The 55,640-nt window shown below is 61.5% G+C and carries 55 protein-coding genes (1 of these 55 cut by a window edge); 29 read left to right on the top strand and 26 right to left on the bottom strand.

The window, feature by feature from the left end; translation table 11 throughout:
• Window positions 1-415, bottom strand: partial view of a transcriptional activator NhaR gene (gene nhaR, locus HX805_RS14490; protein WP_003211241.1) — the 5' portion only. The gene continues 488 nt to the left of window position 1, outside the view; only the first 415 of its 903 coding nucleotides appear in the window; the start codon lies at window positions 413-415; its stop codon lies off the left edge, out of view.
• A 134-nt stretch (window positions 416-549) separates the two neighbouring features.
• Between nhaR and HX805_RS14485 the strand changes: the two genes are divergently transcribed.
• From HX805_RS14485 to mnmH, 4 genes are all read left to right on the top strand, one after another.
• The gene (locus HX805_RS14485) at window positions 550-813 is read left to right on the top strand and encodes a hypothetical protein (protein ID WP_177028778.1); all 264 of its coding nucleotides are present in this window, start codon (window positions 550-552) and stop codon (window positions 811-813) included.
• Window positions 814-841: 28 nt separating this feature from the next.
• Window positions 842-1,588, top strand: a complete 747-nt coding sequence (locus HX805_RS14480) for a TerC family protein (protein ID WP_003211245.1) — start codon at window positions 842-844, stop codon at window positions 1,586-1,588.
• Between the two features lie 84 nt (window positions 1,589-1,672).
• Window positions 1,673-2,707 (top strand): selenide, water dikinase SelD, encoded by a 1,035-nt coding sequence (gene selD / locus HX805_RS14475; protein ID WP_003211248.1) that lies wholly within the window; start codon window positions 1,673-1,675, stop codon window positions 2,705-2,707.
• Window positions 2,707-3,810 carry a tRNA 2-selenouridine(34) synthase MnmH gene (gene mnmH / locus HX805_RS14470; RefSeq protein ID WP_177067207.1) on the top strand — a complete coding sequence of 368 codons (1,104 nt, stop codon included), beginning with the start codon at window positions 2,707-2,709 and terminating at the stop codon, window positions 3,808-3,810. The genes selD and mnmH overlap by 1 nt, the downstream gene beginning before the upstream one ends.
• A 129-nt stretch (window positions 3,811-3,939) precedes the next feature.
• On the opposite strand, the gene HX805_RS14465 is transcribed toward mnmH, so the two are convergent.
• Entirely contained in the window at window positions 3,940-4,995 is a 1,056-nt protein-coding gene (locus tag HX805_RS14465; protein ID WP_003211251.1) for a permease, read from the bottom strand.
• Window positions 4,996-5,077: 82 nt separating this feature from the next.
• Window positions 5,078-5,779, bottom strand: a complete 702-nt coding sequence (locus HX805_RS14460; RefSeq protein ID WP_177116977.1) for a histidine phosphatase family protein — start codon at window positions 5,777-5,779, stop codon at window positions 5,078-5,080.
• 217 nt (window positions 5,780-5,996) lie between these two features.
• Here HX805_RS14460 and HX805_RS14455 point away from each other — a divergent pair, with 217 nt between their 5' ends.
• The 3 genes from HX805_RS14455 to hemB all read left to right on the top strand — a co-directional run bounded on the left by HX805_RS14455 (window position 5,997) and on the right by hemB (window position 8,644).
• Window positions 5,997-6,695, top strand: a complete 699-nt coding sequence (locus HX805_RS14455) for a glutathione S-transferase N-terminal domain-containing protein (protein ID WP_008435902.1) — start codon at window positions 5,997-5,999, stop codon at window positions 6,693-6,695.
• Window positions 6,696-6,703: 8 nt separating this feature from the next.
• On the top strand, window positions 6,704-7,546 hold the full coding sequence (locus tag HX805_RS14450) for a PhzF family phenazine biosynthesis protein (RefSeq protein WP_087694097.1): 843 nt from the start codon (window positions 6,704-6,706) through the stop codon (window positions 7,544-7,546).
• A 123-nt stretch (window positions 7,547-7,669) separates the two neighbouring features.
• Window positions 7,670-8,644 carry a porphobilinogen synthase gene (gene hemB, locus HX805_RS14445; protein ID WP_003211635.1) on the top strand — a complete coding sequence of 325 codons (975 nt, stop codon included), beginning with the start codon at window positions 7,670-7,672 and terminating at the stop codon, window positions 8,642-8,644.
• A 124-nt stretch (window positions 8,645-8,768) separates the two neighbouring features.
• On the opposite strand, the gene HX805_RS14440 is transcribed toward hemB, so the two are convergent.
• Window positions 8,769-9,383: a LysE family translocator gene (locus tag HX805_RS14440; RefSeq protein ID WP_102369383.1), complete on the bottom strand. Its 615-nt coding sequence runs from the start codon at window positions 9,381-9,383 to the stop codon at window positions 8,769-8,771.
• A gap of 146 nt (window positions 9,384-9,529) precedes the next feature.
• On the opposite strand from HX805_RS14440, the gene HX805_RS14435 reads away from it, so the two are divergent.
• Window positions 9,530-10,615 (top strand): DUF1615 domain-containing protein, encoded by a 1,086-nt coding sequence (locus HX805_RS14435; protein ID WP_177009756.1) that lies wholly within the window; start codon window positions 9,530-9,532, stop codon window positions 10,613-10,615.
• Window positions 10,616-10,708: 93 nt separating this feature from the next.
• Complete coding sequence (locus tag HX805_RS14430) at window positions 10,709-11,128, top strand: PaaI family thioesterase (protein WP_003211628.1); 420 nt, start codon at window positions 10,709-10,711, stop codon at window positions 11,126-11,128.
• A gap of 60 nt (window positions 11,129-11,188) precedes the next feature.
• Here the strand turns inward: HX805_RS14430 and HX805_RS14425 are convergent, their stop codons facing one another.
• The 3 genes from HX805_RS14425 to HX805_RS14415 are packed head-to-tail and all read right to left on the bottom strand — an operon-like array spanning window position 11,189 to window position 13,771.
• The gene (locus HX805_RS14425; RefSeq protein WP_003211627.1) at window positions 11,189-12,370 is read right to left on the bottom strand and encodes an acetyl-CoA C-acetyltransferase; all 1,182 of its coding nucleotides are present in this window, start codon (window positions 12,368-12,370) and stop codon (window positions 11,189-11,191) included.
• An 11-nt stretch (window positions 12,371-12,381) separates the two neighbouring features.
• Window positions 12,382-13,041 (bottom strand): CoA transferase subunit B, encoded by a 660-nt coding sequence (locus HX805_RS14420; RefSeq protein ID WP_017475483.1) that lies wholly within the window; start codon window positions 13,039-13,041, stop codon window positions 12,382-12,384.
• Window positions 13,042-13,072: 31 nt separating this feature from the next.
• Window positions 13,073-13,771, bottom strand: coding sequence for a CoA transferase subunit A (locus HX805_RS14415; RefSeq protein WP_008435892.1), 699 nt, complete (start codon window positions 13,769-13,771; stop codon window positions 13,073-13,075).
• 133 nt (window positions 13,772-13,904) lie between these two features.
• Between HX805_RS14415 and HX805_RS14410 the strand changes: the two genes are divergently transcribed.
• Window positions 13,905-14,813, top strand: a complete 909-nt coding sequence (locus HX805_RS14410) for a LysR family transcriptional regulator (protein ID WP_032899462.1) — start codon at window positions 13,905-13,907, stop codon at window positions 14,811-14,813.
• A 64-nt stretch (window positions 14,814-14,877) separates the two neighbouring features.
• Here HX805_RS14410 and HX805_RS14405 read toward each other — a convergent pair whose 3' ends face one another.
• The 6 genes from HX805_RS14405 to HX805_RS14380 form a co-directional block, all read right to left on the bottom strand.
• A complete protein-coding gene (locus tag HX805_RS14405; protein WP_003211618.1) occupies window positions 14,878-15,207 on the bottom strand; it encodes a hypothetical protein in 330 nt (109 codons plus the stop codon).
• Window positions 15,208-15,833: 626 nt separating this feature from the next.
• Window positions 15,834-16,682, bottom strand: a complete 849-nt coding sequence (locus HX805_RS14400; RefSeq protein ID WP_102369379.1) for an NAD-dependent protein deacetylase — start codon at window positions 16,680-16,682, stop codon at window positions 15,834-15,836.
• 14 nt (window positions 16,683-16,696) lie between these two features.
• The gene (locus HX805_RS14395; protein ID WP_003211614.1) at window positions 16,697-17,137 is read right to left on the bottom strand and encodes a CBS domain-containing protein; all 441 of its coding nucleotides are present in this window, start codon (window positions 17,135-17,137) and stop codon (window positions 16,697-16,699) included.
• A gap of 135 nt (window positions 17,138-17,272) precedes the next feature.
• Window positions 17,273-19,222 (bottom strand): DNA topoisomerase III, encoded by a 1,950-nt coding sequence (locus HX805_RS14390; protein ID WP_177116976.1) that lies wholly within the window; start codon window positions 19,220-19,222, stop codon window positions 17,273-17,275.
• A 235-nt stretch (window positions 19,223-19,457) separates the two neighbouring features.
• Window positions 19,458-21,080, bottom strand: coding sequence for an MFS transporter (locus HX805_RS14385; protein WP_003211608.1), 1,623 nt, complete (start codon window positions 21,078-21,080; stop codon window positions 19,458-19,460).
• A 158-nt stretch (window positions 21,081-21,238) separates the two neighbouring features.
• Window positions 21,239-22,882 carry a GMC family oxidoreductase gene (locus HX805_RS14380; RefSeq protein WP_087694091.1) on the bottom strand — a complete coding sequence of 548 codons (1,644 nt, stop codon included), beginning with the start codon at window positions 22,880-22,882 and terminating at the stop codon, window positions 21,239-21,241.
• Window positions 22,883-23,011: 129 nt separating this feature from the next.
• On the opposite strand from HX805_RS14380, the gene HX805_RS14375 reads away from it, so the two are divergent.
• Window positions 23,012-23,902 (top strand): LysR family transcriptional regulator, encoded by an 891-nt coding sequence (locus HX805_RS14375; protein ID WP_003211603.1) that lies wholly within the window; start codon window positions 23,012-23,014, stop codon window positions 23,900-23,902.
• Here the strand turns inward: HX805_RS14375 and HX805_RS14370 are convergent.
• The 4 genes from HX805_RS14370 to HX805_RS14355 form a co-directional block, all read right to left on the bottom strand.
• The gene (locus tag HX805_RS14370; RefSeq protein WP_134326886.1) at window positions 23,899-25,758 is read right to left on the bottom strand and encodes a DUF3857 domain-containing transglutaminase family protein; all 1,860 of its coding nucleotides are present in this window, start codon (window positions 25,756-25,758) and stop codon (window positions 23,899-23,901) included. The two genes, HX805_RS14375 and HX805_RS14370, sit on opposite strands and share 4 nt — an antisense overlap.
• A gap of 150 nt (window positions 25,759-25,908) precedes the next feature.
• A complete protein-coding gene (locus HX805_RS14365) occupies window positions 25,909-27,006 on the bottom strand; it encodes a DNA alkylation repair protein (protein ID WP_177116975.1) in 1,098 nt (365 codons plus the stop codon).
• 50 nt (window positions 27,007-27,056) lie between these two features.
• A complete protein-coding gene (locus HX805_RS14360; protein ID WP_087694088.1) occupies window positions 27,057-28,403 on the bottom strand; it encodes a glutamine synthetase family protein in 1,347 nt (448 codons plus the stop codon).
• A gap of 11 nt (window positions 28,404-28,414) precedes the next feature.
• Window positions 28,415-28,972 carry a helix-turn-helix domain-containing protein gene (locus HX805_RS14355; protein WP_003211595.1) on the bottom strand — a complete coding sequence of 186 codons (558 nt, stop codon included), beginning with the start codon at window positions 28,970-28,972 and terminating at the stop codon, window positions 28,415-28,417.
• A gap of 72 nt (window positions 28,973-29,044) precedes the next feature.
• On the opposite strand from HX805_RS14355, the gene HX805_RS14350 reads away from it, so the two are divergent.
• On the top strand, window positions 29,045-29,422 hold the full coding sequence (locus HX805_RS14350; RefSeq protein ID WP_256344142.1) for a DUF4440 domain-containing protein: 378 nt from the start codon (window positions 29,045-29,047) through the stop codon (window positions 29,420-29,422).
• An 11-nt stretch (window positions 29,423-29,433) separates the two neighbouring features.
• Here the strand turns inward: HX805_RS14350 and HX805_RS14345 are convergent, their stop codons facing one another.
• Complete coding sequence (locus HX805_RS14345) at window positions 29,434-29,784, bottom strand: LemA family protein (protein ID WP_087694086.1); 351 nt, start codon at window positions 29,782-29,784, stop codon at window positions 29,434-29,436.
• A gap of 160 nt (window positions 29,785-29,944) precedes the next feature.
• Here HX805_RS14345 and HX805_RS14340 point away from each other — a divergent pair, with 160 nt between their 5' ends.
• Together HX805_RS14340 and HX805_RS14335 are read left to right on the top strand one after the other, a co-directional pair.
• On the top strand, window positions 29,945-30,253 hold the full coding sequence (locus HX805_RS14340; RefSeq protein ID WP_003211589.1) for an RcnB family protein: 309 nt from the start codon (window positions 29,945-29,947) through the stop codon (window positions 30,251-30,253).
• Window positions 30,254-30,406: 153 nt separating this feature from the next.
• The gene (locus HX805_RS14335; RefSeq protein WP_087694085.1) at window positions 30,407-31,600 is read left to right on the top strand and encodes an MFS transporter; all 1,194 of its coding nucleotides are present in this window, start codon (window positions 30,407-30,409) and stop codon (window positions 31,598-31,600) included.
• A 90-nt stretch (window positions 31,601-31,690) separates the two neighbouring features.
• Here HX805_RS14335 and HX805_RS14330 read toward each other — a convergent pair whose 3' ends face one another.
• The 3 genes from HX805_RS14330 to HX805_RS14320 all read right to left on the bottom strand — a co-directional run bounded on the left by HX805_RS14330 (window position 31,691) and on the right by HX805_RS14320 (window position 33,852).
• Window positions 31,691-31,960, bottom strand: coding sequence for a DUF1652 domain-containing protein (locus HX805_RS14330; protein WP_003211585.1), 270 nt, complete (start codon window positions 31,958-31,960; stop codon window positions 31,691-31,693).
• An 11-nt stretch (window positions 31,961-31,971) separates the two neighbouring features.
• Window positions 31,972-32,223, bottom strand: a complete 252-nt coding sequence (locus HX805_RS14325) for a CsbD family protein (protein ID WP_003211583.1) — start codon at window positions 32,221-32,223, stop codon at window positions 31,972-31,974.
• Window positions 32,224-32,355: 132 nt separating this feature from the next.
• On the bottom strand, window positions 32,356-33,852 hold the full coding sequence (locus tag HX805_RS14320) for a PAS domain S-box protein (RefSeq protein WP_003211582.1): 1,497 nt from the start codon (window positions 33,850-33,852) through the stop codon (window positions 32,356-32,358).
• A gap of 175 nt (window positions 33,853-34,027) precedes the next feature.
• On the opposite strand from HX805_RS14320, the gene HX805_RS14315 reads away from it, so the two are divergent.
• From HX805_RS14315 to HX805_RS14250, 14 genes are all read left to right on the top strand, one after another.
• Complete coding sequence (locus tag HX805_RS14315; RefSeq protein ID WP_177009748.1) at window positions 34,028-34,996, top strand: hypothetical protein; 969 nt, start codon at window positions 34,028-34,030, stop codon at window positions 34,994-34,996.
• A 194-nt stretch (window positions 34,997-35,190) separates the two neighbouring features.
• Window positions 35,191-35,994, top strand: a complete 804-nt coding sequence (locus tag HX805_RS14310; protein WP_003211578.1) for an AraC family transcriptional regulator — start codon at window positions 35,191-35,193, stop codon at window positions 35,992-35,994.
• Between the two features lie 133 nt (window positions 35,995-36,127).
• A complete protein-coding gene (locus tag HX805_RS14305) occupies window positions 36,128-36,946 on the top strand; it encodes an ABC transporter ATP-binding protein (protein ID WP_003211576.1) in 819 nt (272 codons plus the stop codon).
• Window positions 36,943-37,707: an ABC transporter permease gene (locus HX805_RS14300; protein ID WP_177116974.1), complete on the top strand. Its 765-nt coding sequence runs from the start codon at window positions 36,943-36,945 to the stop codon at window positions 37,705-37,707. Before HX805_RS14305 ends, HX805_RS14300 begins: the two co-directional genes overlap by 4 nt.
• Window positions 37,708-37,732: 25 nt before the next feature.
• Window positions 37,733-38,773, top strand: a complete 1,041-nt coding sequence (locus tag HX805_RS14295; RefSeq protein WP_177116973.1) for an ABC transporter substrate-binding protein — start codon at window positions 37,733-37,735, stop codon at window positions 38,771-38,773.
• Window positions 38,770-39,654 (top strand): PhzF family phenazine biosynthesis protein, encoded by an 885-nt coding sequence (locus tag HX805_RS14290; protein WP_003211571.1) that lies wholly within the window; start codon window positions 38,770-38,772, stop codon window positions 39,652-39,654. Before HX805_RS14295 ends, HX805_RS14290 begins: the two co-directional genes overlap by 4 nt.
• Window positions 39,651-40,106 carry a RidA family protein gene (locus HX805_RS14285; protein WP_003211568.1) on the top strand — a complete coding sequence of 152 codons (456 nt, stop codon included), beginning with the start codon at window positions 39,651-39,653 and terminating at the stop codon, window positions 40,104-40,106. The genes HX805_RS14290 and HX805_RS14285 overlap by 4 nt, the downstream gene beginning before the upstream one ends.
• Window positions 40,107-40,338: 232 nt before the next feature.
• Window positions 40,339-40,959 (top strand): hypothetical protein, encoded by a 621-nt coding sequence (locus HX805_RS14280; protein WP_023658938.1) that lies wholly within the window; start codon window positions 40,339-40,341, stop codon window positions 40,957-40,959.
• Window positions 40,960-40,981: 22 nt separating this feature from the next.
• Window positions 40,982-41,323, top strand: a complete 342-nt coding sequence (locus HX805_RS14275) for an FKBP-type peptidyl-prolyl cis-trans isomerase (protein ID WP_003211564.1) — start codon at window positions 40,982-40,984, stop codon at window positions 41,321-41,323.
• A gap of 12 nt (window positions 41,324-41,335) precedes the next feature.
• Window positions 41,336-41,938, top strand: a complete 603-nt coding sequence (locus HX805_RS14270) for a GNAT family N-acetyltransferase (protein WP_134326880.1) — start codon at window positions 41,336-41,338, stop codon at window positions 41,936-41,938.
• A gap of 581 nt (window positions 41,939-42,519) precedes the next feature.
• The gene (locus HX805_RS14265) at window positions 42,520-43,236 is read left to right on the top strand and encodes an MgtC/SapB family protein (RefSeq protein ID WP_003211562.1); all 717 of its coding nucleotides are present in this window, start codon (window positions 42,520-42,522) and stop codon (window positions 43,234-43,236) included.
• Window positions 43,237-43,529: 293 nt separating this feature from the next.
• On the top strand, window positions 43,530-44,156 hold the full coding sequence (locus tag HX805_RS14260; RefSeq protein WP_003211560.1) for a response regulator transcription factor: 627 nt from the start codon (window positions 43,530-43,532) through the stop codon (window positions 44,154-44,156).
• Between the two features lies 1 nt (window position 44,157).
• Window positions 44,158-47,793, top strand: a complete 3,636-nt coding sequence (locus HX805_RS14255) for a transporter substrate-binding domain-containing protein (RefSeq protein WP_177116972.1) — start codon at window positions 44,158-44,160, stop codon at window positions 47,791-47,793.
• A 135-nt stretch (window positions 47,794-47,928) separates the two neighbouring features.
• On the top strand, window positions 47,929-48,360 hold the full coding sequence (locus tag HX805_RS14250; RefSeq protein ID WP_177019722.1) for a chemotaxis protein CheY: 432 nt from the start codon (window positions 47,929-47,931) through the stop codon (window positions 48,358-48,360).
• On the opposite strand, the gene dkgB is transcribed toward HX805_RS14250, so the two are convergent.
• The 4 genes from dkgB to HX805_RS14230 form a co-directional block, all read right to left on the bottom strand.
• Entirely contained in the window at window positions 48,357-49,160 is an 804-nt protein-coding gene (gene dkgB / locus HX805_RS14245; RefSeq protein WP_003211554.1) for a 2,5-didehydrogluconate reductase DkgB, read from the bottom strand. The two genes, HX805_RS14250 and dkgB, sit on opposite strands and share 4 nt — an antisense overlap.
• A gap of 293 nt (window positions 49,161-49,453) precedes the next feature.
• Entirely contained in the window at window positions 49,454-51,064 is a 1,611-nt protein-coding gene (locus tag HX805_RS14240) for a hypothetical protein (protein WP_177116971.1), read from the bottom strand.
• Between the two features lie 65 nt (window positions 51,065-51,129).
• Window positions 51,130-52,866, bottom strand: a complete 1,737-nt coding sequence (locus HX805_RS14235) for a hypothetical protein (protein ID WP_177045318.1) — start codon at window positions 52,864-52,866, stop codon at window positions 51,130-51,132.
• On the bottom strand, window positions 52,863-54,689 hold the full coding sequence (locus HX805_RS14230; RefSeq protein ID WP_177116970.1) for a tyrosinase family protein: 1,827 nt from the start codon (window positions 54,687-54,689) through the stop codon (window positions 52,863-52,865). The genes HX805_RS14235 and HX805_RS14230 overlap by 4 nt, the downstream gene beginning before the upstream one ends.
• Window positions 54,690-54,848: 159 nt before the next feature.
• Here HX805_RS14230 and HX805_RS14225 point away from each other — a divergent pair, with 159 nt between their 5' ends.
• A complete protein-coding gene (locus tag HX805_RS14225; protein ID WP_256348147.1) occupies window positions 54,849-55,313 on the top strand; it encodes an Lrp/AsnC family transcriptional regulator in 465 nt (154 codons plus the stop codon).
• Between the two features lie 54 nt (window positions 55,314-55,367).
• Here HX805_RS14225 and HX805_RS32245 read toward each other — a convergent pair.
• On the bottom strand, window positions 55,368-55,640 hold a 273-nt coding region (locus HX805_RS32245; RefSeq protein WP_218167351.1), incomplete at its 5' end, for a hypothetical protein.

The following is a 55,640-nucleotide window of genomic DNA, read 5'->3' as shown; positions in this document are numbered from 1 at the left end:
TCGCCAGGTCCGCCAGCAAGCGTTCGAGTTTGTCTTCACGGCAGGTGATGCGGATCGGCTCGCTCAACTCCATGGTTGGCGCAATCAGCCGATAGACGATGGACTTGGGCACCACATCCGCGACGCCAACCCGGAACAGGATCTGCTGCTCATTGGGCTGGGTGCGCAACATCGCTTCAAGCTCATTGCCCAGCTGGAACATCTGCTCGGCATAGGGCAGCGCCTGGCGCCCGGCTTCGGTCAGCTCCAGCTGGCGCCCGACCTTCTGGAACAATGCCACGCCAAAGGTCTGTTCCAGCAGGCTGATCTGCCCGCTGATGGTCTGCGGCGTGAGGTTCAGTTGCTCGCAGGCGCGCACGATGCTGCCGGTCTTGGCGACGACCCAGAAGTAGTGCAGTTGTCGGTAATTGAGCATGGCGGCCAATACTTCGTGAAAACCGAAGTATAAACGAAAAAAATACGAATTTTCCTGAAGTGTTCCCCTGCATAGAATGCGTCGCTATCGAGGGGCCACTACTTGGACCCGAAGGTTCTAACGAGGAACGCATCATGAAACTCAATTCCCTGGGCGCAACGGCGTTACTTGGGCTTTCATTAGTCATGCTCAGTGGCTGTGACCAAGCGGAAAAAAGCGCGCAACAACTGCTGGGCAAGGCCACCGAGTCGGCCAAGCAAGTGATTGACGACACCCACCAGGCCGCCGAACAGGCGTTGAGTGACGCGACCAAGGGCTTGATCGCACCGCCGCAAGGCAAGCCGGACAAGCCGGAACAGGAAGACAGCAAGGCTGAGTCCACCTCCCAAGAAACCTGATACCCGCACACAACACCAGGAATGACCTATGGAATACCTTTTACAACTGGCCGCCAGCCCGACCGCGTGGATCGCACTGGCCACCCTGATCGTCATGGAGATCGTGCTGGGGATCGATAACCTGATCTTTATCTCGATTCTCACCAACAAGTTGCCGGTGAAGCACCGGGCCAAGGCCCGCCGCATCGGCATCAGCATGGCATTGATCCTGCGTCTGGGCCTGTTGAGCACCATCGCCTTTATCGTGCAGCTGACCGAGCCGGTCATCGACATCCTGGGGCAGTCGTTCTCCTGGAAAGACATGATCCTGATCGCCGGTGGCCTGTTCCTGGTGTGGAAGGCCACCACCGAGATCCATCACAGCATGGACCCCGAGAAGGAGCATGTGGACACCGGCGCGCCGAGCGTGACCCTGGGCTTCGCCTCGGCGATTGGCCAGATCCTGCTGCTGGACATGGTGTTTTCCATCGACAGCATCATCACCGCCGTGGGCATGACCGAGCACTTGCCGATCATGATCATTGCCGTGGTGGTCTCGGTGATCGTGATGCTGGTGGCGGCCGAGCCGCTGGCCAAGTTCATCAACGACAACCCGACCATCGTGATGTTGGCCCTGGGCTTCCTCATCATGATCGGTATGACGCTGATCGCCGAAGGTTTCGGCGCCCATGTGCCAAAAGGCTATGTGTATGCGGCCATGGCGTTCTCGGCGGCTATCGAATGCCTGAACATGATGCGACGCAACCGGCATAAACGGCTTGCTGCCAAACACTAAGGGCTGAACATAAGGGCCGACTGCATGCAGTCGGCCTTTTGCTGTCTGCTAGAATCCGCCCACTTGACGCCTTGAGGGATACCCATGAACGAGCCGATTCGCCTGACCCAATACAGCCACGGTGCTGGTTGCGGTTGCAAGATCTCACCTCAGGTACTGGAAGTGATCCTCGCCGGCAGTGGCGCACAGAACCTCGACCCCAAGCTCTGGGTAGGCAACGCTTCGCGCGATGACGCGGCGGTGTACGCCATCGACGAGGAGCGCGGCGTGGTGTCCACCACCGACTTTTTCATGCCGATCGTCGATGACCCCTTCGACTTCGGCCGCATTGCCGCCACCAATGCCATCAGCGATATCTATGCGATGGGCGGCGATCCGTTGATGGCCATCGCGATTCTCGGCTGGCCGGTCAACGTGCTGGCTCCGGAGATTGCCCGGGAAGTGATTCGCGGCGGCCGTTCCGTGTGTGACGCTGCCGGGATTCCCCTGGCCGGCGGCCACTCCATCGACGCCCCGGAGCCGATCTTCGGCCTGGCCGTCACCGGGCTGGTGGAAAAGCGCCACATGAAGCGCAACGACACCGCCACCGCCGGTTGCCAACTGTACCTGACCAAACCCCTGGGCATCGGCATCCTCACCACGGCCGAGAAGAAGGGCAAGCTGCGCGAGGCCGACGTGGGCCTGGCCCGTGACTGGATGTGCACCCTCAACAAACCCGGCAGCCGTTTTGGCAAGCTGGCCGGTGTCACGGCCATGACCGACGTCACCGGTTTCGGCCTGTTGGGCCACCTGGTGGAAATGGCCGACGGCAGCCAATTAACTGCCCGCATCGAATACGAAAAAGTCCCACGCCTGCCCGGGGTTGAGTACTACCTGGAGCAGGGCTGCGTCCCCGGCGGCACCTTGCGCAATTTCGACAGCTACGCCAGCAAGCTGGGGCGCCTGAACGAACTGCACAAGCGCGTGCTGTGCGACCCGCAAACCAGCGGCGGGCTGCTGGTGGCGGTCACCCCCGAAGGCAATGCCGAATTCCTCGCCGTGGCGGCGGAGCTGGGCCTGAACCTTGAGCCGATCGGCGAACTGGTTGAGCGACAGACCAACGCGGTAGAGGTGTTCTGATGCCCATCGACATCACCGATTACCGCGATATCTTTCTCAACGACCGGCCGATGATGGATACCCGCGCGCCGATCGAGTTCATCAAGGGCGCGTTTCCCGGGGTGGTCAACCTGCCGTTGATGACCGACGACGAGCGCGAACGGGTGGGCACCTGTTACAAGCAGCAAGGCCAGCAGGCGGCCATTGTTCTCGGGCACGAACTGGTGTCCGGGGCGATCAAGGCCGAACGTATCGAACACTGGGCGCGTTTTGCCCAGGCCAATCCGGATGGTCTGCTGTACTGCTTTCGCGGCGGGATGCGTTCGCAGATTGCCCAGCAATGGTTGAAAACCGAGGCGGGTATCGACTATCCGCGAGTGGGCGGTGGCTACAAGGCCATGCGGACTTTCCTGCTCGACACGGTTGAAAGCGCCACTGCGCAATGCGACTTCGTACTGTTGGGCGGCATGACCGGTACCGGCAAGACCGAAGTGCTCGGCCAGTTGAACAACGCCCTGGACCTGGAAGGCCACGCCAACCATCGCGGTTCCAGCTTCGGCAAACGCGCCACGGCGCAACCTTCCAACATCGACTTCGAAAACCGCCTGGCGGTGGACCTGCTGAAAAAGCGCGCCGCCGGTATCGAGCAGTTTGTGGTCGAGGATGAGAGCCGCATGATCGGCAGCTGCGCGCTGCCGTTGCCCTTGCACAAAGGCATGCAGGGCTTCCCGATGGTCTGGCTGGAAGACAGCGTTGAAGGCCGGGTGGAGCGCATCCTGAAGGATTATGTGGTGGATCTTTGCGCCGAGTTTGTCGCGGTGTTTGGCGACACTGGCCAGGAACTGTTTGCCGAGCGCCTGACCCAGAGCCTGGGCAATATCCACAAGCGCCTGGGCGGCGAGCGGTTTGCGCGGTTGCACGCGATCATGCAGGAAGCATTGGCAGAACAAGCCAGCAGCGGCGCGGTGGATTTGCACCGCGGCTGGATTGAAGGGCTGTTGCGTGAGTACTACGACCCGATGTATGCGTTCCAGCGGGAAAGCAAAGGCGCACGCATCGAGTTTGCGGGAGAGCAAGCGGCGGTGGTGGAGTATTTCCGGGACAGGCTCGCTCGGCGTACGTGATTGATTGAGTTGGCCGGCCCTTTCGCGAGCAAGCCCGCTCCCACATTCGACCGCGTTTATCCTGTAGGAATGCGGTCGAATGTGGGAGCGGGCTTGCTCGCGAAAGAGGCCCTCGAGTTCACTCGATCACTACAGGATAAACGCCCCGATCAGCCCACACACCACCCCCATCAGCATCGTCAGCCCGGCCACGGTCACCAGTACCCGCGCATCGAAATCCTTGCGCAGCATCAGCAGCGACGGCAGGCTCACGCTCGGCAGGGTCATCAGCAAGGCCACGGCCGGGCCGGTGCCCATGCCGAGGGTCATCATGGTCTGCACGATGGGGATTTCGGCGGCGGTCGGGATCACGAACAACGTGCCGACAATCGCCAGAGGCACCAGCCACACCAGGCTGTTGGCCATGGCGCCGTCAACGTGGGGAAACAGCCAGACCCGCGCCGCGCCAAGGATCAGCACCGCCAGGATGTACACCGGAATCGTGCTCCAGAACAGCTGCCACAGGGTGCGCAGCCAGCGGGTCAGGAAAGGTTCGGTTTCGGCATGGCTGGCCTGGGCCACGGCGTCGAGCGCGGCTTCCGGTACCTGCTCCGGCCGCGCGATGCGTTGCGCCACCAGCGAAACACCCACCACCAGCACGATCCCGGCCACCAACCGCAGCGCGGTAAAGCCCCAGCCCAGCACAAAGCCCATGAACACCAGTGTCGCCGGGTTCAGCACCGGGTTGGCAATCCAGAACGCCAGCGCCGCGCCGACCGAGACTTTCTGCCGACGCATACCGGCCGCCACCGGAGCGGCGCAGCAACTGCACATCATCCCCGGCAGGGCGAACAGCCCGCCACGCAGGGTAGATCCCAGCCCGGCACGGCCAAACAGGCGCAGCAGCCAGTCCCGTGGGATCAGCACTTGCAGCAATGAGCCGAGAATGACCGCCAGCACCGCAGCCTTCCAGATCGCCAGGAAATACACCTGGGCATAGGCCAGCGCGGCGGCCAGTGGCGCGCTTTGCTGGTCGTTGAGAATCGAGGCGCCGATGCTGTGGTTGTCTGCCGCGATAAACGCCTTGGCGTAGTAGGGCGACCATTTCACGTAGTAGAGGCCGACGCAGGCCACCAGCAGGAACAGCGCTGGTTTCCACCAGAAGGACCAGCCCCGGGCAGGCTGGGTGGAGGAGAGGTTGGACATGTAGATGATCCGCAGGTGAGTCAATAGCGCAACATCATACGCTGTACAAGGCCGCCTCCGAAGCACTGTGGCGAGGGAGCGGTCAGATATCGGCGCTGACTTGCGTTGCGTCCGGGCAAGTCTGCTGGCCATTGTCCAGGCCTTGCTTGTAGTTGCGGCTGAGCAGCGAGGCCTTGCCGTTGTGCCAGGTCAGGGTCAACACATACAAGCTATCGAAATCGCTGCCGGACCAATCGTCGGTAATCACATGTTTTTCACCGACGGCCTCGCTTGCCACCTTGTTGATCAAGTCCGGCAGATACCCATGGGACCAGGCAGTGTAGATGACGGCGTTGTGGTATTTGTCTTCCACCAGTTCGTCAGCGAGGGCGCTGGTGTCATTGGCCGAGAACTTGATGTTGACCGGCAACCCGAGCTTGATCGCGCTGGGGCTGATGGTCATCAACGGGCGGATGTAGCTGTAGGAGTTGTCTTTCTCGCCTTCCTCGACATTGCGGGTCGGGTTGGGTGCGAACACGTAGTTGGCGTTGCCGAATTTTTCCGGCAGCACGGTGGCCAGGTTCATCGCACGGTTAAGCCCCTGGCAGTTGAGTTGGCCGAGGCCCCCGGCAGGTTTCTCCCCATGGCGCAGGAACACCAGGGTTTGCACGCCGTCGACCGGCTGGGCGCGGCTGATCCGCGATTCCAGGCTAAGGCCGACCGCGGCGCTCACCAGCAATACCGGCAGCAGGATGTAAGAGTAGCGTTTGAAGCGTTTCGCAAGGCACAGAGGCTTGATGGTCATGATGGTTCTAAGTCTCGGTGCAGGGATTCAGGGCAAGCAAGCCCAGCCATCGGGCGCTCTTTAAGAGTTCCCCAAGGCAGTTTGGTTCGTTTCGCGGGGGAGATGGGGCGGCATCCTTGCCGTGTGCAGGAGATTAACCCGCCGATGTTGCTGAATTAAGACGGATGCACGATAGGCACTGAACCACTACTCTCCTACTTTTATCAGGAGTCCCATGATGAACTCACTTTCAGACTTCCCCATCACCGCCAAATGGCCTGCCCGGCATCCCGAGCGTCTGCAGCTGTATTCGTTGCCCACGCCCAACGGGGTCAAGGTGTCGATCATGCTCGAGGAAATCGGCCTGCCCTACGAGGCGCACAAGGTCAGTTTCGAGACCCAGGACCAGCTTTCCAGCGAGTTCCTGTCGCTGAACCCCAACAACAAGATTCCGGCGATCATCGACCCCAATGGCCCGAGCGGCCAGGCGCTGGGGCTGTTCGAGTCGGGCGCGATCCTGATCTACCTCGCCGAGAAGAGCGGTGAATTGCTTCCCGAAGACCCGGCGATGCGTTACGAGACGATCCAGTGGCTGATGTTCCAGATGGCCGGTATCGGACCGATGTTCGGCCAGGTGGGGTTCTTCAACAAATTCGCCGGCGCGGCCTATGAAGACAAGCGCCCGCGCGATCGCTACGTCGCCGAGTCGCGCCGCTTGCTGGAGGTGCTGGAAAAGCGCCTGTTGGGCCGCACCTGGATCATGGGTGACGAGTACAGCATCGCCGATATCGCCACCTTCCCGTGGGTTCGCAACCTGATCGGCTTCTATGAGTCTGGCGACCTGGTGGGTATTACCGACTTCCCGAACGTACTGCGGGCCCTGGACGGGTTCGTCGCCCGGCCGGCGGTGATCCGTGGCTTGAACATCCCAGCATAAGGACCGGCATGGCTTCTTTCGACTTCAAACAACTGGACGTTTTCAGCAGCGTGGCCGTCAAGGGCAACCCGTTGGCCGTGGTGCTGGGCGCCGACAGCCTGAGCGACCAGCAGATGGCGGATTTCGCCAACTGGACCAACCTCAGCGAAACCACCTTCCTGCTCAAGCCCCGTGATCCACGAGCGGACTACCGCGTAAGGATCTTCACGACCCTCAAGGAATTGCCGTTTGCCGGCCATCCGACCCTGGGCAGTTGCCATGCCTGGTTGCTGGCCGGTGGCCAACCCGCTGGGGAGGAGATCATCCAGGAGTGTGAGATCGGCCTGGTGCGCATCCGCCGCCAGGGCGATGAACTGGCGTTTATCGCGCCACCGTTGCTGCGTTCCGGCCCGCTGGAAGCTGAATTGGTCGAGCGCGTGCGTCGGGCCCTGGACCTTGAGCCCGGTGCGATTTTGCGCAGCCAGTGGGTGGATAACGGCGCGGGCTGGCTGGCGGTGATGCTGGCGGATCGCGAGCAGGTACTGGCACTGCGGCCTGACTATTCGCAGTTGCAGGGCTTGGCCCTGGGCGTGATCGCCCCGTGGAACCCCGAGCGGGATGGCGATGAGGCGCAGTTTGAGGTGCGGGCCTTTATTGCCGGCGACGGCGCTCCGGAAGATCCGGCCACCGGCAGCCTGAACGCCGGTGTCGCCCAGTGGTTGCTGGGCGAGGGTTTGGCGCCCAGTTGCTATGTGGTCAGCCAGGGCACCGCCATGGGCCGCGCCGGGCGAATCCGCGTTGAACACAGCGGCGAGGAAATCTGGGTCGGCGGCGCGGTTGCCGTTTGCATTGAAGGCCGTCTACAGCTGTAGATCAATGCAATTGTTACCAAGCCTGCAATAAACTGTTCCGCACTTGGCGTTTGTGCTCTGCGGTGCACGAGGCATAAGCTTTCGCCCCAAAGATTTTTGGCCTGCCTTTTTTCAGGAGCATCAATGTCCAGCCAATTCCCCGAAGCCCGTCCACGCCGCCTGCGCCGCTCCCCGGAGTTGCGTGGCCTGTTCCAGGAAAGCGAATTCACCCTCAATGACCTGGTGCTGCCGATCTTCGTTGAAGAAGAAATCGACGACTTCGTGCCGATCACCAGCATGCCCGGGGTGCAGCGCATTCCCGAGTCGAAGCTGGCCGGCGAGATCGAACGCTATGCGAAAGCCGGGATCAAGTCGGTGATGACCTTCGGCGTATCCCACCACCTGGACGCCTCAGGCAGTGACACCTGGCAAGAGCGTGGCCTGGTGTCGCGCATGTCCTCGATCATCAAGGATGCGGTGCCGGAAATGATCGTGATGTCCGACACCTGCTTCTGCGAGTACACCGACCACGGCCATTGCGGCGTGATGCACGGCGCCGAAGTCGACAACGACCGCACCCTGGTCAACCTTGGCAAGCAAGCTGTGGCTGCCGCTCGTGCCGGTGCCGATGTGATCGCGCCGTCTGCCGCGATGGACGGGCAGGTCCAGGCCATTCGCCGGGCCCTGGATGAAGCAGGCTTCAGCCATATCCCGATCATGGCCTATTCCACCAAGTTCGCCTCGGCGCTCTACGGCCCGTTCCGCGAAGCCGGCGGCAGCGCGCTGAAGGGCGATCGCAAGAGCTACCAGATGAATCCGATGAACCGCCGCGAAGCGGTGCGCGAATCGTTGCTGGATGAGCAAGAAGGTGCGGACGCGCTGATGGTCAAGCCGGCCGGCGCGTACCTGGACATCATCCGCGACATCCGCGAAGCCTCGCGTTTGCCGGTGGCGGCGTATCAGGTCAGCGGCGAGTACGCGATGATCAAGTTCGGCGCCCAGGCGGGCGCGATCGACGAAGCCCGCGTAGTGCGGGAAACCCTGGGCTCGATCAAGCGCGCCGGTGCGGACTTGATCTTCACCTACTTCGCGATGGACCTGGCACTCGCCGGGATCTAAGTAACCTGTGGCGAGGGAGCTTGCTCCCGCTGGGGCGCGCAGCGGCCCTGAAAATGGGCCTGCTGCGCAGTCCAGCGGGAGCAAGCTCCCTCGCCACAGAAGGCTGTTCGCGGCTGCTTGCAACTTAGCGCTGGGCAAACGCCAGGTTCAGCCCCAACCCCGCAAACGCCGCTGCAAAACTGCGGCGCAGCCAGTTCTGTACACGTGGCGATTCGATCACCGCGCGGCGGAACACATTGGCCAGCAGGCCATAAATCACAAACACCGCAAACGTCATCGCCATGAATACACTGCTCAGCAACAGCATTTGCAGGGCCGGTGCGCCCGCGCCCGGGGTGACGAATTGCGGCAGGAACGCCAGGAAGAAAATCGTCAGCTTGGGGTTCAGAATATTCAGCAACAGGCCTCGCACCATCAGGCTGTGGGCGCTGGAAATCGTCGGTGCGTCGTTCATGGCAAAGGCCGAGCGGTCCCGCCAGGTGGCATAGGCGAGGTACAGCAAGTAGGCGGCCCCGGCATACTTGAGGGCTTCGAACGCCAGGGCGCTGGTATGCAGCAGGGCGGACAGCCCAAGCACGGAGGCCAACAAGTGCGGAACGATCCCGGCGGTGCAGCCCAGCGCGGCGAACACACTGGCGCGCTTGCCGGCGGTCAGTCCGGTGGACACGGTGAAGATCACGCCGGTGCCGGGAATGAGCACGACGATCAGGCAGGTGATCAGGAAGTTCAGGCTAAGCATGGCATTCAAACTCCTTGTAGGAACGACGGGTGCCTGATCCTTTCACGTCCTGGTTTTTTTGGCGAGAGCAGCAGGTCGGCGAACCCCGGTTAGACTTACCGGTCGATATCTGCCAAGACTGGCCCATTGTCGCCCAAGGAAGCCCCATGCGTTCATCTCGCCTCATCCTGTGCCTTACCACCTTATTGGTACTGGCCGGCTGCTCCAGCCAGCGCACCCAGCAACTGCCGGAGCGCAGCGAAGCCGAGGTGAAAGCGCAGATCGTGCGGCTGATGCCGGCCAGCGTGCCGGATCGTGGCGGCTGGGCCCAGGACATCTACACCGCCTTCAACACGCAGAAAATCTACCCCGGTACGGAGAACATCTGCGCGGTATTGGCCGTGACCGAGCAGGAGTCCACCTATCAGGTCGACCCGCCGGTCCCGAACATGGGCAAGATCGCCCAGGACGAGATCCTGCGGCGCGCCGCTAAAGTCCATGTGCCGGCGGTATTGGTGCGCACGGCACTGCAACTGCGCTCGCCCACCGGCAAGTCCTACGCCGAGCGCTTGAACGCTGCGCGCACCGAGCGGGATTTGAGTGGAATCTTTGACGACTTCATCAGTGTCGTGCCCTTGGGCAATACGCTGTTTGGCGGCTTCAACCCGGTGCATACCGCAGGCCCGATGCAGGTCAGCATCGACTTCGCACAGAAGCAGGCCCGGGATTATCCCTACACCGTGGATGGCAGCATCCGCCGGGAAGTGTTTACTCGCCGAGGCGGCATGTACTTTGGTATCACCCATTTGCTGGGTTACCCGGTGCACTACGACCAGATGCTGTACCGCTTCGCCGATTTCAATGCCGGTTGGTACGCCAGCCGCAACGCCGCATTCCAGGCAGCGGTCAGCCGAGTCTCGGGCGCCAATCTGGCGTTGGATGGCGACCTGATCAACTACGGCTCGTTCCTGCCGGGCACCACCGAGCTGGCAGTGCGCTCACTGGGCAAGGCGCTGGACATGCGCAACCCGAGCATCCGCAGCCAGCTGGAGCAGGGCGAGCGCCTGGATTTTGAAGACACTACCCTGTACCAGCGGGTGTTCGCCCTGGCCGACAAGGCCGCCGGCAAACCGGTGCCGCGGGCGATCCTGCCGGGCATCGTGCTGAAAAGCCCGAAGATCACCCGCAACCTCACCACGGCCTGGTTTGCCAAGCGCGTGGATGAGCGTTATCAGCGCTGCATGAAGCGTTAGGCTTATCACCGGGGATTTACCGGGCTGATGTTGATGGTCCGGATGGCTGCGGTGGGATACACCTCCAGCCTTGTCCCCAAGGAAGAACCTGACATGACTGCCCATGCCATCCCCGAAGGCTTTACTCCACTGCGTCGTAGCAGCCCACTCCTGGACCTGCTTGGCCCGGTGTATAGCCGAGGTGAAGGCTTGCAGCTGGAAATCGGCCTGCGCGCCGACAACCGCCACGCCAACGGACGCGGCACCGTGCACGGTGGCGTGCTGGCCACCCTGGCGGATGTGGGCATGGGCTACGCCATGGCGTTTTCCAGCGAGCCGCCGCTGCCGTTGATCACGGCGAGCATGACCCTGGACTATCTCGGCGCGGTGCAGGTAGGGGAGTGGGTCGAGGTGCGTCTGGAGCATCACAAGCGCGGGCGGCAGATGGCGTTTGCCACGGTCAGCGTGCAGGTCGGGGAGAAGGTGGTGGTGCGGGCAAATGCGGTGTTTGCGGTGCCCCAGGCGCGGGACTGACCGATAAAGAAAAGGCCCGGTTTTCGTGGAACCGGGCCTTTTCCATGTTGCTCTTTGAAATCAGCTGCGTTCAAGGGCCAGGGCTACACCTTGCCCGCCACCGATGCACAGGGTGGCCAGGCCTTTCTTGGCGTCACGCTTGATCATTTCATGCAGCAGGGTCACCAGCACACGGCAGCCTGACGCGCCAATCGGGTGGCCGATGGCAATCGCGCCGCCGTTGACGTTGACCTTGGCCGCGTCCCATTCCAGCTCTTTGCCCACCGCCAGTGACTGCGCGGCAAAGGCTTCGTTGGCTTCGATCAGGTCCAGGTCGCCCAGGCTCCAGCCGGCCTTGTCCAGGCAGCGGCGGGTGGCCGATACCGGGCCAATGCCCATGATCGCGGGATCGACGCCGGCGTTGGCGTAGCTGGCGATTCGGGCCAGCACTGGCAAGCCGAGCGCCTTGGCTTTGTCCGCGCTCATCAGCAGCACGGCAGCCGCGCCGTCGTTGAGGCTGGATGCGTTGCCGGCGGTGACGGTGCCGTCTTTCTTGAAGGCCGGCTTGAGCTTGGCCAGGGATTCGGCGGTGGTGCCCGCCCGTGGCTGTTCGTCCACGGCGAAGGCCACCGGGTCGCCCTTGCGCTGGGGAATCAGGATCGGCGTGATCTCATCGCTGAAACGCCCGGCTTCAATGGCCGCTGTGGCTTTTTGCTGGGAGGCGGCGGCGAAGGCGTCCTGGGCTTCACGGCTGATGCCGTACTTGTCCACCAGGTTCTCGGCGGTGATGCCCATGTGGTAGTCGTTGAACGCATCCCACAGACCGTCTGTGATCATGCTGTCGATCATCTTCGCATGGCCCATGCGCAGGCCGGTGCGGGCGGCCGGCAATACGTACGGGGCCAGGCTCATGTTCTCCATGCCGCCGGCGATGATTACCTCGGCATCGCCGCAACGGATCGCTTGTGCGCCCAGGTGCAGGGCCTTGAGCCCCGAGCCGCAGACCTTGTTCAGGGTCAGCGCCGGCACGGCGTGGGGCAGGCCGGCGAGGATCGAGGCCTGGCGGGCCGGGTTCTGGCCGCTGCCGGCGGTGAGCACCTGGCCAAGGATCACTTCATCCACGAGTGCCGGGTCGATGCCGGTCTGCTCCAGCAGGCGACGAATCACCGCAGCCCCCAGCTCCGGGGCCGGGATGCTTGCCAGCGAACCTTGGAAGCTGCCCACGGCGGTGCGGGTGGCAGCAACAATCACGACGTCTTGCATGGAATCTGTCCTCACTGGAAGTGCATTTCTGGAACGTGGTCCGGGACGATCAGTTTACCGGCTGTCTTGCTGACGATCTCTTCAACACTGACGCCAGGTGCGCGTTCCTTGAGGACAAAAGCGCCATTTTCGATTTCCAGGTAGGCCAGGTCCGTCAGCACGCGCTTGATGCAGTTGGCGCCGGTCAGCGGCAGGCTGCAGCGGCTGAGCAACTTGGATTCACCGTCCTTGGACGCGTGGGTCATGATCACGATGATGTTCTCGGCACCGGCCACCAGGTCCATCGCGCCGCCCATGCCCTTGACCAGCTTGCCGGGGATCATCCACGAGGCGATGTTGCCTTGTACATCGACCTCAAACGCGCCGAGCACGGTCAGGTCGACGTGGCCGCCGCGAATCATCGCGAAGGATTCGGCCGAGGAGAAGATCGACGCGCCAATGCGCGCGGTGACGGTCTGTTTGCCGGCGTTGATCATGTCGGCATCGATGGTTTCTTCAGTAGGAAACGGACCCATGCCCAGCAGGCCGTTTTCCGACTGCAGCATGACCTCCATGCCTTCTGGGATGTAGTTGGCCACCAGGGTCGGAATGCCGATGCCGAGGTTGACGTAGAAACCGTCCTGCATTTCGCGGGCGACGCGTTGAGCCATTTGTTCGCGGGTAAGAGCCATTTTTTGTCTCCTTATTATCTGGGCTGGTGGATTATTTGCGGAGGGTGCGCTGTTCGATGCGCTTCTCGAAGGTGCCGCAAATGATCCGGTCGACGTAGATCCCTGGGGTATGGATATGCGCCGGGTCCAGCTCGCCCGGTTCGACGATTTCTTCGACTTCGACCACGGTGATCCTGCCGGCGGTGGCGGCCAGCGGGTTGAAGTTCTGGGCGGTGTGGCGATAGATCACATTGCCGAAGTGGTCGGCTTTCCAGCCTTTGACGATGGCGAAGTCGCCGGTGATGGATTCTTCCATCAGGTACGGGCGACCGTTGAACTCGCGGGTTTCCTTGCCTTCAGCGACTGGCGTGCCGACGCCGGTGGCGGTGAAGAAGGCCGGGATGCCGGCACCGCCTGCGCGCAGTTTTTCGGCGAGGGTGCCTTGGGGCGTCAGGACCACTTCGATTTCGCCGCTGAGCAGTTGCTTCTCGAACAGCGCGTTTTCACCGACGTAGGACGCGAAGACCTTGCTGATCTGCTTGCCTTCCAGCAGCAGGCCCAGGCCGAAGCCGTCGACGCCGCAGTTGTTGGAGACCACGGTCAGGTTGCGGGTGCCCTTGCGCTTGATTTCGGCAATGAGGTTTTCCGGGATGCCGCACAGGCCAAAACCACCGGCAAGAACCGTCATGCCATCTTCCAGGCCTGCCAGCGCCTCTTCATAGGACGCTACGCGTTTATCAAAACCTGCCATATGCACCTCTTTTATTGTTTGTGGGCCAGCCATATGAACCGAGTGTTGCGCCGACGGATTGATTTGTTAAGTTGTTTTTTAAGGTTGATTGATTTAAAAAACAGCATAGTCCTCAGCCATCGAGAGAAGCTTCATGACAGTTAAACAGATGCGCGCCTTTCTTGCCGTAGCCCAGACCTTGAGCTTTGCGGCTGCCTGTGAGCGTTTGCATCTTTCCCAGTCGGCCTTGAGCCTGACCATCAAAGGCCTGGAAGAAGGCCTGGGCGGGCGCCTGTTCAGCCGCAATACGCGCAATGTCGCGCTGACCCCTGAAGGCGAATCCCTGCTGCCCCTGGCCCGGCGCCTGATCGCCGACTGGGACAACGCCGAGGATGAGTTGCGCCAGCGTTTCACCCTGCAGCGCGGGCGGGTAACGGTGGCGGCGATGCCGTCGTTTGCCGGAAACCTGCTGCCACCGATCCTGAAGATTTTTCGCGCGCGCTATCCCCAGGTCAACGTAACGGTGAATGACGTGATCAACGAGCAGGTGCTGGAAATGGTCCGCGATCGCCAAGTGGAGTTGGGCGTGGCGTTTGAACCGTCGGAAAGCTCATCGCTGGTGTTCACCCCGCTGTATGTGGACCGCTTTGTGGCGGTGGTGCCCGGTGACTCGCCATTGGCACGCCGCTCCGATATCGCCTGGCACACCCTGCTGGAACAACCCTTCATCACCTTGCAGCGCCCGTCCACGGTACGAGTGATGCTTGAAGAACACCTGAAGGTGCTGGACCTGAAGCTGCCCGTAGCCCTGGAGAGCCATCAACTGGCGACGGTGGGCAAGATGGTTGCCAGTGGCTTGGGCGTGAGTGCAGTGCCGGCGTTGTGTGCACGCCAAATGCAGGAAGCAGGCGCCCATTGCATCACCTTGAGCGATCCGGTGATCGAACGGCCGATTGGTGTACTGACCAAGCCCGGCCACGAACTTTCAGCGGCGGCCCAGGCCATGTTTGATATTTTTTGCGATGAAGCGGGGAAGGGGCGTTTTCCGGCGTTGTTGCGATAACCGTCGACCATAAAAAAGCCTGCTCGTTTTAAGCGAGCAGGCTTAAGTGATAAGTGCGTAGTTATCAGCAGTATCTGTCGATCACCTTAACTTGCGAATGGCCTTTAAGGTTCTGCCACTCGGTATTAAGTGTATGGAAGACCTGCTCGATAAAGTTGCGATCGGCGGCGGCTTTCTTGCCGACATAACCCTGGCCGCGGCGGTACATCTTCAGGCGCGCTGCCAGTTCACGGTTATTCCTGTCGAACTCTTCTTCCACGGTGTGGGGCGCCAGGCAGTCAATATGGACCTGGCCCGATTTACCAATCCAGAGGATATGGTCGTCGAGCGTGTCTTTCTGCGCTGCGAACATCTCAGCCAATTCATCGATAGTTGGTTGGTTGTTCAGATTCATGTGTAAGCCCCTTGACCAGTTGGCGATCTCTAGTTGATCCGTTAAAACTACTAAGTTGTCTCCGGCTCAGAAAACCGGGCGTCAGCGACTGTCTGCCGAATACGGGCAGGGTCTTGAACCGATGCATGTAGTCTTGCTGATGACCTGCTACGCAATGGTTTCATAACGAAGACAAGCAGCGTTTGAGCTACTTGTACCGATCCTTTCGGGCCGGTCAGCTTCATCAATCTGCCTTGTGGGCAGTGCACATCCGGAAAAAACAGCTCGGCGGTCAGACGAGCTTGTTCAAAACGCGTGTTACCAACGCTCCCGATCCGGGAGACGCTTGAATCATGCAATTACAAAACGGTTACGTCAACGATTATGTAGTGATTATTTTTGAGCACTACATAAATCCGTGCAGGGCGGGGGTGTGAGCGGAAAACGTGACTTGGGCGTCACTTTTCGTGCGGGCAGGTCGCGGGATCCGGGGGCTTTTTGTGGCGAGGGAGCTTGCTCCCGCTGGGGTGCGAAGCGCCCCCACCAGGCTGACTGCGGTTCTGCAGGAATCATTCGGTTGTCGGTTTTGGGGCCGCTGCGCAGCCCAGCGGGAGCAAGCTCCCTCGCCACAGAAAAGCAGGATTGGGCTATCCCAGGCGTTCTGCCAGCAACGGCAACAAGCGTTCGCAGGAGGCTTCGATCTTGAGTTGCAGCAACTCATCGCCCCGTGTCTTGCCCAGATTGATGGCAATCACGGGCTTGCCTTGCTCGACCATCGCCTTGCACAACCGAAACGCTGAATACGCCATCAGCGACGAACCCACCACCAGCAATCCTTCTGCGTCATCCACCGCCGCCATCGCCTTGGCTGCCGTGCCCTGGGCGACGTTCTCACCGAAAAACACCACATCCGGCTTCAACCGTTGCCCACCGCAATGGGGGCAGCGGGGCACCTGAAAACGTCCTTCAAAGGCCGGGTCCAGCAGGGTGTCACCGTCGGGGGCTTGAACGGCATCCACACCCGCCAGGTACGGATTCTCCGCTTCCATTTGGCGCTGGATCAGGTCCCGTTCGCTGGTCTGCTGGCAATCCAGACATAGCACCCGGTGAAGGCTGCCGTGGAGTTCGATCACATCATGGCTGCCAGCCTGGTCGTGCAGGGTGTCGACGTTCTGGGTGATCAGCCCGGCAATGCGCTGGCGCTGCTGCAGGGTGGCCAACGCGATATGCGCCGCGTTCGGCTGCGCGACACGCACCCTCGGCCAGCCGAGCATCGCCCGCGCCCAGTAGCGGCGGCGCGCCTGCGGGGTTGCCAGGAACTCCTGGTACATCATCGGTGCCTTGCCCCGGCGCACGCCTTCGCTGTCGCGATAATCGGGAATCCCCGAAGAGGTGCTGATACCCGCACCGGTCAGCACCAGGAAGCGCCGTTCGGCCATGGCCCGGTGCAGGTTGTCGAGCTGGTTATCGACTTGATGTTGCAGGGTATCGAGCATGGGTTCCCCAATGATTATTCGCCGCGAATGTACTGCTCCAGCTGTTTGATCAGGTCGGCCTGTTCGGCAATCGCTTCCTTGACCAGGTCGCCGATGGACAGCAAGCCAAGCAACTCGCCGTTCTCCACCACAGGCAGGTGCCGCAGATGTCGGTCGGTCATGATCGTCATGCACGTCTCGACAGTCTGGTGAGTGTCGACGGTGATCACCGGTGAATTCATGATCTCGTGGGCTTTGGTCGTCACCGAAGACAATCCATGGAGGATAACCTTACGGGCATAGTCTCGTTCACTGATGATGCCCACCACCTTGCCGTCCTGGAGCACTGGCAAGGCCCCGACGTTTTTCGAAGCCATCACGATCAAGGCCTCAAATACCGTATGGTCGTGGGGGATGGTGTGGACTTGATGGTTATGCTGGTCTTTGGACTTCAGCACTTGGGCAACGGTTTTCATGGAGGCCACTCCGGTGTTGTTATTGTTGGGAGGTTAGCAGGCCCTACAGCATCTTGGATGGCCTGCAGCAGGGCAAGGTCCAAAGCGGCATACATCCCGTCGAAAAACGTCATTGTCGCGATTTCTTAGTGCTTCTCAGCCCTTGTTTGCCGGTTTTGCCGCACGCTTCGGGCTGGTGGCCGTCTTGCGCTTGGCCGATTTGCGTTTGTTTTTCCACGGTGTGGCGCCACGTCCGGCCGGGCTGGCCGGGCCGCTGATGGTCAGGCGCATGCCAGTGCAGCGGGTCACCTGTTTGCTCATCCATGCGGCCTGTTTGGCGACGAACTCTTCCAGGCTCATCTCGCCGCTTTGTACCATGTCCAGTGCCTGCTCCCAGATAGCGGTGGTACCGGGGTCGGCAATTGCCCGTGGCACTGCATCAATCAGGCTGAAAGCGGCGGGTGTTGCCGACAGCGCCTTGCCGTTTTTCACCAGGTAGCCGCGGTCCAGCAGGCCCTGGATGATCCCGGCGCGGGTGGCTTCGGTGCCGATCCCGGTGGTGTCCTTTAGCTTTTGCTTGAGCAGCGGGTCTTCCACCAGCTTGGCGACGTTTTTCATCGCCTTGATCAGGTCGCCTTCGGTGAAGGGTTTGGGTGGCTGGGTCCACAGGTCCTTGAGGTTGACCTTGGCCACGGCGTAGTCCTGCCCCTGAACCAGTGTTGGCAAGGACTGCGGCGCAGGTGCTTCACGGCCCTTGGCCGGCGCCAATGCTTCCGGCAATGCGCGTTTCCAGCCCGGCTCGACGATGACTTTACCGACAGCCCGCAAGGCTTCACCGGCACAATCGAAATCTGCCTGGGTACGGTCGTACTCGTGATTGGGCAGGAACTGCGCGAGATAGCGGGCGCGAATCAAGGTGTAGACGGCGCGATGCTTGCCCGTCAATTGCCCGACATCCTTGCCGGCGCCGGTGGGAATGATGCCGTGGTGAGCGCTGACCTTGGCGTCGTTCCAGGCACGGGAGCGCCGCTTCGGGTCGATGTGTGGCATCAATTCATTCACCGCCGGATCGGCCCGCCCCAGCGCCGCGAGGATTTTCGGCGCGTCGCCGTGCTGGCTCAGGGGCAGGTAGCCGCAATCGCTGCGGGGGTAAGTGATGACCTTGTGGGTTTCGTAGAGCGACTGGGCAACATCCAGGGTTTCCTGGGCGCCGAGGCCAAGCTTTTTCGAGCAGATTTCCTGCAGGGTGCCGAGGTCGAAGGGCAGGGGCGCGACGTCGCGCATCCGCTCGGTACGCAGTTTGACCAGCCGGGCGCTGGCGGCGTTGCTCATGGCATTGGCGGCGTCCCGGGCAAGCTGCGGATTGAGGCAGCGGCCCTGATCGTCACAGGCGTCTTCTGTTGCGCGCCACTGCGCCGTAAAGGTGATGTCGTCGTGGAGCAGATCCACATCGATGGCCCAATAAGCGACGGGTACAAAGTCGGCAATGCTGCGGTCCCGGTCCACTACCAGGCGCAAGGTCGGGGTTTGCACACGGCCGACCGGCAACACGCCCTGGTAGCCGGACTGTTGGCCCAGCAGGGTAAACAGGCGGCTCATGTTCATCCCGATCAGCCAGTCGGCGCGGGAGCGGCCAAGGGCCGAATGGTAGAGGCTGAAGGTTTCAGCACCGGGCTTCAACGAGGCCAGGGCCTTGCGGATCGACGCGTCGTCGAGCGCCGAGAGCCATAGCCGCTGGATGGGGCCGCGATAACGGCAATGCTCCACCAGCTCACGGGCGATCATCTCGCCCTCACGGTCGGCATCGGTGGCGATCACCAGTTCCTGGGCTTCCCCCAGCAGACGCTTGACCGCCTTGAACTGGCTGGCAGTCTTGGGCTTGACCAGCATCTTCCACTTTTCGGGGATGATCGGCAGGTCGGCCAGCACCCAGCGCTTGTACTTGGCGTCGTAGCTGTCGGGCGGGGCGGTTTCCAGCAGGTGGCCGATGCACCAGGTCACCGTCACGCCTGAACCCAGCCAACAACCGTCGCCACGCCGGGTCGCGCCGAGCACGGCGGCGATATCCTTGGCCTGGGACGGTTTTTCACAGAGGAACAGCCGCATGGTCACCACATTCGCTACGCAATTGAATGGGGAGCAGGATGAGCAATAAATCAGAATTGGGCAACTTTTATCTGGATGGATATACAGCAATTTGTGTGTCTGGTGCTAAACCCAATGTGGGAGCGGGCTTGCTCGCGAACGCGGGGTATCAGTCAACCTATCCGGCGACTGACACCCCGCTTTCGCGAGCAAGCCCGCTCCCACACTGAAACTCCAGCGTCGGCCGGATCGACGTTTAGTTATTGTCGATATCGACGTTCTTGGTTTCTTTCAGGCAAATCAGCCCCACGATCAGGCTCACCCCGGTAATGACCACCGGGTACCACAGCCCATAGAAAATATCCCCGGTGTACACCACCAGCGCAAACGACACCGTCGGCAGGAAGCCACCAAACCAGCCATTCCCGATGTGGTATGGCAGCGACAGCGAGGTGTAGCGGATGCGTGTCGGGAACAGCTCCACCATCAGCGCTGCCAGCGGGCCGTAGCACATGGCGGCGATCAGGATCAGCGCGACAATCAGCACCACCACCATGGTTTTGTTGACCTGGGCCACATCAGCCGATTGCGGATAACCCGCCAGGGTCACCGCGCCTTTCAGGGCGGCTTCGTCGTAACCGTCGATACGCACATCACCCACGCTCACCTGCACCGCGCTGCCCGCCGGGGCGGCCGCGCTTTCGTACGGCAGGCCCTGTTTCACCAGGAAGGTCTTGACCTTGTCGCACGGGCTGTCAAAACGCGCCTTGCCCACCGGGTCGAACTGGAAGGTGCAGGTGGCCGGGTCTGCCAATACGGTGATCGGCGACTGGCGGCTGGCGTGGTCCATCGCCGGGTTGGTGTAGTGCGCCAGGCCCTTGAAGATCGGGAAGTACAGCGCGGTGGCCAGCAGCAGGCCGACCATCAACACCGGCTTGCGTCCCAGCTTGTCCGAAAGCCAGCCGAAGAAGATGAAGAACGGCGCACCAATCACCACGCTGATGATCAGCAGCATGTTGGCCAGCGCCGGATCCATCTTCAAAAACTGTGTGAGGAAGAACAGCACATAAAACTGCGCGGCATAGAACGTCACAGCCTGGCCGGCGTTGATGCTGAACAGCGCAATCAGCACGATCTTGAGGTTTTCCCATTTGCCGAACGACTCGCGGATCGGCGCCTTGCTGGCCTTGCCTTCCTCTTTCATTTTCAGGAACGCCGGCGACTCGTGCAGGCTCAGGCGGATCCAGGTGGAGATGCCCAACAGCACGATCGACAGCAGGAACGGCAGGCGCCAGCCCCACACTTCGAATTGGTCACCGGTGAAGTAACGGCACGCCAGCACCACCAGCAGCGACAGCAGCAGGCCGAGGGTCGCGGTGGATTGAATCCAGCTGGTGTGGAAGCCGCGTTTGCCCGCCGGGGCGTGCTCGGCCACATAGGTGGCTGCGCCGCCGTACTCGCCGCCCAGCGCCAGGCCCTGGAGCATGCGCAGCGCGACGAGGATGATCGGTGCGGCAATGCCGATGCTCGAATAGGTCGGCAGCAGGCCGACGCAGAAAGTCGCCAGGCCCATCAGGATGATGGTGGCGAGGAAGGTGTACTTGCGCCCGATCATGTCACCCAGCCGACCGAACACCAGCGCGCCGAACGGGCGCACCACAAAGCCGGCGGCGAAGGCCATCAGGGCAAAGATAAACGCCGTGGTGTCGTTGACCCCGGCAAAGAACTGCTTGCTGATCACCGCCGCGAGGGCGCCGTAGAGGAAGAAGTCATACCACTCGAACACCGTCCCGAGGGAGGAGGCGAAGATGACTTTCTGCGTGTCGTTGCTGTCTCGCGCCTTGGTGGCGGAGCCCAGGGGTTGAGCGTGTTCTGACATTTGGGTAGCCCTCACAGTGATTATTTATTGTTGTTCCACTGTCGGCGCCACATCGGCGCCGCTATTCCCCTGTAGGAGCCCGGCTTGCCGGCGATGGCGCTCTCAAGCTGTGCACAACACTTGAAAACGCCACCGCCGGCAAGCCGGGCTCCCGCAGGTCAAGCCGGTAAGGTCAGTTCTTTCTCCGGGGCGAGGCTCCTTGTGTTCGGCGAAAGGATAAGCTGCGCGGCTTTTTCCGCGATCATCAGCGTCGGTGAGCAGGTGTTGCCTGAAGTGATGCGGGGCATGACCGACGCGTCGGCAATGCGCAGGCCGGGAACCCCGTGCACTCGCAGTTGGGCGTCGACCACCGCGTCCTTGTCGCTGCCCATGCGGCAGGTGCCCACTGGATGGAAAATCGTGGTGCCAATGCGGGCGGCGGCTTCCTGCAGTTGTTCGTCCGTCTGCAGTTCTGCGCCGGGCAGGTACTCCACCGGGTTGAATTGCTTCAGGGCCGGCGCCGAGACGATGCGTCGGGTCAGGCGAATGGCGTCGGCGGCCACCCGCAGGTCTTCCGGATGGCTGAGGTAGTTGGGGCGGATCAGCGGTGCGTCTGCCGGGTTGGCCGAGCGAATGTCGATGCGGCCACGGCTTTGCGGGCGCAAGTCGCACACCGAAGCGGTGAAGGCCGGGAACCCGTGCAGTGGTTCGCCAAAGCGCTCCAGGGACAGCGGTTGCACGTGGTATTCGAGGTTGGCCGACGTCTGCTCCGGCCCGGAGCGGGCAAACGCGCCAAGCTGGCTGGGGGCCATGGACAACGGGCCGCTGCGGTCGTACAGGTAGCGCAGGCCCATGCCCATCTTGCCCCACACGGTGCCGGCGATCTGGTTCAGGGTGCGGGCGTTTTCCAGCTTGTAGATCAGGCGCAGTTGCAGGTGATCCTGCAGGTTGCCGCCCACGCCGGGTAACTCGTGCAGCACATCGATGCCCAAAGGCTTGAGCACGCTGGAGGGGCCGATACCGGAGCGTTGCAGGATGCCGGGCGAACCGACGGAGCCGGCGCACAGGATGATTTCCTTGCGCGCCCGCCACGTGACTGGCTGGCCATTCTGGCGAGCAACCACCGCCGCCGCACGGCCGTTCTCCAGGAGTACGCGGTCGACTTCAACCTCGGTCATCACCGTCAGGTTGGGCCGCTGGCGGATCGGTTTGAGAAACGCCTTGGCCGCATTCCAGCGCACGCCGGATTTCTGATTGACCTGGAAATAGCCACAGCCTTCGTTGTCGCCCTGGTTGAAGTCGCTGATGCTGTCGATACCGCTTTGCTGCGCCGCGTCACGAAACGCATCGAGGATCGGCCAGTGCAGGCGCTGTTGCTCAACCCGCCATTCACCGCCGTCACTGTGAAATTGCGAGGCACCGGCAAAATGGTTTTCGCTCTGCTTGAACAGCGGCAGCACATCCTTCCAGGCCCAGCCGGGATTGTCCTCGGCCCAGCCGTCGTAATCCCGGGCCTGGCCGCGCATGTAGATCATGCCGTTGATGGACGAGCACCCGCCCAGCACCTTGCCGCGCGGGTAGCTCAGCGCTCGGCCTTGCAGGCCTTCCTGGGCTTCGGTCTTGAAGCACCAGTCGGTGCGTGGGTTGCCGATGCAGAACAGGTAGCCGACGGGAATATGGATCCAGGGGTAGTTATCGCGACCGCCTGCTTCAAGCAGCAACACGCGATGGGCAGGGTTGGCAGACAGTCGATTGGCCAGCAGGCAGCCCGCCGGGCCGGCGCCTACCACCACGTAATCGTATTCAGCAGCTGCAGAATGCATCTGTGACCTCGCTTGTTTTTCTTATTGGTCCCATCCTAGTTGTTAGTTTTCGTCTTAAAAATGTTAGTTTTTACCCAGCTGCTGTGCGTTTTTAGACAACGCTGCTGTTCAGGGGAAGAAGGGGAAGGCATGTTCGACTGGAATGATCTGCGGTTCTTTCTTGAGTTACAGCGTAGCGGACGCTTGCTCACGGCGGCGCAACGCCTGAAAACCACCCACGCCACTGTGGCCCGGCACATCGAGGCCATCGAGAAAAGCCTGGGCACTGCGCTGTTCGTGCAGCACGCCCAGGGTTACGAACTCACGCCCTCCGGAGAAGCCCTGCTCAAACATGCCGAAGCCATGGAAAACGTGGCGCTGCTGGCCGAAGAAGAACTGACTCATTCCGCCGCGCCCCTGGGCAAGATCCGCCTGGGGGTGGCCGAGGGTTTGGGCGTGATGTTCCTGGCCAGTCGCATGGGCGGCCTGTTCGAACGCTACCCGGGCCTGGAAGTGGAACTGCTGGCAGTGCCACGGTTTGTCAGCATCCTCAACCGCGAAGCGGAAATCAGCATCCACCTCGAACGCCCCAGCGTCGACCAACTGGTGACCCGCAAACTCACCGACTACCGCCTGGCGCTCTACGCCAGCCGCAGCTACCTGGACCGCACACCGCCGATTGAAAAACGCGAGGACCTGGCGGTGCACGCCTGGATCGATTACGTCGACGATTTACTGTTCAGCCAGGAACTGAAATTCCTCAGCAGTTTCTGCCGCAACCCCAAAGTGGTGTTCCACAGCACCAGCGTGATCGCCCAGCACCAGGCGGCGCGCTCGGGGTTGGGAATTGCCGTATTGCCCTGCTTCATGGCGGCGAGCGACCCGGACCTGGTGCCGCTGCTACCGGCGGAGAGCATCCAGCGCAGCTATTGGATCAGCTCCCGGCGCGAGTTGCACAAGTCGGTAAGGTTGCGGGTGTTGTGGGATTACCTGGTGGAACTCTGCGCGCGGGAGCAAGGGGTTTTGCTGGGGGAGGGTTAGAGCTTCACCACCTGATGCACCTGCTCACCACAGGCACGGATCTCCTTGATCATCTTTTCAAACGGCGCGCTGACAATTTCATCGTGGGTCAGCCAGCGTATTTTCTGCGTCAGGACGTAGTGATAACGCCAGTCGCCCTTGACGCGCTCACCCGTCAGGTCCAGGTCGTACCACGGCGAGCGTACCTGGCAAGCCTTGATGTCCTTGTCGATCTGCCCACCCGACAGTGTGATGGTGTAATCCAGCGTCTCGGGGTTGCCTATGTACAAGTCGGCCAGTTGCCCATTGCGGCGGTAGTTGAGCAGACCGTCCCATTTCTCTTGCAGCAAGGCATCGTTGTAGATGTGGTCGTTGCCCAGCGGTTCCAGGGGCCGCATGTCCGTCAGGGTGGCGCTGACCTTGTAGCTGGCCGGGATCAGGAAGGCGGTGGCGGGGCGCTCGACCTGGCAGTCGGTGATCTGTTTGCCGAAGTTGTCGCAGATGTTCTGGTCGCTGGCGGTGGCGCCTTGCTGGCGGTCGGCGACGCTCAGTTGCATCAGCGGCATGCCGCGAAAATCAACGGTGGCCGAGACCCGGGCGGTGCCCTGGGCGTCGAAGCGCTCCTGTTTGTCGAGGATCAACGTGGGGGCGGCGGGTTGCAGCGGGATGTGCTCTTCACGTACCTGGCCCTCGGCGTTGGTCACCAGCACCCAGCGGTCCTGGATGTCGGGCAGGGTCTGGCCGGGGGCGAAGATCGGGTTGGTCGGGTCCAGCCACCACACCTGGCCATCGACTTCGGCGCGGACGATGGCGTGGTTCGGTGCGCCGGTGCCGGGAATCAGCAGCGGGTTAACCACATCGCCACGGCTGACCCAGGCGGGCTCGGCCTTGATTCCGCTGGCCTTGAGCATGGCCGCCAGCAGCGTCGAAAGGTCTTTGCAGTCGCCGTAGCCGTGCTGTTCGATCTCCGCCAGGCTGAAGGGTACATAGCCGCGATCCGAGGCGCGCCAGTCGCCCAGGTAACGGTAGTGGTCGTTGATGTGCTGCATCAGGCCGGCCACCTGTTGTGCCGGTGGCAAGCCGCGAACGGCGGCCACGGCGGCGGCGCCCTGGGGCGGCAGCTTGGCGCCGAGGATCTGGTTGTAGCGTTCGGCAAAGCCGCCGAAGTACTGCTGGCGATCCAGGGAGCTGCCGACTTCGATACGCGGGGCGTGGCGTATGTAGGCGTTGGCGGATTCGTTGATGTAGCTGAGGTAGGTCGGGGCCTTTTGCACCACGTCCAGGGTCTTGCGATTGGCCGATGGCGTAATGCTGAAACCCTCCATCAATTCGCTGCGCCACTCGATCGGCCGCTCGGCGGTGAAGCGTGCCTTGAAGTGGTCGCGCCGTGCGGCGTTGGGGCCGAACTGCAAGGCGTAGTAGAACTCGGTCATCAGCGGTTTGGCCGGGTGATGTTCGCGCACCGTGTAGCGGATTTGCGTGCCGACCCGCAGGTTGGGAAACGCCAGCGAGGTCTGTTTTTCCCGGGAGAAACCCTGGTCCGGGTTGGGGGCGGTGCGGGTGTCGATTTGCGTCGGGTCCAGGGGCACAGGTTTGCCGCCGGGCTGGGTGGACTCGGCCTTGATCAGTTCGAAGCCGTCTTCTTCCTGGTAGCTGAAGTCGATCCGCGAGAGCATTTCGCGGCCGCTTGGCTTGAGGATGGTGTAGTGAAAGCGGGTAGTGCAGTCGACGCTGGCGTCGCGGTTGAAGTGGCAATGCAGCTCGGTGTCGCTGGCCAGTGGGGCTTCGGCCATTGGTTGCAGGGCGGCAAGCGCGCTGTGACTGGCAAGCCCCCAGCTGATGCAGATCAGGGGACGGTAAAACGAAAAACGGAGCATGGGCGCCTCAGGTGGAACATTGACACAAGTACCCTAGGGGTACCGAGAAGGCGCCGGATGATAATGGATCGCAACACGAATGCCTAGCATTGTCCGACAATTAATTACGCTGTAAGGCCCGATCTAGAGCCTTCGTTAATGTTTTAAGGATTATTTTGCGAGTTCAAACTCGACGCTTCCCAGCCGCTCACCGTTCACCAGCACGTGAACCGCATGCTTGCCGGGATAGTGCTTGCGCGTGGTCAATTCACGGATATGTTGGCCACGGCTGATGGCGTGATGTTCTCCGGCACCCAGGGTAAATGCCTTGAGCTTGAACACCTTGGACGCGCTGTGACCGGCGCTTTTCACATAGTCGATGGCGTAGTCGACCACCAGCTTTTGCGACGAATCGGCAGTGGACTCCAGGCTGAAGGACAGGTTGATCCGCTCCCCCAACTTGATCGCCGCCGGCTCGACCTTGAGTTGATGGATCTTCACTTCGGCCCTGGCCCCGGCGCCCATGATCGTCAGCGCCCGGGTGTTGCCTTGCTTGATCAGGCTGCGCAGCGCGTGGCGGGCGATCCACGCGGTGTGGGGGTTATCCAGGGACCAGCCTTCGATCAGGCCCAGCACCCAATCCGGATGGTCCTTGGTGATGTCGTTGAGGTGGTTGGCCACCGACTTGCGCACGTAGAGGCTGCTGTCGGCCTTGAGATTGTCGAGGATCGAAGCGCACAGGTTCGGATCGGCCTGCACCTCGGCCAGGCGAAACGACCATGGCAGCCGTGGCCGTGAACCTTCGCTGGCGAGGCGTCGTACGTGTTCGTTGTCATCCAGCGACCATTGCTGCATTACGGCCAGGGTGCGCTTGAAATCCCTCAGCAGGAAATGCCGCACGGCAAACTCGGCGGAGCCGAAGGTGGTGAAGTACTTGAGGGCAGCCATGGAGCGCTTGAAATCATCGCCGCCGTAGCTGGCAACGTAGTGGGGCAGGAACAGGCTGACAAAGGCGCTGTTCAGCCGAGGGGCCAGGGCATACAGCAACTTCAGGGTTTGCGGATAATCCAGCGGGATCACAGCGTTGAGGCTTTCGCTGACCCGCGCCATGCGCTGCATCACCGACAGGTCTGCCAACCCGGCCTTGGCGTGTTTGAGAAAACCCTTGGCGTCGAACGCCGGGTACACTGCGGTCATTTCGCTGGCGATGTGTTGCAGGCGTTCGGCGTTGAAGATTTCCTTCAGGGCCGGGGCGCTTTGGTCGGTCATGGGCAAGTCCGCGGTTAGCCAGAGATGCCCACGAGGCTAACCATCAGTGCCTAGAGATACCAGCGATATTCCCGCGCATGAATTTCCTGCTGGAATGCCAGGTGGTCCTGGCGTTTGTTTTCGCAATACACGTCGACAAACTCCGCGCCCAGGCCTTCGCGCAACGTCGGCTGATGCTGCATGGCGCGCACCGCCTCCAGCATTTCCACGGGGAAGTCCGCGCCGCTGTTGCGGTCTTCGTTCAGCGGGGCGATGGGCTCCTTAGCTGCTTCAAGACCATGCTCAAGCCCCACCAGAATCGCCGCCAATACCAGATACGGGTTGGCATCGGCACTCGCCAGGCGATGTTCGATGCGCAGGTTGCGCGGGTCGGATTCAGGGATTCGCACGCACGCGTCACGGTCTTCAAAGCCCCAGCACGCGCGGGTTGCCGCGTTGACCGTGCCACCAAGGCGGCGGAAGGCGTTGTGGTTGGGCGAGAAGATCGGCATGCAGTGCGGCAGCAGTTCCAGGCAACCCGCCACTGCGTGGCGCAACGGTTGCTGCTGGTGGGCCGCCAGCAGGTTATTGCCCGCCGCATCGTACAGGCTGACGTGCACATGCATGCCGCTGCCGGGGTGTTGCAGGTAAGGCTTGGCCATGAAGCTGGCGCGATAGCCGTGCTTGAGGGCCACGCCACGGGTGCTGCGGCAGAACAGGGCGGCCCAGTCGGCGGCGCGCAGGCCGTCTTCCAGGTGGCCGAAATTGATTTCGAACTGGCCGGGGCCGAGTTCGGCGGTGATCACCGTGATGTCGATGCCCTGGGCCTTGGCCGTCTCGACCATATCGTCCAACACCGGCGCAAAGCGTGACAGGCGCTCGATGTGCAAGTTGGGCTGGTCGTCCGCGTCATCACTCAGCGGGTCGCGGGCAAATTGCGGCAGGCCGTCGCTGAGCTTTTTGTCGAACAGGTAGAACTCCAGCTCGAACGCGACCACCGGGTGAATGCCTTTGCGCTGCAGGCGTTCCAGCACCTTGGCCAGTACTTCCCGGGGTTCGAATTCGATGGGCGCTTCGGTGCCGTCGGAGGTAATCAACATCTGCCCCAGCGGCTGCGCCTCCCAGCTCACGGGCTTGAGGGTGCCGGGCACCAGGCGGCGGTTGGCGTCCGGGTCGCCGTCGTGGAAGCAATAGTCGCCGATCTTGAACAGGCCGCCCTGGGCACCCAGCAGCACCGCGTTCTGCGGCAGTTTCAACGGGCTGCCGGCGGCGACCTTTTCCAGCATCTCCACCGGGTAGCGCTTGCCGTAGAAATGCCCGGGAATGTCCAGGGCAATCAGGTCGACGTAGCGCACATCGGGATGGTTCTGGCGAAAGGTCCGGACTTCGGCCAAAAGCGTGGAAGCATGGCTTTTCACGGGTGTTGCTCCTAGTTGTAGACCCACAGCACGCGGGCTGGCAGGTCGGTCAGGTTGCCGTAGCGGCAGTGGGCAAAACTGGCCAGGTGGAAGCTGTCGCCGGGGCCCAGGGTGACCGAGTCCGGCTCGCCCTCGACCCACAGCGTCAACTCGCCCTCCAGCACGTAACCGGCCTGTTCGGCACGGTCGCTCATGGTTTGTTCGCCGCTGTTGGCACCGGGGGCCAGCAGGCTGTCGAGGATCGAGAACGCGCCGTGCATGCTCGGCGACACCAGGATGTCGGTGATGCCATTGGCGTAATACACCGTGCGCCGTTCGTTGGGGCGGGTGACCCAGTCCACCGCCTTGGGTTTGGACAGGCTGTAGAAATAGGTGGTGGGCACACCGAGGGCGTGGCTGATGGCCGTGAGGTCGGCCACGGTCGGGCGCGACAGACCGCGTTCAACCTGGGACAGGAAACCCACGGAACGCTCGATCTTTTGCGCCAGTTGCGCCAGGGTGAGCTTCTTGTGCTTGCGCAGGTCGTGGATCAGGATCGCCAGGGCGTCGAGTTCTTCTTGCTTGTCCATGGGCGCTTCGTGAAATTCTTATCAGGAAATTTCATGAAAAATTACAGGATTAATTTCACGAGGGCAATGGGTATGGAGTTGGCAGAGCATTTACGCCGCCTGGAACAGGAGCTGCACCAATGCACCACCCGTGCAGATGCGGCGCGGTTGTCGGTGCTGCTGGCGGATGATTTCGTCGAATTTGGTGCCAGCGGCAATGTGTGGGGCAGCAAGGCCGAGGTGATCGAGGGGCTGCAGGATGAGGTGTTTTCAGCCCGAAGCGTCAGTGACTTTGCAATGAAGGTGCTGGCCGAAGGCGTGGCGTTGGTGACGTATCGCTGCCAGCGCGCGGCGACGGATGCAAATGCGGCGGGGGAGTCGTTGCGCAGTTCGGTGTGGCGCGAAAGCGGCGGGCAGTGGCAGATGGTGTTTCATCAGGGCACGCCGACACGTCAGCGTGCACCTGTGTAAGCGCCGGCAGGTCAGGCCGTACGCTTGGCCTCGAACCCCGACAGGCTGACATCATCACGATGCCCGAGCAGCTCGGCCACCACCGAGGTCGGCGACTTGTGCTTGTAGGTGTTGTAGTTGTTGACCGAGTCGTGGAAGAGCTGGCGGGTGAACGCGACACGGCTTTCCAGGCTGGCGATTTCTGCGGTGGGTGACGAGGCATTTTGCGCCGCCGCCAATTGTTGTTCGGCCTCCTTGAATTGGCCGAAGGCTTTTTTGCAGCGATCGAGCAGGGCCACCAGTTCCCTGTAGGTGCCGAACACGTAGAGCGCGAGCAAGGTGACAACGGTCACGAAAATGATGATGACGTGGGTACCAGTCATTGGAATTCCTGAGCGGCTGGAAAAAGGAACCAATCTTATCTGATTAATCGCCGGCCCGGTCGCTGGCCGCCCATCCATCTGCCGCTTCCATCACGGCGCTGAATGATTCCACGCCGCTGCGGTCGGAATCTTTACGCGTCATTCATTGAAGGAAGTGCCCATGAAGTCCAAATCCCTTGTTGCCTGCCTGCTGGTTGCCGCGAGCCTGTCCGCCGCGAGTCTCACCGTCCAGGCCGCAGATACTCCGCAAAAAACCGTGCAGCCTTCGAATATCAATACCCGCGACCTCAAGACGGGAGACCGCGCGCCAGACATTCTGATGCGTAAGGAGTCGGCCATTGCCGACTGGAAGAAACGTGGCCTGAAGCAGCCGGAAGAAGACAGCCAGTGGGCCCGAGTGAACGACAAGTACGTATTGCTCAAAACCACCAACGGCACGATTCTCGACATCACCCCCGTTAAAAAATAAAGCGTTCGGCGGGATGGGTGATCGCGCTTCATCCCGCTGGATTTGATTTTTGCATAAATGCATAAATCAGCATTTTTTTCTTCTTGTTTTGCGTTAAGGTACGTCCGCTGCGGGCCGCAATGGTCCCTTTACCTTGATTGGAATGAGAGCAGGATGCTTGCCACAATAAGAAATTACCCGCGTACCGTGAACCTGTTGTTGTCGGCCACGCTGATCCTCACCCTGGCCAAGGCCATCACCTTCCCGTACCTGGTGATCTACCTCACCAACCACTTTGCCCTCGACATCAGCCAGGTCGGCCTGGTGATCGGCAGCTCGTTGATCGTCGGCTCGCTGCTGAGTGTCTACGGCGGTTTCCTGGTAGACCGCATCGACAGCTATAGGCTATTGCTCAGCTTGAGTGTGGTGTTTGCCCTGGGGTTTATCGGCACGGTGCTGGCCCGGGAAATCTGGTCGTTCTACAGCTGCCTGATCCTGATCAACCTGGCGTACGCGGTGATCGACATCGCGATCAAGTCCGGGTTTGCCAGCCTGTTGCCGGAAGATGAGCGCAGCGAAGCGTTTTCCATCAAGTACACCCTGACCAATATCGGCTATGCCGTAGGGCCGTTTTTTGGCGCGATGGTGGCCAAGCTCGATATCAGCTTGCCGTTTATCCTGTCGGCGGTCCTGGGCTTCGGTTTTTTCCTGCTGTACTGGCGTTGGGGCGACCGCACGCTGGCCACGGTAGACACCACGCAAAAGCCGGTGTCGTTCCTCGCGGTGGGGCGTGTATTGCTGCGGGATCACCGACTGGTGTGCTTCACCGTCGGCGGCCTGCTCAGTGCCGTGGTGTTCGGCCAGTTCACCGCGTACCTGTCGCAGTACCTGGTGACCACCACTACCGCCGAATACACCTACACCATCATCAGCGCGGTACTCACCACCAACGCGGTGTTGGTGATTGCCCTGCAATACGCGATTGGCCGGCGCATTTCCCACCGCTACCTGAGCCAGTGGCTGATCTTCGGCCTGGGCATGTTCATGCTGGGGGTGATTGGCTTTGCCCTGGCGAGCAACGTGTGGTGGTGGATCCTGGCGATGGCGATTTTCACCGTGGGCGAAATCGTGGTGTTTCCGGCCGAGTACATGTTCATCGACCGCATCGCCCCGGACAACCTGCGGGGCATGTACTACGGGGCGCAAAACCTCTCCAACCTCGGTGCTGCCCTGGGGCCAGTGCTGTGCGGGCTGGTGCTGGCCAACCTGCCGGCCCACTACATGTTCTACATGTTGGCAGCGTTCATTGTCGGGGGAGGGGTGTTCTATTTTATCGGGGCGTCGTTGAAAGCCCGCGACATACTGTAGGAGCACGCTTGCTCGTGAAGGTCGTTAACGATAACGCGCCACGCCTGAATGAACGCGGTGCCTGGGCGTTTTTCGCGAGCAAGCCCGCTCCTACAAAGGGCGCAGCGGCAGGTCATCCAGCCTGAGTTTACCGACGGTGTTGCTCTGCAATTCGTACCGCAACTCGTCGACCATCTTTTCCACTTCCTGCGGGGTCTGCAGCTTGTTGACGCTGATCCCGGTGACCACCAAATCCACCCGGCCGCTTTCGGCGTCGAAGACCTTGAGCGTCAACGACGCGTCACGGCACAGGGTGAATTCGCAGGTCAGGGGCGACAGGGCCTCTTCGATGCAGTTGCGCAGTTGGGAGAGCGTAAACATCAGGGTTCTCCTCAGCGACGACGCAGCAACAGGCCCAGCAGCAGGCCGACACCGGCGACGATCGCAACCGTTGCCAGGGGTTTTTGCTTGGCGAAATCGCCAACGGTGTCCAGCGCGTCACCGTAGGTTTGCTGCAACTGGCCAGCGGCCTGGCGAGCTACACCCTCGGCCTGGAGACGTTCGTCACCGGTCAGATCACCCAGAAAACCTTGAGCCTTGCCGGCCACTTTTTCGACGGCGCCTTTGACTTGTTCGCTTTTCATGATGGATTCCTTAAAGGGCATGACATCTCAACGGCACAGGACCCGAAGCCCTGTGCCCACCCTTCAAGGTTAAGCAGTGCACCCCCGCGCAATAAGGCGAATTTGCACCGGTCGCACTAGTGCATTTGCACTCTATTTCGGCTTTTTAACCCGCAACTCACCGGCAAACAGCCCGCGCTCACGGGCCCACACGATGGCTGCACTACGGCTATGCACCCCCAGTTTGGAGTACACCGTGGCCACATGGTTACGCACGGTGTTGGGTGCCAGTTTCAGGCGCGAAGCGATTTCCTTGTCGGCCAGGCCTTCGCAAATCAACCCCAGTACGTCGCGCTCGCGGGCGGTCAGGTCGGTAAAGGAAATGTTCGGTACATTGGGGCTGTTGACGCTCTTGGCGTTGGCCAGTTTTTCAATCAGCGTCTGGCTGAACCATGAGGCGTCCTGCATCACTTCCTCGATCGCGGCCACCAGTTCCAGCTCGGAGCGCTTGCGTTCGGTGATGTTCATCAGCACCAGCAGGTAGCAGGGCACATCCTGGATACTGACGGTGTCGGCAGACAGCACACAGTCGATCAGCTCATTGCCTTTCTTGCGAATCTTCAGGTCGAGGCCGTCGAGGTTGCCGGCTTTTTCCAGGGTGGTGAACAGTTGCGTGCAGGCCTGGGGGCTGTCGATAAAGTCGATGTCTTCGATGGATTTGCCGATCAGTTCTTCACTGGTATAGCCGGTGATGGTCATGAAGGCTTCGTTGATATCCACCACCTGGCGGTTGGCGGCGTTGCACACCAGGGTCGGCACCGGCGTCAGGCGGAACGACTTGGCGAAGCGTTCCTCGCTCTGACGCAGGGCGGTTTCGGCCTTGCGGCGAGGCTCCAGGTCGGTGAAGGAAAACAGCATGCAGTCTTCCTCATTCATGTCCAGCGGCTGGCCGGCCACGATCACCAGTTTGCTGCCGCCTTCGGGCAGTTTCAGTTCGGCTTGCATCTGTGGAATGGTCGCGCCTTCGCCCAGGCGCTTGACGGCCAAGTCCTTGTTTTCGGCCTGTTCCAGCACGTCCAGTTCATACACCGAGTGGCCGATCACCTGGTCGCGGTTGTAGCCGGTCATCTCCAGGAAGCCCTGGTTGACCTTGATGTAGCGCAGGTCGCTCAGGCGGCAAATCACCGCCGGCGCCGGGTTGGCATTGAAGGTCTTTTCGAAGCGCTGTTCGGCGCTGGCCCATTCGGTGGCGTCACTCAGGATCAACACCAGCAATTCCGGCTCGCCCGACGCGTCGTCGAGCACCAGGCTGCGCAGGCGATGCACCCAGACTTTTTCCTCGTCGCCGGTGGGGGTGACTTCCACCACCACATCGCTGAACTCTTCACCGTCTGCCACCCGGCTCAGAGGATAATTCTCCAGCACCAACGGGTGGTTGTTGCGATACCGCAAGGCAAAGCGCGCGGCGTATTCCTTGGTGTTGGCACCCAGGTCTTCGACTTTATCCACGCCATGCATCAGCAGCGCGGCTTCATTGGCCCAGAGTATGGTCTGGTCGGCCTCGGCGAGGATCACCCCATCGGACAAGCCGGAGATGATCTGCTGCAGTTGGCGGCGGTTGGTTTCTTTGGCGAGGACGGCCTGGCTCATGGTTTCTCCTGGGGTAAGTCGCATGGGAAGTACGACACCTGAGGCTCAGGATAGTGCAGAGAAAGTGCCCGGCGCGGGGTGCGAATGCACCAGTGCGCCTAGTGCAATTGTGTCGAGACCGCAGGGCAGGTGCCTCGCCAAACTGGCCACCTACCCACTGTTCAAAGGATTTAACATGACCACTGTCTATGAAACCAACCGTTCGCTGTTTCGTGTGTCCTGGGGCTCGGTATTGGCCGGTAGTGCAATTGCCCTGGTGACCTATCTGGTATTGAGCGTACTTGGCACCGCGATTGGCGCCAGCGCGGTAGACCCGATGGCCGCGGGTAACCCGCTGAGCGGTTTCGGCACCGGTGCCGGGATCTGGCTGTTTGTCTCGACGCTGCTGGCAATCGGTGCCGGTGCATTCGTGGCCGGGCGCACCGCGCCGGATCGCGGCGGCCTGCACGGCGTGCTGAGCTGGACCATCACCACCTTGCTCACCACCTGGCTGCTGGCCGCGCTGGCCACCAGCGTTGTGGGAGCGGCGGGCAATGTCGTCGGCAAGGGCCTGTCGGCTGCCGGCAGCGGGATCGCCGCCGTGGCGCCGGGTATCAGCGACAGCGTCAAGCAGCAACTGAATGAGCAGGGCATCAAGCTGGACTGGAACAGCCTGCAAGGTCAGCTCGACACACTGCTCAAGCAGAGCGGCAAACCTGAACTGGACCCGGCCAACGTTGAGCAAAAAGCCGATCAGGCGGCTGCGGACGGCAAGCAGTCGGCCAACGATGCCGCGACCAACCCAGCCCAGGCTGGTGATGAATTGAAGCAGTGGTTCGAGCGGGTCAAGGCTTCCGGTGAGCCGGCGTTGAACGCGGCGGACAAGCAGGCACTGGTCAACATTGTTGCGGCCCGTACCGGCAAGAGCCAGGCTGAGGCCACCCAGATTGTCGACAACTACGCCCAGGCCTACCAGCAGGCCGTGCAGAAGGTCGACGAACTGAAGCAACAGGCTGAACAGAAAGCCCGTGAAGCCGGTGAAGTCGCGGCCAAGCAACTGTCCCGTGCTGCGTGGAGCACCTTGTTGATGTTGCTGCTGGGCGCAGCGTTGAGCTTCGGTGTGGGTCGCCTGGCGATTTCCACCCGTCGTGTACCGTTGGCCTGATCATGACCTGAGGTGATCTATGTGGCGAGGGAGCTTGCTCCCGCTGGGCTGCGAAGCGGCCCCAAAAAAGAGGGGCGCGCTACGCACTGGAGCGCCAGCCCGGTCCAGCGGGAGCAAGCTCCCTCGCCACAATGCTTCGCTGGCACCAAACATGCTAGTGTCAGCACTCCAACATCCACTGGCAGTGCCTGGCGATGCGCGACATCTACAGCGTCTTCAACTCCAACGGCGCCTATGAAACCGGGGCCCATGCCCACGACGAATTCATGCTGATGGTGCCCGAGCACGGCCTGTTGCGTTTCAAGGATGAAGAAAGCGGGCGCACCACCTCGGTGATCGACCGCCAGTTCGTACTGGTGCCGCCGCAATCCAGCCATTCCTCCTCGTCACTCACCGCCAGCCAGGGCCACGTAGCGTTCTACGTCGACCCCGACTACATGCACTACGCCTTGCGTGACCTGTCCGGTGATGCCAACCGCTTGCTGCGCGTGCCCACCCTGGGCATCTGGCAAACCTCCGCGCCGTTGCACCATCTGCTCCTGGCAAAAAAAGCCTTCAGCCAACCCGACCTGTACATCGACCGCCGCCGCCAGGTGGCCCAGGCCGATCACTTGCTGCTGCTCGAATGCCTGGCGATTTCCCTCAGCCAGCCGAGCCTGCAACGCTCATCTACCGAGCGCCACGGCGCCATGCTGGTGCGTGACGTCAAGGCGTACGTGGAAGGCAACCTCGAACATGCGCCGGGGCTGGATGAAATCGCCGAGACGTTTCACATGTCGCGCCGCCATCTGACCCGGCTGTTCGCGCTGCACACCGGCGAGACGGTGCTGGCGTACGTCCAGCGCCTGCGCCTGGAGCGCGCGCAGACGTTGTTGCGGCACACCCGCATGTCGGTGCTGGAGATCGCCAATAACGTCGGCTATGAGTCACCGTCACACCTGGCCCATGTGTTTCGCCGGGTGCTGGGCGTGTCGCCGGATGAGTGGCGCCGCGGCTGATACCGCCTCAACTTCTTTGATGTCCCGATCCCGCGCATGATCCGGCCCGATCCCGTGCGCCGCAAATCCGTCATCCGTTCATCCTCACCCCGTCAACAACAAACAAGTCCGGCCTACCGGACGAGGAGGGGCGGTGAGTGCAAAACCCTTTATCAGCTTCGCAGGGGTGCAAAAAAGCTTCAAAGTCGAGGGCCGCCAGTTTGTGGCCGTGCGCAACGTATCGCTTGAAGTTCAGCGGGGCGAAATCATCACCCTGGTCGGACCTTCGGGGTGCGGCAAGTCCACCTTGCTCAACATGACCGCCGGGCTCTTTGGCCCCACGGAGGGCCAGGTGCATTACGACGGCGCCGAGGTCAAGGGCGTCAACACCCGTGTCGGCTACATGACCCAGGCCGACCACTTGCTGCCGTGGCGCACCGTGGCCGGCAACATCGCCGTGCCGCTGCAAATCCGCCGCATGCCCAAGGCCCGGATCGACAGTCGCGTCGAGGAGCTGATGGCGCTGGTGGGCCTTACCGGTTTTGGCGAAAGCTACCCCAACCAGCTTTCCGGCGGCATGCGCAAACGCGCGGCCATGGCGCGCTTGATGGCCAGCGACCCGGAAACCCTGCTGATGGACGAACCCTTCGGCGCCCTTGATGCGCAGATGCGCCTGACCCTGCAGACCGAACTCTTGCGCCTGTGCCGCAAGCTCAACAAGACCGTGCTGTTCGTTACCCACGATGTCGATGAAGCCATCGCGCTGGCGGACCGCTGCGTGGTGTTCGCCGGTCGCCCGGGCACCATCGACCATGTGCTCGATATTCCCTTGGGCGGTGAACGCAACCTGGTGCAATTGCGCTCCGACCCACGCTACGTGGAACTCTGCGCCGCCCTCTGGAAACGCCTGGCGCCCGACGTCGCCGGTGCTGCCGATCCCGCCTCATTGGCTCACTCGCTGGAGGTCGTATGATCCAGGTCTATCGCTTGCTGTTCCTGATTTTCCTGCTGGTGTTCTGGGAGTGTGTGTCCCGCTGGTTCGGCGTGGAATTTTTCATCAGCCGGCCTTCGGCGGTGGCGCAAAGCCTGTGGAAAATCCTCATGAACGGGGTGTTCTTCTATCACGCCGGCATCACCACCCTGGAAGCCGTGCTGGGCTTTTCCTTCGGCTCCCTCGCAGGCTTGATCGCCGGTTTGGTGCTGGGCCGCGCCAAGCTGCTGGCGGATATTCTCGACCCGTTCCTGACCGCCTTCTACAGCTTGCCGAAAGTCGCGCTGGCGCCACTGTTCATCCTCTGGTTCGGCATCGGCTTGCCGATGAAAGTCATCCTGACCGCGGCCGTGGTGTTCTTCCTGGTGTTCCTCAACACCTACAGCGGCGTGCGCAACGTGTCCCGCGAGCAACTGACCATCCTGCGCCTGATGGGCGCCAAGGAGCGCGACCTGCTGACCATGGTGGTCATCCCGTCCGCTTTCACCTGGGTATTCACCGGCCTGCGCCTGTCGGTGCCCTATGCGCTGATCGGCGCGCTGGTGGGCGAGATCATCGCCGCCAACCGGGGCCTGGGCTACCTGCTCTCGGATGCAGCCTCGCAGTTCGATACCGCCGGTGTATTTGCCGCACTGGTGGGGATCATCGCCCTCGCGCTGATCCTGAACACGGCGGTGAAGCTGGCAGAACGCAAGTTGATGCCGTGGAAGGCCAACGAAGCGGAACGTGAAGTTGCGGTTTAACCCCTTATTTTTGCGGAGCTTGATCATGTTCAAACCACTGTTCATCGCCAGCGTTTTACTCGCTTCCTGCCTGCCCGCCGCGCAGGCCCAGGACCTGACCAAAGTCACCCTGGCGTTCCCCAGCGAAGGCTTCCTCTATGTGCCGATCTACGTCGCGCAGAAGCAAGGCTACTTCGCCGATGAAGGCCTGAATGTGGACGTCATCGTATTCCAGAAAGGCGGCTCGGCAGCACTCACCGCCGTGCTGGGGCGTGATGCGGATGCGTACGTCGGCCTGCCCGCCGTCGCGGTGCGCGCCCGCACCAAAGGCCAGAATGTCCAGGCATTCGCCGCCGTGCAGACCCAGTTCGGCAGCACCGTGGTGATCGACGGTGCCTCGGCGCAAAAGGCCGGCGTGTCGGCCACCTCATCCCTGGCCGCCCGTGCCCAGGCCCTCAAGGGCTTGAAGATCGGCGTCACCGGCCCTGGCAGCACCACCGACATGCTGGTGCGCTACCTGGCCAAGGATGCGGGGCTCAACCCCGACAAAGACTTCACCATCATGCCCATCGGCGGCGCGCCAAACATGCTCGCAGCGTTTTCCCAAGGCAGCATCAACGGCTTCTCGCTGTCGCCACCCACCATCACCACCGCCGAGAAGCAAGGCGGCTTTGTGTTGATGGACCTGGCCAAGGGCGAATACAAACCCCTGGACGGCTTCCTCTTCACTGCGATGATTGCCCGTGAAGACTGGCTGGCCAGCAACAAGGTCACGGCCGAAAAAATGGTCCGCGCCCTGTGGCGTGCCGAACACCTGATTGCCAGCGACCCGGACAAGGCTCGCGAGTCGGTGCGCCCGTATTTCGCCCACACCGACGCCGCCATCTTCAATGCTGCCTGGACCGCTTCGCTGCCGTCCTACCCGGCCACGCCGCGCATCGAGAAAGACGGCGTTGAGAAAAACATTCGCTTCATGAACGCTGTGGAGAGCGACCCGGTCGAACTCGACCCGCAGCAGGTCTACACCAACTCCATCGTCGACGCCGTGGCGCCGACTGTTTCCACCCTTCAGGGAGAGGCGAAATGACGCCCGAGGTTCACCTGGTCAATGTTTTTCCCGCCACCGCCCGTGGCGGCAACCCCGCGCCAACCGTGGCCGTCGCCGATGGCATGAGCGATGCCGACATGCAGCAAGTCGCCCGCGACTATGGCCATGAGTGCGGCTTCGTGTTCGCCGCACCGGTTGGCAGCGAGTTCGATTTTGCCTTGCGCTTCTGGGTGCCCAACCACGAGATGGAAATGTGCGGCCACGCCACCGTGGGAGCGGTGTGGCTGCTGGATCGGTTGGGCATGCTGCACAAGGACCGCCTGACGTTATCGACCCTGAGCGGTCCGGTGGATGCGCGGATCACCGCTGCGGGCACCCCGGATATCCAGGTGGAAATCAGCCAGCCCAAGGGCCAGGTCGAGGCGTTGAACGATGCCGAAGTCGAGGCCGAGATTCTGTCGGTGCTCGGCATCACTTCCAACGAACTGGCACCGCTGCCGATCCAGAACGCTTGCACCAGCCGGGTGAAAACCCTGATCGCGCTGAAAAGCGTGGCGGTACTGGATAGCCTGAAACCGGATTACCGGCGGATGCAGCAACTGTGCGAGCGCATCGGCTCCACCGGTTTGTACCCCTATGCGCCATCGGATCTGGACGGGCGACAGTTTGATGCGCGGCAGTTTCCCAAGTCCTCGGGTTACCCGGAAGACGCCGCCACCGGCATCGCGGCTGCCGCGTTGGCGTTTGGCTTGTTGGAGAATGGCCTGGTGACGGCAGATGATCGCCCGGTGCACATCCGCCAGGGCCGGGCCATGGGCCGACCTTCGCAAATCTCCCTGCGGTTTCGCCGGGATGCAGCGGGGCAGGTGCAAGGTTGCTGGCTGGGTGGGCATGTGGAATTTGTCGAGGAACCGGCATGAGCGTGCGCGAAAAACTGCAAGCCCTCGGGCTGGAATTACCCGAAGCGCCGAGCCCCAAGGGGGACTACGTGCCGGTGACGATTCATGGAGGCGTGGCGTATGTCAGCGGGCAGGTTTGTCGGCAGGGTGACAGCGTGATTACCGGGCCGGTGACGGACCAGACCTCTACGGAGTTGGTCAACGAAGCAGGGCGGACCTGTGTGCTACGGGCCTTGAGCGTGCTGGACCAGGCGGTAGGGCTGGAGAACGTCGAGCGCATCCTGTTCGTTCGCGGGTTTGTGTTTGGCGGGGAAGGTTTCCAGGGCTTCTCCAAGGTTGTCGACGGCGCGTCGCAACTGTTGATTGAGCTGTTTGGCGAGCACGGCCGGCATGCGCGTTCGGCGGTGGGCGTGGCGGGATTACCCAGCAACGGCCTGCTGGAACTGGAACTGACGGCGGTCGTCACTGCCTGAACCACCCACCAAAATGTGGCGAGGGAGCTTGCTCCCGCTGGGCTGCGCAGCCGCCCCAAAACCGATGATCACAGTGCCTCAGGCATACCGCGTCAACCGGTCCGGGAGCGCTTCGCGCTCCAGCGGGAGCAAGCTCCCTCGCCACAGGATTCGTGTTGCTTTCACCTCTGCAGGAACCCCGGCGAACGAGTAAACTGCCCGCCTTTTATTCTCACGACGAGACGGTGAGCTTTTGAACGCAGGAAAAACCGCAGGGCTGTTGCTGCTCACCGCCTTATTGGCGGGATGCGGCACCTCGCCACCCCGCACCCCCAACGACATCTGCGGCATCTTCCGCGAAAAAGACGATTGGTACGATGCCGCCAAGGTGACCCAGGCGCGCTGGGGCGTGCCGATCCAGGTGCCGTTCGCGATCATGTATCAGGAATCGGGCTTCCGGCAGGACGCCAAGACCCCACGCAAGTACCTGCTGTGGATCATCCCCTGGGGTCGTGTGTCTACGGCCTCCGGCTACGCCCAGGCCAAGGACGAAGTGTGGAGCGACTACCAGAAAAGCACCGGACGCTACGGCGCCAGCCGGCAGGACTTTGACGACGCCATCGACTTTGTCGGCTGGTACATGGACAAGACCTACACCATCAACGGCGTATACAAATACGATGCCTACGGCCAGTACCTGAATTACCACGAAGGTTGGGGCGGTTACCGGCAGCGTACCTACGCGAGCAAAGCCTGGCTGATGCCGGTGGCAGGCAAGGTTCAGGCGCGTTCGCAGATGTATGCGGCGCAATATGCGGGCTGCAAGAATGATCTGGGGCGTGGGTTCTGGAGCCGGTTCTGGCATTGGCTGTGACTTTGGATAGCGGGAGAGCACGATGAGCACCGAACTGGAAATCACCGACATCCGCCTCGGCGACGGCAAAACCGTGGTCAAAGGCGCCCTGATCACCACGCAATACACCGGCACTCTGGAAGACGGCACGGTGTTCGACTCCTCATGGGAACGCGGCAAGCCGTTTCAATGCGTGATCGGCACCGGTCGCGTCATCAAGGGCTGGGACCAGGGGCTGATGGGCATGAAAGTTGGCGGCATTCGCACGTTGTTTGTGCCGGCGCACCTGGCCTACGGCGAGCGCTCGATGGGGGCGCATATCACGCCCAACAGTAATTTGCGGTTTGAGATTGAGTTGCTGGAAGTACTGACGCGGGATGATTGAGGGGCGGTGAACATGGATGTTGTTGAAGCAGGGGAGTTGCCGCGCAGTTCGATAGCGGGCATTCGGGTGGTTGAGCTGACCCTTGAGGATGAAGCCGAGCTGCAGCGCTTTTTCGAAGCAGCCCCGGAATATTTTCTCGCGGTCAACGGTGAGCCAGCCACACCCACGGAGGCTCGGGATGAGTTGACTCTTGAACTGCCCGACACCTGGAGCTACACGCGGATGTATTGGATTGGCTACCGCAATGCCGAAGGGCAGTTGGTTGCGGTGGTGAATGTGGCGTCAGATCTGTTGGCGGTCGGGGTTTGGCATATCGGGTTGCTGTTGGTGGCCACGCCGTTGCATGGCAGCGGTTTTGCGCGGCAGTTGCATGCCGATTTCCAGGATTGGGTAGTGAGCCTGGGCGCACGCTGGTTGCGGTTGACGGTGGTGGTGGGGAACGTCAAGGCTGAGCGGTTCTGGCCCCGGCTTGGGTATGTTCAGGTGCGGACTCGGGATGGCATCGAGATGGGGCGGCAGGTGAATCGGGTTTCCATTCAGGTGAAGGCGTTGGCGGGTGGGGCGATCAATGAGTATTTGGCGCTGGTGGAGCGTGATCGACCGTCTTCTGCGTAGCAGCTGTCGAGCCTGGGAGAGGCTGCGTTCGGCGACTCGGTGGAGTGTCTGGCTTGATGATCGCAGTGTGGCCGACGCAGCCTCGCTTGGGCTCGACAGCTGCTACGGAGGGGAGAGCTGCGCAGTGGTGCGTACCTGAACCCTCCCTGAAGAACCTGCCCAAACCCATCGGGTAAATTTTCCTACGGTTTACTCTCATTAATTCGGAGCGTAAGCTTCGCGCGTTTTCATCAATAGCGGAGACCCTCAGTGGGTACTTGTTCGAGTGACAGTCGTCGGCCGGTCTCGATAACCGGCACATACTTGGCAAGATAACGCGCATTTTTCCGATGCCGTTGTCTCGCCCAGAAGCGAGAAGCGGCATTTCGATGGCGGCCAGTCCTGGCCCGATTCCGAATTCCCTCTCATCGACGCTTAACAGTACGTGATGCCTTGCATCGCGGTACTGCGGACGCGCCTGTCGTTTGCGACGGGCGGGCCTGTCCTGTCGTGCCCGTGACTCAATCACGGCCCAGGATGGTCGTACCTGGCCGAAGGTTTCCTCGCGTAAGTTTGGCTGGTAATGAATAGGGAAGACGCCTATGCAAGCAATCAACAACATCAACCTCAACTCGCTGATCGACACGCTGGTCAGCCTCACCGCGGCCTTCATTCTCGGTGGCCTGATCGGGTTTGAGCGTCAGTACCGCCAGCGCACGGCGGGGCTGCGCACCAACGTGCTGGTGGCGGTGGGAGCGGCGATTTTCGTCGACATGGCCAACCGCCTGGGAGGCGCCGAAGGGGCGGTGCGGGTCGTGGCCTATGTGGTCTCGGGCATCGGTTTTCTCGGTGCCGGTGTGATCATGCGTGAAGAAGGCAACGTGCGCGGCCTGAATACTGCGGCCACACTCTGGGCGTCGGCGGCGGTGGGTGCCTGTGCCGGTGCCGACCTGATCCTCGAAGCGCTGCTCGGTACGCTGTTTGTGCTGGCGGCCAACACGCTGCTGCGCCCGATCGTCAATAACATCAACCGCCAGCCACTGGACGTGGTGTCGGCCGAGGTGACCAACATTCTGTATGTGGTGGCCCGGCGTACCCAGCAGAAGGCGGTATTGGCCTTGCTCGAAGCCGAACTTGCTCGCTGCAACTACCCGGCCAGTGATGTGGACGTACGTCCCTTTGGTCCTGAAGAGGTGGAAATCGAGGCGACGCTGGCCGTGACCTCGGTAGACGGTGACGAACTGGATGCGCTGGTGGCGCGTATTTCCACTTCAGCCCTTGTGGTGCAAGCGTTCTGGAGTCCGAGTACCACCGACTAGGCCGCCTTGGCGCCCCCGGGACCGGCTCTTTACTATGCTTGTGGTGAGGAAAAGTCCTACATTCAGCTGGGACTATCCCTTCAGTTGTTACGCCGTTCCATTGGTAAGGTTGCGCGCTTGCGACTAGCCAGGCACGCAGGTGCCGCCTACCTAGGGTTATGCGCTGTTCAAATGGAGGGACCCGACTGCTGCTTGTAGGACTGTTCAGTTCCGTTCGTCGGAACTGTCATTTCTCACAGGTAGATAGGTCCCGTGTGATGTGTAACGGTACTGAATCCTCCCAGGGGAGCCTTATGAGCAAAGCTTTAATCGTGGATGACCATCCATTTATCCGCGCAACCGTCCGCTACTTGCTGAAGCAGGAAGGCTTCGACACGATCTTCGAGGCCGGCAACGGCGCCGATGCCATGCAGATTGCCCGGGAGGAGCGCCCCGAGCTGATCATCCTCGACCTGGCGATGCCGAAGCTGGGTGGCCTGGAGGTGATCAGCCGGATCAAGGCGCTGGGCCTGCCGTGCAAGATCCTGGTGCTGACGTCCTACCTGGCGGTGTTTTTTTCCACCCGCTGCATGCGTGCAGGCGCGATGGGGTTTGTCGCCAAGACCGGCGAGCTGGATGAGCTGCAAAAAGCGATCAAGGCCGTAATGTCCAACTACAGCTGCTTTCCGAGCCTGCCCACCAGCTCGGTGCGCCGCGACGATTTGCAATCCACCGAGCAGGACCTGGTGGCAGAGCTTTCCGACCGCGAGCTGACCGTACTGCAGAAGCTGGCGCTGGGGTTGGGTAACAAGGAAATTGCCGAGGACATGTTGCTCAGCCACAAGACCATCAGCACTTATAAAACCCGACTGAAGGAGAAGCTGCGGATGTCGTCGGTGGTGCATTTGTCCAAGTTCGCCCAGCGCAATCATCTGATCTGAAATGATCAACTTTCGGGTCTTGTGGCTCAGCGCAAGTGTGCTGCTGGGCGCGCTCTGCACACAAGGCCTGGCGCTTGGCGAGCCACGCACCCTGTATCTGTTGGGGCATTCCGTCATTGAAACGCCCGCCGTACGGTTGCATGAAACGCAGTGGAGCTGGCTGCGCGAACGGCGCCGGTTGTTGATGGGGATCTCTGGGCCCGACTACGCACCATTCGAGTTGAGCACCAGCGATGAACTCGAGGGGATTACGGCGGATTACGCGTCGCTGATCGCCGATGCGCTGAACATCACGATAGAAGTGCGCCGCTACGACAATCGCGATGAAGTCATCACCGCGCTCAAGCGTGGCGAGGTGGATTTTGTGGGATCTGCCAACGGCTACGAGGCGGCAGACCCGCAGTTGGTACTCTCGCGCTCCTATGCCATGGATCAACCGACCCTGGTCACCCGCACGGGTGACAGCCAGGGCCTGAGCAGCGACCTGGCCGATAAACGTGTGGCGATGTTTTATCACTACATGCAGCCTGACGCGGTGCAGGCGTTTTACCCCAATGCCCGGATCCAGCTGTTCCCTTCAACCTTCGAGGCCATCGGCGCGGTTGCGTTCGGCCATGCAGATGTTTACCTCGGCGATGCAATCAGCACCAACTACCTGATCAACAGGAACCACCTGAACAACGTCCGCATGGCCGACTTCTCGTCACTTGAGGTCAATCCCTTCGCGTTTGCATTTTCCCGGGACAACGCGCGCTTGCTATCGATCATCAATGCGGCACTGGCGGTGATCCCGGTCAGCGAGCAGATGGAAATCCTTCGGCGCTGGAGTGCCGGCAACCTGGGGTTCCTGGGGGCGGACCGGCTGCGCTTGAGTGCCAGTGAACAGCGTTGGCTGGACAAGAACCCGAGAATAAAGGTCGCGGTACTCGACAAGTTTCTGCCGGTTTCATTTATCGACAAGCAGGGCGCGTTCGAAGGGTTGAGCGCCGAGGTGCTGGCCCGCATCAGCTTGCGCACGGGATTGAAGTTTGACTTCATTCCCGGCACCTCGATGCTCCGGCAAATCGACAGGGTCAACACCGGTGGTGCAGACATGATCGCGGTGGTCACCCCCAGCGTCGAGCGCACGGACAAGGTACGCATTACCCGGCCTTACCTGACCAATCCGTTTGTGTTGGTCAGTCGCATTGATGACGGCAGCCCCCTTACCCTGGAAGACATGGCCGGCAAGCGCCTGGCGCTGATTGGCAGCAATAGCCTGCAGGAGGGCATCGCCCAGGACTATCCGAGCATCAAGTTCGTGGACGTCGAGAACCCCGAGCACGGCATGGAGCTGGTGGCCGATGGCGGTGCCGATGCCGCCGTCAATACCTTGATCAGCGCCCGCTACATGATTGCCCGCGAGTACCGTGACCGGTTGCGGATCACCAGCACGGTCGGGTCCGAGCCGGCCCGTATAGCCTTTGGCGTCAACCGCAGCCAACTGGAGTTGTATTCGATCCTCGACAAGGCGCTGCTGAGTATTACGCCCCAGGAAATGGACGAATTGGCTGGCCACTGGCGTAGCGAGGTATTGGTTGAAGACAGCTACTGGGCGCGGCACCGCAATGCGATTATTCAAGGTTTCAGCCTGGCGGCGCTGCTGTTGCTGATCACCCTCGGCTGGGCGATTTATCTGCGTCAGCTGATACGCAAGCGCGTCGAGGCCGAACGGGCGCTGAGTGATCAGATGCGCTTTATGGGCGTGCTGATCGACGGCACGCCCCATCCGATTTATGTGCGTGATCGCCTGGGCCGGCTGATGGCATGCAATAGCGCTTACCTTGATGTGTTCGGTTTCAAGCTGGAGGACGTGACCGGTAAAACCGTGGTCGAGACCGACACCGGCAATCGCCCCCAGGCCGAGTCTTTTCATCAGGATTACCTGCGCTTGATGGAGCGGGGCGAGCCACAGATCCAGGACCGCGTGCTCAAGGTGCCGGGCGGTGCGGTCCTGACCATCTACCACTGGATGCTGCCGTACCGCGACGGTAATGAGCAGGTGGTGGGCATGATCGCCGGCTGGGTGGATGTCAGCGAAAGGCAGCAACTGCTCGGCCAGTTGCAGGAGGCCAAGGAGGATGCCGACGCGGCCAACCGCGCCAAGACCACGTTTCTCGCGACCATGAGCCATGAAATCCGCACGCCCATGAACGCCGTGATCGGCATGATCGAACTGGCCCTGAAAGCCGCCGAGCAGAACCGGGCCGACCGCGATGCGCTGGAGGTGGCCGCCGATGCGTCACGGGGCATGCTGGAATTGATCGGCGATATCCTCGATATCGCGCGTATAGAATCGGGCCACCTGTCCCTGACCCTCGAGCCTTCGAACCTGCACGAGTTGCTGGCGTCGGTGGCGCGGGTTTTCGAGGGGCTGGCGCGGGCCAGGGGCCTGGTACTGCAGGTGGAGCTCGACCCGCTGATTGATCGGTACGTGCTGGTGGACCCGATGCGCTTCAAGCAAGTGGTGTCGAACCTTTTGAGCAACGCGATCAAGTTCACCCCTCACGGCCGGGTGCGGCTTGGCGCGTCCGGCTCGTCGGCGATTGCCAGCGGCTACTTGAACCTCAGGCTGTGGGTGGAAGACACCGGCATTGGCATCAGTGTCGAAGACCAGAAGCGCCTGTTCAACCCGTTTATCCAGGGCAGCAACACTGCGCAATCGGCGCGCAGCGGTTCGGGCCTGGGCCTGGTCATCAGCCGCAACCTGTGCGAGATGATGGGGGGACAATTGCAATTGAGCAGCCTGCTGGGGCAGGGCACTCGGGTGGATGTCACCCTGGAGCTGGCAGTCGCCGACAGCACGCTGATGCCGCCCGTACCGGTTGCCGTGGAAACTCCGCCGGCCCACGCGCTGAACATTCTGGTGGTGGATGACTACCCGGCCAACCGGCTGCTGCTGGCCCGGCAATTGAGCTTCCTGGGGCACCGGATCACCACCGCCGAAGATGGCGTCGAGGGGCTTGAGTTGTGGCTGTCCGGGCATTTTGACGGGGTGATTACCGACTGCAATATGCCGTTCAAGGACGGTTATGAGTTGGCGCGGGATATCCGCACCCTTGAGGGCGAGCGTGGCCTGGCGCCGTGCCTGTTGCTGGGGTTTACCGCCAACGCCCAGCCCGAGGAAGCCGAGCGCTGCCGGCAGGCGGGCATGGATGGCTGCCTGTTCAAACCCACCGGGCTTGAGGATTTGCATGCGGCCCTGGCGCGGCGCACGGCCACACCTTCGGTGGCGCCCGGCACCACGGATGAGCTGGCGGCAGGCTTTGACTTGAGCCACCTTGAGAAACTGACCGGCGGGGATATCGACGCGGTGAAGGAGCTGCTGGCGCCCTTGCTCGACAGCCTTGAGGCAGACCATGGGCAGCTGGTGAACCTGCAACGCAAGGCAGACTTTGCCGGCCTGCATGACCTGGCCCATCGCACCAAGGGCGGGGCAAAGATGGTCAAGGCCCATGCACTGATGGTTTGCTGCGAGGTATTGGAAAGCGTTTGTGAACGTCAGGCCCGCGACGAATTGGCCAGTGCCGTCGATGGCATGGATGAAGCGCTCGCGCACCTGCACCACGCGCTGTCGGGGTATTGCAATCAGACTTGACCGGTGCGGAGGGGTATTGAGCTGTTTGGGACAACTCCTACGTGAAGGTGGAACAAGCCTTATTTAGTCTTCGGAATATGTCTGGAAAATAGTGCGTCCAGTCCTTCACGAGCGCTTCTTGCTCAGGTGTTCGCCATGCCAAACAAAGCACTGACCCTCCTGATCGCCGATGAACAGCATCTGCAACGACTGTACATCGAAAAAATGCTCAACCAACTGGGCTACTACCGCATCGTTCCGGTGCAGACGTTCGAAGAAGTGCGGATCCTCACGGCGATTCCGGCCAGGCCGTTCGATGTGCTGATCATCAACGCCGGGCTGGCAGACAGCGACGGCGGGGTGCTGGCCTTCCAGGAACAGCACCCGCAGATTCGCCATGTGCTGGTCTACGATAGCCGCGAACTGGGCACGCCGGCCGCCGCACCAACCCTGCTGGTGCGCCTGCCGGGTACGCCGGACAGCATCAACCTTGAACACTTCATGGACATCATCGACCCGCCGTCAGCCACCGACGGGTTGCGGGTGTTGCCGTGGCTGCGGGAGTTGTCCGGCAGCCCTGCAGCTTAGTCCCAGTTCGGCGCGATGCCTTTGGGGCTGGTCAGCCGATGGCCACGCTCCAGGGCGGCGATCTGCGCCATGTCAGCGTCACTCAGGGTCAGGTCCAGAGCCTTGAGGTTGCTGGCCAGGTTGGCGCGCTTGGTCGACGACGGGATCACCGCGTAGCCCAGTTGCATGGCCCACGCCAGGGTCACTTGCGCCGGGGTTGCCTGATGACGTTCGGCGATCTGCTGGATCACTGGGTCCTTCAGCACTTCGCCGTAGGCCAGGGTCATGTAGGAAGTGATCTGGATGCCATGGGCCTTGGCAAACTCCGCCACGGTGCGGTTTTGCAGGTACGGGTGCAGTTCCACCTGGTTGGTCGCGATGTGCTCGGCACCGACGGCGGCAATTGCCTGCTTCATCAGGTCGACGGTGAAGTTGGAAATACCGATCTGACGGGTCAGGCCCTGGCGCTTGGCTTCCAGCAACTGGCCCATGAACTCGGCGACCGGTACCTGGTCTTCCGGCGATGGCCAGTGGATCAGGGTCAGGTCCAGGTAGTCGGTCTGGAGTTTGCGCAGGCTTTCCTTGAGGCTGGGAATCAGCTGGCCTTCGGCGAAGTTGGCGATCCAGATCTTGCTGGTGATGAACAGCTCGTCCCTTGGGATGCCACTGTCGGCGATGGCCTGGCCGACGTCGGCTTCGTTTTCGTAGATTTGTGCGGTGTCGATGACGCGATAGCCCAGCTCCAGGCCGGTGCTGACGGAGTCGATGACGACCTGGCCTTGCAGGCGGAACGTGCCGAGGCCGAATGCGGGAATGGACATGAGTGACTCCTGAAGTGGTGTGGACAATGGAGTCGAGTATCGGCCTCTCGTTCCTTCGGAAAAACCGCTGAATCCGAAAAGGACTCTTTACCAAAAGTCATGAGTGGCCGGCGGGTGGCCACACGATATCCCTCGAGAGCGGTCTTACCGGGTAGATGCGGGGGGCTGTCGGACATTTCGGGCGTTACTTGATAAGGGGCGCCTCTTTTAACCAGCAGGAGCTAGCGCAAGGACCAAATGCTCAAGGCCTTACAGCACCGAGAAACCTTGAGCAGCGGTCTGAAAAGTCGAGTTCAGGGTGAACCGTCCTTGAGGGTCTGGAAGGCTTTTACGCGCTTGACCAGGCTTTTCTTGCTGGCCGAATCGGCACTGTTGAAGAGGAACGAAAAGTCCGAGGCCAGGGTCGAGCTGCCGGCGATGGTCGCGTACTGGTGACAGGCATTGCAGTTATCGCCCTGGACGTAGGTCTCCAGGGTGGTGTTGGCCACCGGTACGTTGCCCTGGCTGATAAACGGCCCGTAGGACAGCGGCACTTGCGCACTGACACCCGGTTCCGGCTGGGTGGGCGGGTTGGGGGTGAGGGTCCAGAGTACGTTGATCAGTTTGTAGTACTGGAACACCGACTTGCCCTGGCTCTGCTGGGCGAAATTGGCCTGCACCGCGCCGTTAAGCGCCTGCAGTTCAGTGGGCAGCGGATGTTCCCGGGTGGTCTGCACGGGTTGGTCCCGTGGAAACGGCTCGGTGCAGTCGCGGTCCGGATGCTGCTGCTTGCACTGGATACGCGCCACGTTCGGCGTGCATTCGGGGCCGGTGCCGCAGTTCGGGTTGTTGAAGGCAAAGCTGTCGGGCGGCGTTTGTTGTGGCGGCACCTGGTTAGGTTCCGGCACGTTGTCCACCTGCTCGAAGGTGGTCCAGATGAAGTTGGGCGAGGCCTGGGTCTTGTTGATGATATGCAGGCCCACCAGGCCCACCACCTGCTGGGTGCACTGCAAGGTGGCCGGATTTTTGAGCCAGGCGACGGTGGTCAGGTAACGTCCGTAGAGCTCGGGTTTGCCGGTGAGGATTCGCCATGCTGCCTTGACCTCCAGAGCTCCCAGTTGCTCCTGCGGCACCGAGTTGGGCGGCAGCGAGCGCATGGGTTCACCGATGGGCAAGGACAGCCCGCCGGGGTTCTGGTTGTCGAGGTTCTGCGCGACTTTCAGCTGGTTGGCCGCGTCGTACAGCCCTTTGCTGACGATGTAGTCGAACTCGGCTTTGCCCACCTTGCGTTCAAAAAACACCAGGTTCTGCGACTGGTCCGTCAGCCAGCCGCCGGAGGCTTCCATGATCGGGTCCGGAATCGAGGCCAGGGTGCCGCTGGACAGGTGAAACCCATGCCGCGCGTTGATCGCGCTTTCGGAGGTGGCGGTCATGAACTTGCGCGCCCCCACCGACATCGCCCTGAGGCTGCCCTGGGTGCTGCAATTGGACGGCACCAGGGTTTGCACGCCCCAGCCGGTGGGCGCGGGCGCGCCGGGCAGGAAAATATCGTTGGCGTCCTTGTAGCTGGCCCATACCGGCGCCACGCTCATCGGCTGCCCGGAGGCAGTCGGTACGCCGAATTGCGCAAGGGTACTGTTCATGTCCGGCTCACCCGCGAGGGCAGGCGTGGCTGGCCAACCGGGATTCACCGGCCAGTTCAGGGCAATGAACAACTGCCAGCCAAAGCAATTCATGAAGCTCTGGCCGGTGGCGTTGAAGTTGTTGATCGGCAGGAAGCCGCCGCTTTTCGGGTTGAACACCAACTGTTGCTGCACGCAAGCGTCGGCGTCGGAAGTGGGGGATGCGTAGGCGGCCTGCATGGCGAACAGGCTCAGCACCACACTGGTCAGCAGCGATAAAACACTCAAGCGTAACCTGGACATCATCGCGCTCCTTGCAAGCAGGTAAAGCCGCACCCTGGGTGGGTGCGGCTGATGGACTGTATCAGTCAGGCGCCAGGCACCAGCGCCAATCCGGATTCCCATGGGTGTTCCGTCGCGCTGGGGTTATCGGCTTCGCCCGGGTTGAGGGCGCGCACTGTCACCAGCCCCGGTGCGGCAGTGGGGCTTACGGTGATGGTCAGCAGGTAGCCCTGGGTGCCACCGGAGTTGGTTTGCCCGGGGATGGCCGAGGCATCCGGCAGGAACTTTGTGACCTGCGCCGTCACCCCGGGATTGGAGAATTGCACCCGCGCCGTCTCGGCGGTGGTCTTGAGGTCGGCGCCTTGCACCACCAGGGCAAACTGCCCGCTGGTGCCGGGTGCCAGCCAGGCCGGCAGGTCGGTGGGTGACTGCCCGTAGAACAGGTCCAGCGGCAGCAGCTGTACCGGCCAGGGTTGCACGCCGTTGACCCGGTCCGTCACGCACGGGCAGGAATCCGGCGTCGGGCTGATGGGCGTGGTTGTCACACTCAGGCCCACCAGCAACTGCTGGGCAATCACCCACACGTAGTCGATCGGCTGGCCGCTGATGGTGATGTCGTTGATCGAGAACCCGGCGCTGACCGGCACTTCAAACACCGCTTGCAGAATCTGGTCGGAGCCGTTGGCGGCGGACTTGGCGGTGCCACGGGTGATTTTCCAGTACTGGCTGACGTCCTGGCCCTGGGGGCCTTTCCACGCCGAGAAGTCGGTGGGTTGTTGCAGGTACAGGCCGATGGGGTTGGTCAGCGACAGCCGGTTGTTCACTGCCACGCTGTTGGCCGAGAAACCGATATGCGGATCGGAGTTGCGGTAGTTCTGCCCGTATTGCGCGCAGCAGATCAACGCCTGGGAATTCTGGCTGCTGCTCAATGGCCGCAGGATGGTCGCCGCGGCAGCCAGGTACACCTCGGCGCTCAGGGTGTTGGGGCCGGAGGTCAGGTGCATCGCACCGCCGTACTGGCCTGGCACACAGGCGGTGCCGGCGTTCCATTTGTTGACGGTGTCGTAGGCCGGTTGACCGGTGGTGGGGTCGATGACCGGGTCGCCGGCCTTACCGGTCGGGCAGTCGGCGGTGTAGCGCAGGTACAGGTCTTCGAGTTGCACCTGTGGGTCGATGTAGTCGCGATACAGCCCCAGTACAGCAGTCGGATCGATGCGCCACATGGCCAGGAAATACGCCGGGTTTTCGCAAGTGAAGGTGATCTTGCGCATGTTGCCGTCGGCATCGCGCACGATGGACCACTCGCAATATTCGTCAAGCCAGCCACGGGGGCCAGAGGGCGAGAAATCCTTGTACTTGCCTTGCCAGTCGATGCTCGGGCAGCGAGTGACGGGCAGTTGCAGCAGGGTGCCTTGCTTGTTCGGGTCGTAGAGCATGTACAGGGTGTTGTTGATCGTAATCTGGCCGTTGTCGGTCAGCTCCATCACCTGTTGCATGGACATGGCCTTGCCGCCCAACTGTGGAATCACCGCCGTGCCGTTGTTGTAGAAAAACGTCCACAGCCGATTGGGGAAGGGCGCCCAGGTAATCGCCGGCGGCGTGGTGGGGCCGTAACCTTCCACCAGTGGGTTGTAATAACCCGAGCGCGGCGCGTCATTGAGGCCCGACCACGGGTTGCCGATGATCGCAGACTGGGTCCAGCCGGTGAGGTCGTTGTTCCAGTCGGTTTCAAACTGCGGCAACTGGTTTTCCAGGCCCAGCTTGTTGTAGTCCTTGGGAGCTTGCCCGGCGGGAGAGGTGAATTGTTTGAAGGGTGTGCTCATGTCGATTCTCCAGGTGTTGTTGTGGTGGAAACGGAGCAGCAACCGGCACTGGGAGCAGGGCCGGCGACGGTTTGGCGCGGGTCGTCCCACACCAGTTGGGCGATAAAGCCAGGCAGCGGCGCGTACTCCTGCGGCCTCAACACCCGGGCACTATCGAGATGGGTCACCACCACGGATAACTGCGTGGTGTCAGTGGGGCGAAGGTTCAATGCGGCAGCAGTGCGCGCGGCATTCAGCGCGCGTGACACGCCATGGGTGATGCAGCGGCCCTTGTCATCCACCAGGCCCATGCCGATGCGACTGAAGCGCCCGACATAGTGCGGATTGTCGGCGCTCACCTGCTGCGGCGTGGCGTCGGGCTGGTTGAGGAATACGTCGATCAGGTAGGTGTCGTGGGTGCAGCGCACATGGTCGAACACCACCCACGGGCCCAGGCTTGCGGTTTGTTCCTGCGCTTGCATCGGCGTCGAACTTTGCTGGCAGCAGGCTTTTGCGGGCGGGCGGCGGGTGCCAAAGGGCGGTGCGACGGGCACACCGTAGTCATAGCCGATATGCCGACTGTCCTGGGCCATGTCCCCCAGGGTGGTGTAGCGCCAGGCGTCGGCACTGGTGAAGGTGACATCGTCGGCCTCGCTGCCGGCAAACGGCTGGAGCAGGCACTGGGTGGTGTACTGCGCTGCCGGGTGGGCGCGGATCCAGACCTCCAGCATCCGGTCGATATTGGCGTGGTAGGAGCTGAACACCGGGTCGAACGCGGTGTAGGCGTTGTCGGCCATGTCGCCGCCGATCCAGCCGTGATAGTTGTCGTGGGGCTGCTCGTAGAGCCCGTCGAAATTCAGCGCGCGGTTGGGGTACAGGTCATCTTCCTGGGGGGGATCAAACACCGGGATGTTCGCCCAGGGATAACCTGGCACGCCCTGGGGCTGGCTGAAGGTGTTGAACTTCAGGGCATCGACCACCTGTTGCTGGAAAATCCGGCTCATGCCGTACAACTGGGTGCGTTCGACGCGCTGCGTTTCGCCCCGGGTGTAGAACAGCGGATTACGTTGCACGAAGCGGCAGTCCACACCGGGTACCCTGACTTTTTCACAGACCTTCGAACAGCCGTCCTTGGCAGCGGCGTAGCGCAGCGGATTGGGGCGAACCTCGCCGGTGTGCGGGTGCACGTAGGTTTCATCGAGAAACGCCTGGGGCAAGCCGGCCTGGGGGCTGCCGTCGACACTGGCGTCTTCGGCCATCCAGTCCCAGTAGGGAATGGGGCAGTCGATCAGCGCTTCCAGGTACAGCAGATAGGCCCGGTGCCACAGGGCAAACGCTTCCTGGTAATGCAGGCACCAGTTGGTGTGGATATAGGCGTAGCGCTGCCAAGGGGAGCCGCTGTCGGCGTTGGCCACCTGCATTACGTCATCGAGGCGTGAGCGGTACAGGTTCAGTTGTTCCTGTGTCAGTGCGCGAATGTCCTGGCGCACGCGTTTGACCGGGTGAGGCAGGTCGGGTGGGGGAATGCGTTCTGCCTCGTCGAACGGTGAGGCGGGAGTGAGGCGCCAGCCCTGGTTGACCCACAGCCTGAAGGTTTCCAGCGCGTCGATGGGCCAGAACTGCTGCTGGTCGAGGGTCAGCGGCATGCTACGGGAGGCCAGGTGCTGGTAGATGGTTTCGGACCAGGTCTTGACGGAGGCGGGGTCTTCGAGGAATACGAAGTAGGCGTTCATGCAGCCCACCCAGGAGGCGGCGACGGCGGCGCGTTGCTCTTGGGGGATCCAGTAGGGGGCGCTGAATAGGCCGTGGATATCGGTGGCCCATGTCGGTTTCGCGACTATCATAAGATCCCTCTCATGCGGCCCCGGTGCCTGATTTGGCTGGGCTGCTAAGCTGGATTGATGTTAGTGCGCCACCGCGCAGGATTTGTGCAAATTGGTGGGTGTTTACGGTGGATTCATTGCAGTTTTTTCAAGGAAGATATGGAAAAAATGACAGATGCCATGGATTTGAAGATTCTGGGGAAATTGCAAAGGGATTGCAGTCAGAGTCTGGAGTTGTTGAGTGACAGTGTCGGGCTGTCTTCAACCAGTTGTTACCGGCGTATCAGGCGGTTGGAGAGTGTCGGGATCATCAAGGCCAAGGTGGCGGTGCTGGATGAGCGCAAGCTTGGGATTCAGGTTACGGCGTTCTTCCTGATCAAGCTTGATAGGGACAGCAATGATATCGACCGCAAGATGCAGCATATCCTGGCGAGTCATCCGGAGATTCAGGACTGTTATCTGCTGACCGGGGAGTTTGATTTTGTGATGGTGGCGAAGTTTCGGAATGCCACTGAGTACACTGATTATATCTATCGGTTTTTAGAGATTTATCGGGATATTCCGATTCGTACTTATTCGTCTACTTTGGTGGTCAGGACGGTTAAGAAGTCTTATGAGTTGCCGTTGCCGGGGTCTTTGGTTTGAGTACATCTCCGTTTCTTCGGTAACGGCCGCTTATGGTTCCGCTCTTACAGCGGGTCACTTTTGGCAAACGCCCGGAATGCCGGCCCAGCCAAAAGTAACCAAAAGGTCTTTGCCCCACCACTCGGTGCCTCGCCTAGGCTCGGCATGCCCGCACTCCGTGGTCTGCTTTTCTGTGGGAGCTGGCTTGCCTGCGATGCAGACAACTCGGTTTTTCAGATACACCGAGGCGATGCCATCGCAGGCAAGCCAGCTCCCACATTTGAACCGTGCCCGCTTTAACTTTTGATTTTGCTTCACAACACTCCAAAAGTGAGCCGCTGTAAGAGC

Origin of the sequence: Pseudomonas sp. G5001 (assembly GCF_013385475.1) — a bacterium.
Lineage (GTDB): Bacteria > Pseudomonadota > Gammaproteobacteria > Pseudomonadales > Pseudomonadaceae > Aquipseudomonas.
Note: the sequence above shows the minus strand (reverse complement) of the source record. Positions and strands in the feature narration are given on the sequence as shown.

What these genes read in the sequence shown, in the direction of transcription:
- HX805_RS14410 (WP_032899462.1), top strand. Translation starts at nt 13,905, where the DNA reads ATGACAGTTAAACAGATGCGCGCCTTTCTTGCCGTAGCCCAGACCTTG.
- HX805_RS14235 (WP_177045318.1), bottom strand. Translation starts at nt 52,866, where the DNA reads ATGAGCACACCCTTCAAACAATTCACCTCTCCCGCCGGGCAAGCTCCC.
- HX805_RS14455 (WP_008435902.1), top strand. Translation starts at nt 5,997, where the DNA reads ATGAACTCACTTTCAGACTTCCCCATCACCGCCAAATGGCCTGCCCGG.
- HX805_RS14370 (WP_134326886.1), bottom strand. Translation starts at nt 25,758, where the DNA reads ATGCTCCGTTTTTCGTTTTACCGTCCCCTGATCTGCATCAGCTGGGGG.
- HX805_RS14375 (WP_003211603.1), top strand. Translation starts at nt 23,012, where the DNA reads ATGTTCGACTGGAATGATCTGCGGTTCTTTCTTGAGTTACAGCGTAGC.
- HX805_RS14435 (WP_177009756.1), top strand. Translation starts at nt 9,530, where the DNA reads ATGCGTTCATCTCGCCTCATCCTGTGCCTTACCACCTTATTGGTACTG.
- HX805_RS14340 (WP_003211589.1), top strand. Translation starts at nt 29,945, where the DNA reads ATGAAGTCCAAATCCCTTGTTGCCTGCCTGCTGGTTGCCGCGAGCCTG.
- HX805_RS14405 (WP_003211618.1), bottom strand. Translation starts at nt 15,207, where the DNA reads ATGAATCTGAACAACCAACCAACTATCGATGAATTGGCTGAGATGTTC.
- HX805_RS14255 (WP_177116972.1), top strand. Translation starts at nt 44,158, where the DNA reads ATGATCAACTTTCGGGTCTTGTGGCTCAGCGCAAGTGTGCTGCTGGGC.
- HX805_RS14230 (WP_177116970.1), bottom strand. Translation starts at nt 54,689, where the DNA reads ATGATAGTCGCGAAACCGACATGGGCCACCGATATCCACGGCCTATTC.
- HX805_RS14225 (WP_256348147.1), top strand. Translation starts at nt 54,849, where the DNA reads ATGGATTTGAAGATTCTGGGGAAATTGCAAAGGGATTGCAGTCAGAGT.
- HX805_RS14240 (WP_177116971.1), bottom strand. Translation starts at nt 51,064, where the DNA reads ATGTCCAGGTTACGCTTGAGTGTTTTATCGCTGCTGACCAGTGTGGTG.
- HX805_RS14250 (WP_177019722.1), top strand. Translation starts at nt 47,929, where the DNA reads ATGCCAAACAAAGCACTGACCCTCCTGATCGCCGATGAACAGCATCTG.
- HX805_RS14380 (WP_087694091.1), bottom strand. Translation starts at nt 22,882, where the DNA reads ATGCATTCTGCAGCTGCTGAATACGATTACGTGGTGGTAGGCGCCGGC.
- mnmH (WP_177067207.1), top strand. Translation starts at nt 2,707, where the DNA reads ATGCCCATCGACATCACCGATTACCGCGATATCTTTCTCAACGACCGG.
- HX805_RS14315 (WP_177009748.1), top strand. Translation starts at nt 34,028, where the DNA reads ATGACCACTGTCTATGAAACCAACCGTTCGCTGTTTCGTGTGTCCTGG.
- hemB (WP_003211635.1), top strand. Translation starts at nt 7,670, where the DNA reads ATGTCCAGCCAATTCCCCGAAGCCCGTCCACGCCGCCTGCGCCGCTCC.
- HX805_RS14440 (WP_102369383.1), bottom strand. Translation starts at nt 9,383, where the DNA reads ATGCTTAGCCTGAACTTCCTGATCACCTGCCTGATCGTCGTGCTCATT.
- HX805_RS14325 (WP_003211583.1), bottom strand. Translation starts at nt 32,223, where the DNA reads ATGAAAAGCGAACAAGTCAAAGGCGCCGTCGAAAAAGTGGCCGGCAAG.
- HX805_RS14385 (WP_003211608.1), bottom strand. Translation starts at nt 21,080, where the DNA reads ATGTCAGAACACGCTCAACCCCTGGGCTCCGCCACCAAGGCGCGAGAC.
- HX805_RS14485 (WP_177028778.1), top strand. Translation starts at nt 550, where the DNA reads ATGAAACTCAATTCCCTGGGCGCAACGGCGTTACTTGGGCTTTCATTA.
- HX805_RS14430 (WP_003211628.1), top strand. Translation starts at nt 10,709, where the DNA reads ATGACTGCCCATGCCATCCCCGAAGGCTTTACTCCACTGCGTCGTAGC.
- HX805_RS14425 (WP_003211627.1), bottom strand. Translation starts at nt 12,370, where the DNA reads ATGCAAGACGTCGTGATTGTTGCTGCCACCCGCACCGCCGTGGGCAGC.
- HX805_RS14400 (WP_102369379.1), bottom strand. Translation starts at nt 16,682, where the DNA reads ATGCTCGATACCCTGCAACATCAAGTCGATAACCAGCTCGACAACCTG.
- HX805_RS14395 (WP_003211614.1), bottom strand. Translation starts at nt 17,137, where the DNA reads ATGAAAACCGTTGCCCAAGTGCTGAAGTCCAAAGACCAGCATAACCAT.
- HX805_RS14290 (WP_003211571.1), top strand. Translation starts at nt 38,770, where the DNA reads ATGACGCCCGAGGTTCACCTGGTCAATGTTTTTCCCGCCACCGCCCGT.
- HX805_RS14285 (WP_003211568.1), top strand. Translation starts at nt 39,651, where the DNA reads ATGAGCGTGCGCGAAAAACTGCAAGCCCTCGGGCTGGAATTACCCGAA.
- HX805_RS14350 (WP_256344142.1), top strand. Translation starts at nt 29,045, where the DNA reads ATGGAGTTGGCAGAGCATTTACGCCGCCTGGAACAGGAGCTGCACCAA.
- HX805_RS14265 (WP_003211562.1), top strand. Translation starts at nt 42,520, where the DNA reads ATGCAAGCAATCAACAACATCAACCTCAACTCGCTGATCGACACGCTG.
- HX805_RS14300 (WP_177116974.1), top strand. Translation starts at nt 36,943, where the DNA reads ATGATCCAGGTCTATCGCTTGCTGTTCCTGATTTTCCTGCTGGTGTTC.
- HX805_RS14270 (WP_134326880.1), top strand. Translation starts at nt 41,336, where the DNA reads ATGGATGTTGTTGAAGCAGGGGAGTTGCCGCGCAGTTCGATAGCGGGC.
- HX805_RS14480 (WP_003211245.1), top strand. Translation starts at nt 842, where the DNA reads ATGGAATACCTTTTACAACTGGCCGCCAGCCCGACCGCGTGGATCGCA.
- HX805_RS14335 (WP_087694085.1), top strand. Translation starts at nt 30,407, where the DNA reads ATGCTTGCCACAATAAGAAATTACCCGCGTACCGTGAACCTGTTGTTG.
- HX805_RS14275 (WP_003211564.1), top strand. Translation starts at nt 40,982, where the DNA reads ATGAGCACCGAACTGGAAATCACCGACATCCGCCTCGGCGACGGCAAA.
- HX805_RS14365 (WP_177116975.1), bottom strand. Translation starts at nt 27,006, where the DNA reads ATGACCGACCAAAGCGCCCCGGCCCTGAAGGAAATCTTCAACGCCGAA.
- HX805_RS14345 (WP_087694086.1), bottom strand. Translation starts at nt 29,784, where the DNA reads ATGACTGGTACCCACGTCATCATCATTTTCGTGACCGTTGTCACCTTG.
- HX805_RS14310 (WP_003211578.1), top strand. Translation starts at nt 35,191, where the DNA reads ATGCGCGACATCTACAGCGTCTTCAACTCCAACGGCGCCTATGAAACC.
- HX805_RS14320 (WP_003211582.1), bottom strand. Translation starts at nt 33,852, where the DNA reads ATGAGCCAGGCCGTCCTCGCCAAAGAAACCAACCGCCGCCAACTGCAG.
- HX805_RS14390 (WP_177116976.1), bottom strand. Translation starts at nt 19,222, where the DNA reads ATGCGGCTGTTCCTCTGTGAAAAACCGTCCCAGGCCAAGGATATCGCC.
- HX805_RS14415 (WP_008435892.1), bottom strand. Translation starts at nt 13,771, where the DNA reads ATGGCAGGTTTTGATAAACGCGTAGCGTCCTATGAAGAGGCGCTGGCA.
- HX805_RS14465 (WP_003211251.1), bottom strand. Translation starts at nt 4,995, where the DNA reads ATGTCCAACCTCTCCTCCACCCAGCCTGCCCGGGGCTGGTCCTTCTGG.
- HX805_RS14330 (WP_003211585.1), bottom strand. Translation starts at nt 31,960, where the DNA reads ATGTTTACGCTCTCCCAACTGCGCAACTGCATCGAAGAGGCCCTGTCG.
- HX805_RS14260 (WP_003211560.1), top strand. Translation starts at nt 43,530, where the DNA reads ATGAGCAAAGCTTTAATCGTGGATGACCATCCATTTATCCGCGCAACC.
- HX805_RS14420 (WP_017475483.1), bottom strand. Translation starts at nt 13,041, where the DNA reads ATGGCTCTTACCCGCGAACAAATGGCTCAACGCGTCGCCCGCGAAATG.
- HX805_RS14450 (WP_087694097.1), top strand. Translation starts at nt 6,704, where the DNA reads ATGGCTTCTTTCGACTTCAAACAACTGGACGTTTTCAGCAGCGTGGCC.
- HX805_RS14355 (WP_003211595.1), bottom strand. Translation starts at nt 28,972, where the DNA reads ATGGACAAGCAAGAAGAACTCGACGCCCTGGCGATCCTGATCCACGAC.
- dkgB (WP_003211554.1), bottom strand. Translation starts at nt 49,160, where the DNA reads ATGTCCATTCCCGCATTCGGCCTCGGCACGTTCCGCCTGCAAGGCCAG.
- HX805_RS14295 (WP_177116973.1), top strand. Translation starts at nt 37,733, where the DNA reads ATGTTCAAACCACTGTTCATCGCCAGCGTTTTACTCGCTTCCTGCCTG.
- HX805_RS14460 (WP_177116977.1), bottom strand. Translation starts at nt 5,779, where the DNA reads ATGACCATCAAGCCTCTGTGCCTTGCGAAACGCTTCAAACGCTACTCT.
- selD (WP_003211248.1), top strand. Translation starts at nt 1,673, where the DNA reads ATGAACGAGCCGATTCGCCTGACCCAATACAGCCACGGTGCTGGTTGC.